Raw genomic sequence first — 55,801 nt, 5'->3', positions numbered from 1 at the left:
AGCGAATGTTCGGCAAGTTGAAGCAACAACGCCGCATCGCCACCCGCTATGACAAAACCGTCCTGTCGTTCGAAAGCTTCCTCAACCTCGCCGCTGCACGGCTATGGCTGAAGTCTTTTGTCAACGCGGCCTAGGCGTCTAACCGGATCGCCGGGGTTCCTGGTGAATCCCGGCGATCACCTTGTCAACTATCTGGCGGCTTAACCACTCCCATTCCGCCACCCGCCCAAAACAGCCTCCACATTCCCACGCTGCCTGGCCTGATCCAGCGCCTTGTAGACCGACTTACGGATACGCGGCGACATCGCCTCCCCGCGATCCTCCGCAACTCGCTGGGCTATGGCGTCGGTTGTCATCGGCCCATTAGCTTTTCGAAGGACGGCGAACACGGCGCGGGTTATTTCTCCCTTCGCCGCCCAGGTAACACGACCAACAATGCGAAGCGGTGGGATGGCCTCAATATCCATGTCGGGAGCGAACGACTCCAGCACTCTGTCTAACGCCGATAATTCATCGGAAAGCCCGGCATGTTCGTCGGCCAGCATGTTCATGCGACAAGTCAGTTCGCGGCGGCGGCGTACAAGTGCGGATATAGCTATGATGCTCATACGATGACATTACGGCACGCGCGCGATTATGTCTGCCATTGTGTTGGTGCGTTTGCTACATAATGCCCGCGAAGGCGGGAGAGGGCAAGGAGACATCATTATCCTTGCCGACCGCCCCCCCGCCCCTACATCCACCGCTTGACCCATTCCCTGTTGCAATGCAGCATTGCGTCCCATGGCGACTCTTTCCCCCTCCCCCTCCGCCCCTGCGATCACGCAGAATCCCGACATCCGCTTTCTGGGGCGCCTGCTGGGCGACGTGATCCGGGCTTATGGGGGGGAGAGCCTGTACAAGCAGACCGAATATATCCGGTCGGCGTCGGTCGATCGGGCGCGCGGGGTGCAGGGGGCGGACCTGACCGATACCGGGCTGGATGCGCTGACGCTGGATGATACGCTGAATTTCGTGCGCGGGTTCATGCTGTTTTCGATGCTCGCCAATCTGGCCGAAGACCGGCAGGGCATCGCCGGCGAGCCGGGCGCCGATGTCGCATCGGTGCTGGCACGGCTGGAGTCGCATGGCATTGGCCGCGACGCGGTGCTGGATCTTCTGACGCACAGCCTGATCGTGCCGGTGCTGACCGCGCACCCGACCGAGGTGCGGCGCAAGAGCATGATCGATCACAAGAACCGCATCGCCGACCTGATGCTGCTCAAGGATGCGGGTCGCGAAGAGACGGAGGATGGCGAAAATCTGGACGAGGCGATTTTCCGCCAGATCGCCCTGCTGTGGCAGACCCGCCCGCTGCGGCGCGAAAAATTGTTCGTTGCGGACGAGATCGACAATGTGCTGGCCTATTTCCGCGATACCTTCCTGCCGGTGTTGCCTGCGTTGTATGCGCGGTGGGAGCGGGTGCTGGGCGCGCGGCCGCAAAGTTTCCTGCGGGTGGGGAGCTGGATCGGCGGCGACCGCGACGGCAATCCCTTCGTTCAGGCGCCGCAGTTGCGCCACGCGCTGCAGCGTGGCTGTCAGGCGGCGATCGCTTATTATCTGGATGCGTTGCACGCGCTGGGGGCCGAACTCTCGCTGTCGACCGAATTGGCGCATGTGCCGCAGGCGGTGCTGGACCTGGCCGAGGCCAGCGGCGATGCGTCGCCCAGCCGGGGGGACGAACCCTATCGCCGCGCCATATCCGGCATCTACGCCCGGCTGGCCGCGACCTGCACCGCGCTGACCGGCACGCAGCCCGCCCGGCCGTCGGCGCTCAAGGGCGAGGCCTATGCCATGCCGCAGGATTTCCGCCGCGATCTGGTGACGGTGGCCCAGGGGCTGGCGAGCGAGGGCAATGGCGCGCTGTCGAGCGGCGGGGCATTGGGCCGCCTGATCCGCGCGGTCGAGACGTTCGGCTTTCACCTCGCCACGCTCGACATGCGGCAGAATAGCGACGTGCATGAGCGGGTGGTGGCTGAGCTGCTCAAGGTCGCCGGGGTCGAGCCGGACTATGCGGCGCTTGACGAATATGCGCGCATCGCGCTGCTGCGCAAGGAACTGGCGAGCAACCGGCCGCTGGGGTCGCGCTTTTCGGCCTATGGCGAGGAAACCGCGTCGGAACTGGCGATCGTCCATGCGGCGGCGGAGGCGCATCGCGTCTATGGCCCGCAATGCATCACCCATTATATCATTTCCAAGGCCGAAAGCGTGTCCGACATGCTGGAGGTCAATATCCTGCTGAAAGAAGCCGGGCTGTGGCAGGCGGGCGTCGATGGCGCTCCGCCGCAGGCCGCGATCATGGCGATCCCGCTGTTCGAGACGATCGGTGATCTGGAGGCCGCGCCCGCGATCATGTCCGCCTATTTCGGCCTGCCCGAAATTGCAGGCGTGGTGCAGGCGCGCGGCCATCAGGAAGTGATGATCGGCTATTCGGACAGCAACAAGGATGGCGGCTACATCACCTCGACCTGGAGCCTCTACAAGGCGAGCCAGGCGCTTGCTCCCGTCTTTGCCGATGCGGGCGCGGCGATGCAGCTGTTCCACGGGCGCGGCGGTGCGGTCGGGCGCGGGGGCGGGTCGGCCTTCGCCGCGATCCAGGCGCAGCCGCGCGGGACGGTGCAGGGGCGCATCCGCATTACCGAACAGGGCGAGATGATCGCCGCGAAATTCGGGTCGCGCGATGTCGCCATGACCAATTTGGAGGCGATGACCAGTGCGACGCTGCTCGCCAGCCTGGAGCCGGAGGGGATTTCAGAGCGCGACGCCGCGCGCTTTACCGCGGCGATGGATGAATTGTCCAAGAACGCTTTCGCGGCCTATCGCGACCTGGTTTACGGCACGGAGGGGTTCAAGGAATTTTTCCGGCAATTGACGCCGATCCAGGAAATTTCCGGCCTCAAGATCGGATCGCGCCCGGCGAGCCGCACCAAGAGCAATGCGATCGAGGATCTGCGCGCCATCCCCTGGGTGTTCAGCTGGGCGCAGGCGCGGGTGATGCTGCCGGGCTGGTATGGCGTGGGCCAAGCGCTCGCCGGGTTCGAGGACAAGGCGCTGCTCGCCGACATGGCGCAGCATTGGTCCTTCCTCAAATCCGCGCTCGCCAATCTGGAGATGGTGCTGGCCAAGTCGGACCTCGGCATCGCGGCGCAATATCTGCCGCTGGTCGAGGATCAGGGGATAGCCGACACGCTGTTCGGGCGCATCCGCGAGGGGTGGAACCAGACGCATGACGGGCTGCTCGCGGCGACGGGGCAATCGCGGCTGCTGGAGAAGAATGCGGCGCTGGAAACCTCGATCCGGCTGCGCCTGCCCTATATCGAGCCGCTCAACCTGCTGCAGGTCGAACTGTTGAAGCGCCACCGCGCGGGCGAGGATGATCCGCGCATCAAGGAGGGCATCGAACTGTCGATCAACGCGATCGCGACGGCATTGCGCAATAGCGGCTAGAAAACGAGAATCCGGGACGGCGGCAGTCCAATGCGCCGTCCCGAACCCCAGTCCCTGCCGCGGCAGGGATTGACGGGTGGGGCGAGCCGTTACGGCCCGCCCGAACCATTAGATCAGAATTTCGCGACGACACCAGCCATTGGGCGGATCGAGCGGAAATTACCCATGGTGTCAGCCTGCACCCGGAAACGGATGTTGCTGCTCATGGCCGAACTACCCATGTCGGCGGGCGAAAGTTCCACGCCAGCGCCATAGGTGGTGCCATGAAAGTCCGGGCTGTCGGGACCGAGTGCGTCGAAATTGACCCACTTATAGCCGACCTTGCCGAAGATCATGCTGTCCTTGCCGGCCTTCACGCCGACGCGGCCTGCTGCATTATATTCCCAGTCGATGTCGCCCGACACGCCCTTGGACGCGCCACCTTCGACGCCGAGAACGATCGGCCCTGCGACATTATAGTTCACGCCAGCGACGCCTTCGACCATGCGGCCCTTATAGCCGACAGGCGGGATGCCTTCCTTGCCGGTTTCGCTGTCGAAATTATGCACGCCGCCCATCACGCCGACATAAGGTTCGAGGCGACGGGTAGAACTGCCATCGTCCTGCGCCATCGCAACGGCGGGAATGAAGGACGCAGCGGCAGCCGCTGTGAAAAGCAGTGTCTTCATGGGGGTAACCCTTTTTCTATTGTTGAGGATAAGCAGCGGTGTGGACCCGCCGGGTCGGCGCGAGCGCTCCAAGCGGCTGCACCAGACACGACACCAAATGACCAGACCCGCCCGAAGGTTTCCTGAACAGAAATGGAAAATCGCGCAAATCGCGATTATGTGATGGAAAAAGCACGGTTTCTGTCGGCCAGATGAACGAAAGCCGACTTATCTGAACCTCGGATAAACGGCGAATGCAGGCGTCGATTTTCATTCACAACCAATTCAACCGCCCAGCGTTAAGCCCATAGCATGATAAGATGAGGAGAAAGGCGATGACGGGAATCCGACATCGGTTGCTGGCCACGATGGGCCTGATTGGCGCGCTTGCCCTGGGCGGTTGCGGTTATAATGACGGCTTTGGTTATGGCGGCGTGAGCGTCGGCACTGGCTATTATGGCGGTGGCGGCTTTTACGGCGATGGCTATTATGGTCCCGGCGGATTTTACCAGCCCGGTGCTTTTGGTGGCTGGTACAATAATTTCTATTATCCCGGCTCTGGCATTTATGTTTACGATCGTGGCGGACGCCGTCATCGCTGGAATGATGGACAACGTCGCTATTGGGAGGGCCGTCGTGTCGAACGCAGGGATGATCGCTGGCGCGGCCGGGAGAATGCCGGACGGGGCGAATGGCGTGGGCGCGGCAATGATGGTCGGCCCGGCAACTATGTTCGCCCACGGCCCCAGCCGGGCGTGGAAGGCGATCGAGGCCGCGGCCGCTGGCAGGGCAATAACGCCGTGCGTCCTTCGGATCAGGCCCGACCGCCCCGTCAAGGTGGCAGACAGATGAGCCAGCCCCGCCCGGAACGCAATATGGGCGTGCGATCCGCGCCGAACATGCGTGCCGATCGTCCGTCGCGCTCCAATAGCCGTGGCCCGGCCATGCGGACGCGCCCGAACTGATGCGGGTGTCGGTCAAGGCTATGCTGATACCGCCCCTCCTGCTCGTCGCGGCCTGCGACGGGCGGGAGGAAAGCGCGATCGACAATCTCGCCAATGGCGCGAATGTGGCCCAGGTGGAAAACAGCTTTCGCGCTGAGGCAATGGCTGTGCTGGAACCGCTTGATCCGCCAGCGCCCGGTACGCCGGGCGGACTGCCGGTCGATCCTGCCCCGCTTGCCGAAGGATCGATCGATCCCGACAGCGCGCAGGGCGCGGCGCAGGTCGTGCAGGGCTATTATGGCCTGCTGGAGGAAAAGCGGTTTGAAGATGCGCAGGCACTGTGGAATCCGCGCGGCCAGATCGGCACGCAGGATGACGCCCATTTCGCAGCGCGCTTCCGGGGCTTTAGTGAGATACACGCCAATGTCGGCGCGCCGTCCGAGCCGGAGGGTGCGGCAGGATCGCTCTATGTGACCGTGCCGGTTCAGCTTTACGGGCGGATCGCTGCGAACGGCAAGCCCTTCTACGCGCTGCGTCAGGTGGTGCTGCATCGGGTCAATGACGTGCCCGGATCTACCGCCGAGCAGCGGCGCTGGCACATCGAACGGATCGGTGGCTACACCCCGCCGATTGAAGCAGCCGATGCTGCCAATGCAATGGCCGGTATTTCCATGACCGACGGCATGGCAGGCAAGGCCAAGAAATAACCCCCCTCCGCTTCGAGAAGGTCGAACACCGCCAAAATTCAGGCGGTTCGACTTCCCGAAGCGGACGGTGATTGTCAGATCAGGCGACGGTCGCCTTGACGATCTTGCCCGGCGTGCGCGGCGGCTCGCCCTTGGGCAGCGCGTCGACATATTCCATGCCCGACGTCACTTCGCCCCAGACGGTATATTGGCCGTCGAGGAAGGTCGCATCGTCGAAGCAGATGAAGAACTGGCTGTTGGCGCTGTTCGGGTTGGACGAACGCGCCATCGAGCAGACGCCGCGGACGTGCGGCTGGCGGCTGAACTCAGCCTTGATGTCGGGCAGCTTGGAACCGCCCATGCCGTTGCCGGTCGGATCGCCGCCCTGTGCCATGAAGCCGGCGATGACGCGGTGGAACACGACGCCATCATAGAAGCCGTCCTTGGCGAGCGTGGTGATACGCTCGACATGGCCGGGGGCGAGGTCAGGACGCAGCTTGATGACGACGTCGCCGCCACTGTCGAGGGCGAGGGTAAGTGTTTCTTCGGCCATGATGATCCTCTCTTGCCGGGGAAGGGGTAGTGGCCCCCATATAGAGGCTATCAAAGGGGATGGAAGATTGTTGTGGATAAGGCGTTCATTGCCGCCGCCCCATTGCAATTCCAGTGTGCATAGGCGAAAGCACCCCCATGTTACAGGAACCGGACAGTAGCGCGCGCCATGAGCGATCGCGGCAACATGGCCGATGCCCGGCCCGATGAAGAGCTGATCGACGCGACCGCGAACGATCAGGCCGAATCCCGTCATGACGAGGATGACCGGCTGAGACCCGAATATGTGACGGCCGTGCTGGACGCGGTGGAAGATGGCGACGCGGAGCGGGCGCGCGATCTCGTGTCGCCGCTTCACCCCGCCGACATTGCCGATCTGCTCGAACTTTCGCCTGCCGACCGGCGCGGCGCGGTGGCGGCGGCGCTGGGCGATCTGGTCGGCGCGGAAGTGCTGTCAGAACTCAACGATTATGTCCGCGACGACCTGATCGGCGATCTGGCGCCGGAACAGGTGGCGGGATTCGCGGCCGAACTCGACACCGACGATGCCGTCGCGATGATCGAGGATATGGACGATGCCGACCAGCAGGCCGTCCTCGATGCGCTCGACCCCGAAGATCGCGCCGCGATCGAAAGCGCGCTGTCCTACCCGGAGGAATCCGCCGGGCGCCTGATGCAGCGCGACCTGGTCGCCGTGCCCGAACATATGACGGTCGGTCAGGTGATCGACTATCTGCGCGACCATGGCGACCTGACGGCCGATTTCTGGGAAATCTACGTCGTCGATGCGATGCACCGGCCGGTCGGCTATTGCCAGTTGAGCTGGATTCTCACCTGCCCCCGTTCGGTCGCGATGGCCGACCTGATGAAGCGCGAACAGACGCTGATCCCGGTGGATATGGACCAGGAGGAAGTGGCGCTGCGCTTCCAGAAATATGCGCTGATCTCCGCCGCCGTCGTCGATGCAAGCGGGCGGCTGGTCGGCATGGTCACGGTCGATGACGTGGTCCACATCATTGCCGAGGAAGCGGGCGAGGACATATTGCGCCTGTCGGGTGCGGGCGAAGGCGACATTAACGAACCGATCCTGATGACGGTGCGTGCGCGCCTGATCTGGCTGGTCGTGAACCTTGGCACGGCGATGCTGGCCGCGTCGGTCGTCGGCCTGTTCGAAGGGACGATCGAACGCTTCGCCATGCTCGCCGCGCTGATGGGCATCGTGTCGGGCATGGGTGGCAATGCGGGGACGCAGACGCTGGCCGTGGTCGTGCGCGCGCTCGCCACCAACCAATTGACCAGTTCCAATACTGTGCGGATGATAGGGCGCGAGTTCCGCATTGCGGCAACCAATGGCGCAACGCTCGGCACCTTGACCGCAGTCGGTTCCTATATGCTCTATGGTCGGCTCGACCTGTCGCTGGTGTTCGGCGCGGCGCTGCTCATCAACAATATGGTGGCGGGACTGGCCGGGGTATTGGTGCCGATCACGCTGGAACGCAATAATATCGACCCGGCGGTTTCCTCCTCGGTTTTCGTGACGACAATGACCGACACGATGGGCTTTTTTGCGTTTCTGGGCCTGGCCACGCTTTTCCTGCGTTGAAGCGAGGCGGCATCCACCCCAGATCGGACCCATGCCGCTGCACATCACCAAGATCGCCTTTCGCAGCGAAAGCCCCGCCACCTTGCGCGCGTGGCTCGAAAACCAGCCCGGCGAAGCCCGGATCACCACCCGCTATCTGCCCAAGCGAGTCGAGGAGATGGCGGGCGGATCGCTCTATTGGATCCACGCCCATATGATCGTCGGCCGCAGCCCGATCCTGGGCTTCGAGGAAACGGGGCAAGGCCGCCATTGGGTCCGGCTCGAACCGCGCCTCATCCCTGTCCACGCTTCCCCCAAGCGCGCGCATCAGGGCTGGCGCTATCTGGAGGACAAGGACGCGCCGCCAGACCTGGCCGATGGCGAGGTCGATGCGCGCGACGCCATGCCGCCTGCCTTGCTGCACGAACTGGCGAAGCTCGGTCTAGTATAAAGGGCATAAGCTTTTGAAACGCTGGACTTGTTGCTAGAAAGAACATAGCACGAACGCTATGGTTCAGATGTCCACCCGTCAGAAGCTCGAAATCCTGGCCGATGCCGCCAAATATGACGCCTCTTGCGCGTCGTCCGGCACATCGAAACGGGATTCGCGCGGCGGCAAGGGCATCGGATCGACCGAAGGGATGGGCATTTGCCATGCCTATGCGCCCGATGGACGCTGCATCTCGCTGCTCAAGATCTTGCTGACCAACAGCTGCATCTTCGACTGCCATTATTGCATCAACCGCAAGTCGAGCGACGTGCGCCGCGCGCGTTTCACCGCGAAGGAAGTGGTGGACCTGACGCTCAGCTTTTACCGCCGCAATTATATCGAGGGGCTGTTCCTGTCCTCCGGCATCATCCGCTCGTCCGACTATACGATGGAGCAGATGGTCGAGGTGGCGCGCTCCTTGCGCGAGGATCATGATTTTCGCGGCTATATCCATTTGAAGACCATCCCCGATGCCGATCCCGGCCTGATGCGGCAGGCGGGGCTGCATGCCGACCGGCTGTCGATCAATGTCGAACTGCCGACCGAAAGCGGCCTCAAGCGGCTTGCGCCGGAAAAGGATGGCACCCGGATCGAAGGCGCGATGGGCCAGATGCGGACCGAGATGGAGGATAGCGGCGACGCACGCCGCAAATATCGCCATGCCCCGCGCTTTGCGCCGGCGGGCCAGTCCACCCAGATGATCGTGGGCGCGGATGCCGCCGACGATCGGGCGATTATCACGCGCGCGAGCAGCCTCTATGACCGCCACCGGCTGCGCCGCGTCTATTATAGCGCCTTTTCGCCCATCCCCTCGCCCAGCGCCGTGCTGCCGCTCAAGCGCCCGCCGCTGATGCGCGAACATCGGCTCTACCAGTCCGACTGGATGATGCGCTTCTATGGCTATGACGCGAGCGAAGTGGCGGCGGCGACCGATGCGGAAACCGGCCACCTGCCGCTCGACATTGATCCCAAGCTCGCCTGGGCGCTCAACCATCGCGCCATCTTTCCGGTCGACGTCAATCGCGCGCCGCGTGAGGCGCTGCTGCGGGTGCCGGGCCTGGGGGTGAAGGCGGTCGATCGCATCCTCGCCAGCCGTCGCCATCGCCGCCTGCGGCTCGACGATGTTGCGCGGATGACGACCTCTATCAAGAAGCTGCGACCCTTTCTGGTGGCGGCGGATTGGCGCCCGGTGGCGCTCATTGACCGCGCCGATCTGCGCGCGCGCATGACGCCGCCCGCCAGCCAGCTCGAACTCTTTGCCTGACCACGACTTTTCCGGTTGCTTCCGAGTCGCGATCGTGGAATTCTTTGGCTTTCCGTCATTCAGGGGGTCGGGTCTTGGCGACGATGTTCGACAATCAGGCAATGGGCCGCAGCGGCGGCTTTGCGAAGCGGATCAGCAGCCATCTGGCGGCGGCGCTGGTGGTTTTTTGCCTGTTGCAGATTTTCATCGTCGCGAAAATGGGCGGATCGCTGGTGCTGCACCTGGGCGTCATCGTCGCGATTGGTGGCTATGCCATCGCCGCGCGCGGACTGGAACGGCGCTGGCAGATGCTGGACCACAGCAGCCTGTCGCGCAGCGGCCTGGCCCTCCGCTTCCGCCGCGACGTGATGCAACTCTGGGCCGCCAGCCTGGTCGGCGCGGCGCTCTGGATTCCGGTCGCCATCATCTTCCGCGCCCTGTTCGGCTGAAGGCGGATCGGCGGGAGCCAATTGCCGTTCGCGTCGTTGTGATCCTTCGAACCAGGGAGGAACCAGCATGGCCGACATCACTATTTTCGATCGCCTGAAGCAGGATCATGACGCGCATCGCCAGCTTTTCGAGAAGATGGCCAAGGCGGAAAGCGACGACCAGCTCGAAAAACTGTTCGCACAATTCGCCGTCGAAGTGACCGCCCATGCTGCGGCCGAGGAAGAAACCCTTTATGCCACCATGTTGTCGCGCCCGGACCTGCGCGAAGATGCGCAGCATAGCGTGTCCGAACATAAGGAAATCGACGATTATCTCGAAGAGCTGGACGGACTGAAATTCAACGGCGAAGCCTGGCGCAAGAAGTTCGCCGAGATGAAGAAGCGCTACCTCCATCATATCGAGGAGGAAGAGGAAGAAATGTTCCCGACCGCCGCCAAGGATCTGACCGCGGATGAAGAGAAGAAGCTCGGCGCGTTGTTCGCCAAGCGCAAGCCCGCCGAACTGGAACGCGCCCAGGCAGAGGATTAAGCGAGACACCATGCACCGCGTCGCCCTGACCGCGCCCGATGATATGGACGGTTGGCGGTCGGCGGCGCGGCGGCTGGCGATGGCGGGCGTCGATCCGGCGGATGTGGTCTGGCAGGTCGGGGATGCGCCAGGCGACCTGTTCGGCGACGCCCCGCTTCCGCCCGACACCAAAAACAGCGCTTTCTCCGTCCCGCGCAGCTTCGTCTCGCTGGCCGAGAGCGCAATCCTGCACAGCGACCCAAGCCGCTTTGCCTTTCTCTACGCGCTGCTGTGCCGCGTGCGCGCGCGGCCGGGCATGATGGAGGACAGCGCCGACCCGATGCTGGTGCGGGTGCAGGCGCTCGCCAAGTCGGTGCGGCGCGACATTCACAAGATGCGCGCCTTCGTCCGCTTCCGCGAGATGGAGGATGCCGACGGCCCCCGCTTCGTCGCCTGGTTCGAGCCGGACCATCATATCGTGCGCGCCAATGCCGGCTTCTTCATGCGCCGCTTCGCCACTATGCACTGGTCGATCCTGACACCCGACATCAGCATCCATTGGGACGGAACGACATTGCGCGAAGGCCCCGGCGCCAGCCGTGCCGATGCGCCGCAGGGCGACCCGGTCGAGGCGCTGTGGAAGGGCTATTATGCCGCTATCTTCAACCCGGCCCGGCTCAAGACCGGGGCAATGCTGTCGGAAATGCCAAAGAAATATTGGCGCAATCTGCCCGAAGCCGCGCTCATTCCCGACCTGATCGCCGGGGCGCAACAGCGCGAGGCGGCGATGATCGCCACCGCCCCGACCCCGCCCAGACGCGCGACCAACAGCGCGACGGCCTGGGATGCCCTGCGCGCCGAGGCCATGACCTGCACCCGCTGCCCGCTGCATCAACATGCGACCCAGACGGTGTTCGGCGAAGGCCCGCTCGCCGCGCCGCTGATGTTCATCGGCGAACAGCCGGGCGATCAGGAGGATCTGGCCGGTCGTCCCTTTGTCGGCCCGGCCGGGCAATTGTTCGACGCGGCGCTGGCGCAGGCGGGCGTCGATCGCACCCAGGCCTATGTCACCAATGCGGTCAAACATTTCAAATATGAACAGCGCGGCAAGCGGCGCATCCACCAGACCCCGGTGGCGGGCGAGGTCCAGGCCTGCCGCTGGTGGCTGGACCAGGAGCGCGGGATCCTGCGCCCGCGCATCATCGTCGCGCTGGGCGCGACCGCCGCGCGCGCGATGCTGGGCAAGGCGGTGACGATCAGCGCGACGCGCGGTGCCGCCATCCCGCTCGAAGGCGGCGCGGAAGGCTGGGTGACGGTCCACCCCAGCTATTTGCTGCGCCTGCCCGACGAAAGCCGACGGGCAGAGGAACAGGCGCGCTTCGTCGCAGACCTGGCGATGATCGGCGATCGGCTGCGCGCCTTGACCGCCGACTAAACCCTGTATTTTTGTGGGCCGCGCGCCTAAAGGCCTTGCGCGAACGCTTCCGTCCGACCCGCAACCTAGAAAGCCCCGCCATGACCGACTATCCCATCAAGCGCGCCCTCCTGTCCGTTTCGGACAAAGCGGGGCTCATCGAACTGGGACAGGCGCTGGGCAAGCATGGCGTCGAACTGGTCTCGACCGGCGGCACGGCCAAGACGCTGCGCGACGCCGGCCTGACCGTCATGGATATTTCCGACCTGACTGGCTTTCCCGAAATGATGGACGGCCGCGTCAAGACGCTGCACCCCAAGGTCCATGGCGGCCTGCTCGCGGTGCGCAACAACTCCGAGCATGTCGCGTCGATGGACGAGCATGCCATCGGCGCGATCGACCTGGTCGTCGTCAACCTCTACCCCTTCGCTGCGACCGTGGCCAAAGGCGCGGAGCGCGACGAGATTATCGAGAATATCGACATTGGCGGCCCCTCGATGGTGCGTTCGGCGGCCAAGAATCATGAAAGCGTCGCGATTGTCACGGATCCGGCCGACTATGCCCGCCTGATCGCCGAGATGGACGAAAAGGGCGGCGCGACCAGCTATGATTTCCGCCGGATGCTCGCGGCCAAGGCCTATGCTGCAACCGCTGCCTATGACTCGATGATCGCCAGTTGGTTCGCCTTCGCCGATCAGGGCGTCACCTTCCCCGAAACGCTCGCCGTTGCCAGCACGCTGGGCACCACGTTGCGCTATGGCGAAAATCCGCACCAGTCCGCCGCCCTCTATCTGCCGTCCAGCCCGTCGGCAAACGGCATTGCCCAGGCGACGCAGGTGCAGGGCAAGGAACTGTCCTACAATAATTATAACGACGCCGATGCCGCGCTGGAGCTGGTCAGCGAATTTCGCGATGGCCCGCCGACCGTGGTCATCGTCAAGCATGCCAACCCCTGCGGCGTCGCCACCGGTGCCACCCTGATCGAAGCCTATGAGGCGGCGCTCGCCTGCGACAGCGTGTCGGCCTTTGGCGGCATCATCGCGGTCAACCGCCCGCTCGATGGCCCCACCGCCGAAGCGATCAGCGGCATCTTCACCGAAGTCGTTGCCGCGCCCGACGCCGATGATGCGGCGCGCGCGATCTTTGCCAAGAAGAAGAATCTGCGCCTGCTGCTGACCGGCGACTTGCCCGATCCGGCGCGGACCGGCTTGCAAATCAAGAGCATAGCAGGCGGCCTGTTGGTGCAGAGCCGCGACAATGGCCAGGTGACGCGCGACGCGCTCAAGGTCGTGACCAAGCGCGAACCCACGGAACAGGAACTGGCCGACTGCCTCTTTGCCTGGACGGTCGCCAAGCATGTGAAGTCCAACGCCATCGTCTATGCCAAGGGCGGCAGCACCGCAGGCGTCGGCGCAGGCCAGATGAACCGCCTCGAATCCGCGCGCATCGCCGCGTGGAAGGCGAAGGACGCGGCCGAAAAGGCAGGCTGGAGCGAGCCCCGCACGATCGGCTCGGCGGTAGCCTCCGACGCCTTCTTCCCCTTCGCCGATGGCCTGCTGGCCGCTGTCGAAGCGGGGGCGACCGCCGTCATCCAGCCGGGCGGTTCGATCCGCGACGACGAGGTCATCGCCACCGCCGATGAAGCAGGCCTCGCCATGGTCTTCACCGGCATGCGCCACTTCCGGCATTAATCGTTAAAGAGGCCGGTGCGGCACGAACAGGCCAAGCCTGTTCACAAAGCTATGACACGGGTGCGAAGACATTCCCTTCGCACCCGCAAAATAACGGTTTTCCGCCACTTTTTGTCAACTGGCCCCTTTTCAAAGGCACCGGCGAGGCTTATTTACAGGGTGACCCTATTTCCACGCAGATGTGGGGCTGAAAAAAACAAAATGTTCGACAGGAGAATAGGATGAACAAGAAGATGCTGGTGGCATGTGCCGCCACGATCGCCCTTGCGCTGCCCGGAGTGGCAAGCGCCGGCAGCAATGACATGGATGTAATCGTCGACGGCCATGCGGGCACGGAAACCCGCACGCTCGCCGTATCGGTTGCCGATCTCAATCTTGCCAGCACCAACGGCATGCGCCGTGCCGATTCGCGCGTGACTCGTGCGGCCAAGCAGGTGTGCGGCTTCGTCAATGGCTCGATCCTGCCGGTAACGGAAGATTATCGCACCTGCTTTGGCCAGGCCATGGACGGTGCGCGCAGCGACCTTAGCACGCTGGCACAGCGGCAGAGCTGATCTTTGCTTTCGCCCTCCCCCACGAAGGGGACTGCAGGGGGCCGTTCCGCATCAGCGGGGCGGCCCTTTGTCTTGGGCCGACCATTAGCGCGCTTTGCTTACGCGCCATTAACCAGTCCTTAGAAGATTTCCTTCACTCCCGATGCGACGAAAGACCATCGGGGGAATAGCCTGCCATGCTGCGTACCGACCAAAATGTGGACGTCGCCATCATTGGCGCTGGCCCGGCCGGATTGACCGCTGCCTATCTGCTGACCAAACAGGGCTATAGCGTGACGGTGATCGAAAAAGACCCCGTCTATGTCGGCGGTATCAGCCGCACGGTCGAGCTGGACGGCTTCCGCTTCGACATTGGCGGCCATCGCTTCTTCTCCAAATCGCAGCAGGTGGTCGACCTGTGGAACGAGATTTTGCCCGACGACTTCATCCAGCGCCCTCGGATGAGCCGCATCTATTATGAAGGCAAATTCTACAGCTATCCACTGCGCGCGTTCGAAGCGCTGTGGAATCTGGGCGTCTGGCGCTCGACCCTGTGCATGGCGAGTTTCGCCAAGGCGCGGCTCTTCCCCAACCGCAACGTCCGCTCCTTTCAGGACTGGACCGTCAACGCCTTTGGCCACAAGCTCTTCTCCATCTTCTTCAAGACCTATACTGAAAAAGTGTGGGGCATGCCATGCGACGAAATGTCGGCCGACTGGGCGGCGCAGCGGATCAAAGGCCTGTCGCTGTGGGGCGCCGTGGTCGATGGCCTCAAGCGCTCGCTTGGCCTCAACAAAAAGCCCAATGACGGCATGGCGACCAAGACGCTGCTGGAAACCTTCCGCTATCCGCGCCTTGGCCCCGGCATGATGTGGGAAGCCGCACGCGACCGCGTGGTCGAGGGCGGCAATCGGGTGCTGATGGCGCATAGCTTCAAGCGGCTGGAGCAGGAACCGGGGGCGGATGGCTGGCGACTGGTGGCCGAAGGGCCGCAGGGCGATGTCGTCATCAACGCCGCCCATGTCATTTCCTCCGCGCCGATGCGCGAACTGGCGGCCCGCATCCATCCGCTGCCTGCGACGCTGCCCGAAGCGATGGACCTCAAATATCGCGACTTCCTGACCGTCGCGCTGATGGTGAAAGGGGAGGATATCTTCCCCGACAACTGGATTTATATCCACGACAGCAAGGTGCAGGTCGGCCGCATCCAGAATTTCCGCAGTTGGTCACCGGAAATGGTGCCGGACCCGACGCTCGCCTGCGTGGGCCTGGAATATTTCTGTTTCGAAGGCGATGGGCTGTGGTCCTCGACCGATGCCGATCTGATCGCACTGGCGACCAAGGAAATGGCGCTGCTGGGCCTGTGCAACCCCGACGATGTCGTGGGCGGCGCCGTGGTGCGGCAGGAAAAGGCCTATCCCGTCTATGACGACGCCTATGCCGCCAATGTGCAGGCAATGCGCAGCGAACTCGAAGCGCGTTATCCCACGCTGCACATGGTCGGCCGCAACGGCATGCACCGCTATAATAATCAGGATCATGCGATGATGACGGCGATGCTCACCGTCCGCAACATCGTCGCGGGCGCGCGCGTCCATGATGTCTGGTCGGTCAATGAAGACGCCGAATATCATGAGGCAGGCGATGAGGGCCAGGATGCCGACACGCAGGCCGCGCTCGCCAGCACCCGCGCCGTGCCATCGCGATTGAAGGCTGCCTGATCCGATGATCGACCGGCTGCGCGTGCTGGCCATGCTGGTCGTGCGCGCGACCTTCGCCCGCTATCTGCTCGCGAGTATCTGCGCGCTGGCGAGCGACATGGCGCTGTTCCTGGCGCTCGACCAATTAGGCGCGTTGCCTTTGCTTGCGGCCTTTGGCGGCTATGCCGGGGGGCTGCTGGTCCATTGGATCATCAGCATCCGCTTCGTCTTCGACACCGGCACGGGGCCGACCCATGCGCAGCGCGCGGGCTTCGTCGCGAGCGCGCTGCTCGGCATGGGCCTGACCCTGCTCCTCGTCGGTGGTCTGAGCGCACTTGGCCTAGCCCCGGCGCTCGCCAAGCTCGTCTCCATCCCGGTGAGTTTCCTCACCGTCTATGCGATCCGAACCTATGCCGTCTTTGCCCGCGCCTGATCGTAACCGGGCGGCGCTGCTCGCCTTGCTTGGCTGGCTGCTGTGCAGCGCGGTGATGCTATGGCTGTTTCGCGCTGATATGGCGACGCTTGGCTTTCGCGATCCCGATGATGCGATGCGGCTGGTGCAGATCCGCGACTGGATCGGCGGGCAGGCTTTCTGGGATGTCTCGCAGCATCGGGTGAATCCGCCGCTGGGCGGGCCGATGCACTGGTCGCGGATCGTCGATCTGCCGGTCGCGGTATTGATCCTGTTACTCACGCCGCTTTTTGGTGCCGCCCATGCGGAATTGCTGGCCTGCGCCATCGTGCCATTGCTGTTGCTCGGCGGACTGACGGCTGCGGTGTTTGTGGCAGCACGGCGAATTGCTGGGAGTGCCGCAGCGCTGCTCAGCGTCGCCCTGCTGCTGACGACACCCAGCATATTGGTGCAATTCACCCCCTTGCGGATCGACCATCATGGCTGGCAGATTCTGCTCGGCGCGATCGCCCTGTGCGGTGCGACCGAAGACAGGCCAGCGCGCGGCGGCATCGTCGCTGCTTTGGCGCTGGCGCTCTGGCTCCAGATTTCGAGTGAAAGCCTCCCCTATGTCGCGCTGTTCGGCGCGGCCTTCGCGCTGCGCCACTGGATGGCCCGCGATCAGGCACCACGCTTCATCGCTTTCGCGCTCACCCTGGGCAGTGCCGCGCTCTTCTTACTCGCGCTGTTGCGCGGACCGCATGCTACGCTCGCCAGCCATTGCGACGCGCTGTCCTACGTCTATGTCTGGCCGCTGGTTGCCTTGGCAATCGCCACGCTCGCGGCCGCCCGCCTGATCGGTACCGCCACCGCGCCCAACCGCTTCGCCATAGCCACGATCGGCGGCGGCGCGGCGCTCGCGACCTTGGCCCTGACTGGCGGCTCTTGCCTGTCGGGTGACCCCTTCGCTGCGCTTGGGCCGCTGGCCTATAAGCTCTGGTATCTGCAGGTGATGGAGGGTCGACCGATCTGGGAACAGAGCCTGTCGATGCGCGGCGTCATCCTTTTGCCGCCGCTGCTTGGCCTTGCCGCATCGCTGCTGGCGGCGCGCACGACGCAGGGCGAGGCACGCATGCGCTGGTTGGTGCTCGCCCTGTTGCTAATAGGCGCGACCAGCGTGGCGATGCTGGTCATGCGCGCTCTGTCGGTCGCGCATGTCCTGGCCCTGCCCGGCATCGCCTGGTTGTTGATCACCCTGTTCCGGCGCATCCAGACCGCGCGCACCGCCTTGCTGCGGGTCAGCGGATCCGTCGCGCTGGCGGCGCTGACCCCGGCGGGCCTGTGCGCCCTGTGGACGGCGCTGGCCAGCAAAGCCGAACCGGCCGATGCCCAGGCTACCAACTGCCGCGCCGCGAACGTCCTCATGCCCCTTCGCGCGATGGCACCCGTCACCCTTTTCGCGCCGCTCGACCTGGGGCCGGACATTCTGGCGCAGACCCGCCACAGCGTCATCGGCACCGCCCATCATCGCAACGCTGTCGGAATCACCACGGTCATTCAGGCCTTCGTCGATCCGCCGGATCAGGCCCGCGCCATCATCGCCCGGACACGCGCGACCTATCTCGTCACATGCGATGGCCTCAACGAATTGCGGCTCTATGCCAAAACGAACCCCGCAGGCCTAGCCGCCCTGATCGCTAGCGACTCGCCGCCCGCCTGGCTGGAACCGATCCCCACGAATGGCGCGTTGCGCCTCTACCGCATCAGGCCGGAATGAAGCGCATCGCCACGCCGTTCATGCAATAGCGTTTGCCGGTCGGCTTTGGTCCATCATCGAACACATGACCCAGATGCCCGCCACAGCGCGCGCAATGAACTTCGGTGCGCGGATAGCCCAAGTCGAAGTCGCGGCTGGTGCCGACCGCCTTGGGGAGCGGTGCATAGAAGCTTGGCCAGCCCGTGCGGCTATCGAACTTGGTCTTCGAGCTGAACAATTTCTGGTCGCAGCCCGCACAGGCAAAGACGCCCGCGCGCTTTTCCTTGTCGAGCGGACTGGTGAAGGGACGCTCGGTCGCCTGTTTGCGCAGCACATTATAGGCGAGCGGCGATAATCGCTTGCGCCATTGCGCATCGGTCAGGGCGAAGGGGTAGGCCGCCTCCGCCTCGCCGACGCCCCCTCGCCAGAAACCCAAGGCCACCGCGCCGCTTGCGATCCCGCCCAGAATATGCCGTCTGTCCATCGCGCGATCCTATCTGGCTCAGCCTGTCGAAGGTCTGAACAACTGTTTCCACCAGCGCCCGCCCGACTGCATGACATGGCGGCGGAACAGCAGCACGCCGACGCGGATGATCAGCCCCACGAACAGCGCCTGCCAGACGATCGCCAGCAGATGCGGCCACAGCGCATCATCCTGCGCCGCCCGCGCGATCATGGTGAAGGGCGAGCTGAACGGGAAGATCGCCGCGGCAATTTCCGGTGCCTTGCCCATATGGTCGATCGCATAGCTGGCGAAGAAGAAGATCATCATCTGCCCCATGGTGACGGGCATGTTGAGCGTCTGCACCTCGCGCACCGTCGCCGCCTGCGCGCCGATCCCCAGGAACAGCGAACCGAGCAGCGTATAGGCCATCGCGAAATAGATGACCGCCAGAGCCAGGAACACCGGCCAGCCGACCGCTGGCACCGGCACCGCCGCGCCATTGCCGCCCAACGCCAGGAAGATCGCAAAGGCGGTCCCGCCCCAAAAGGCGATCCCCACAAAGCTCATCGCCAGCATCGCCATCAGCTTGCCGAGGAAAATCGCGTCGATCGGCACGGCCGCCGCCAATATCTCGATGATCTTGTTGGTCTTTTCCTCGACCAGATTGGACAGGATCATGCCCGCCAGCAGGATCGTCAGGAAAAACATTACGATCTGCGCCACCCGGCCAATCTGCAATCGCCCCTGCGCCTGCGCGCCGTTGCTGGTGGCGACTTCCTCGCGCCGCACCTGCACCATACGCAGCGTATCTTCGGCTTGCGCTGCACTGGCGATCAGGCTGAGGTCACCCTGCAGCCGGTCCAGATCCTCCGCCTTGCCGGTCAGCACCGGCCGCGCGACCGTGCCCGACAGGATCGCGACTACCGCCGAATCCGCCCGCGCCAGTTGCACACGCGGTGCGGGCGTCGTCGGCACCCGCCGCATCCGCACCAGCGCCTGATCCCCCATCCGCTCGGTCAGCCGCCCATGCGCCCGCTCCAGCCGCACCGCTTCGTTCGCGGGCATGGCAATGCCGACCACGGGACGCAGGTCGGTGCTCGAAATCTTGTCAGTAAACCCGGCAAAGACCATCCCGATCAGGATCGGCAGCAACGGTCCCAGCAGAAACAGGATGAAGGTTCGCGACAGGACGACAGCGGTGAAATCCCGCCGCGCGATCACCAGGGCAGCGCGCCACATCTCCCTCATGCCCCAACCTTCTTCATACTAAAGCCTCCCGCTCGGCATCATCGCGCATCTGCTGCGCCGCCGCCGCACCCGCGATCGCCACGAACGCATCATGCAGCCCCGGCCGCTCGATCGACAGGCTCTCAATGCCCGCATCGCCATCCAGCAGCGCGCGAAGCAACGGCTCGATCCCGCCATCGGGCAGCGCGAAGTGCCATGCCCCTTCTTCCTGCGTTGCATCGTCCGGCAACGCCTCCCGCCACGCCCCATCGCTCGCCCGCGTGCGCAACCGCACCTGCGACCGCAGTTGCGCGCGCGCATCGTCCACCGTGCCCTCGAACCGGATGCGCCCGCCGGCCACGATCGCGACCCGCTCGCACAGCCGTTCGGCATGGGCGATGACATGGGTGGAAAACAGCACGGTGACGCCCCGCTGCGCCTGCTCGCGGATCAGCCGCTCCAACTTCTCCTGGTTGATCGCATCCAGCCCCGAAAAGGGCTCGTCCAGCACGATCAGCCGCGGCTCGTGGATGATGGTGCCGAACAATTGCACCGTCTGCGCCATCCCCTTGGACAATTGCCGGATCGGCTTGTTGATCGCCGCGCCCATGCCATGGCCCTCGAGCATTTCGCGCGCCCGCACCCGCCCCTGCCGCAGCGGCAGTCCGCGCAGCGCCCCCATGAAGGCGATCGCCTCATAGGCCTTCATCGACGGATACAGCCCGCGTTCCTCCGGCAGATAGCCGACCTGCCGCGCCATCCGCAGCGGCTGCTCCGCGCCGAGCAAACTACGATGCCCTTCATCGGGATCGATGATGCCCAGCAAAGTGCGCAGCAGCGTCGTCTTGCCCGCGCCATTGGGACCAAGCACGCCATAGATGGTGCCCGCAGGCACGGCGATGTCGACCCCGTCGACCGCGCGGAAGCTGCCGAAAGTCTTGACAAGGCCATGGCCTTCCAGGGCATAGGCTGGAGCGGGAGCAAGGCCCGGAGTGTCGCCGTTCATGCCCTTGTGATAGTCTGGACCCGTGGCCGTGCAAACCGAAACCTTGGAAGAACGGCTAAAGGTACAGGCCGCGCAACTGGGCTTCGCCATCTGCCGCATCGCGCCCGCCGACGCCGCCCCGCAAAGCGCCGAACGCCTGCGCCAATGGCTCGACGCGGGCCATCATGGCGACATGCTGTGGATGGAGGAACGCGCCGAACAACGCGGATCGCCGCAAGGGCTGTGGCCCGACGTGCGCAGCGTCATCATGCTGGGCATGAGCTATGCGCCGGGGCGCGATCCGCTGGCGCTCGCCGATGTGCCCGACCGCGCGCGCATCTCGGTCTATGCGCAGGGCAAGGATTATCACGACGTCGTCAAGAAGGCGCTGAAAGCCCTGGCTCGCTGGCTGGTCGACCAACAGCCCGGCGCGCTCAAGGTGTTCGTGGATACAGCACCGGTGATGGAAAAGCCGTTGGCCCAGGGCGCAGGCCTTGGCTGGCAGGGCAAGCATAGCAACCTCGTCAGCCGCGACCATGGCAGTTGGCTGTTCCTGGGCGCGATCTATACCGAACTTGCGCTGGCGCCAGACAGCGCGGAACGCGATCATTGCGGCAGTTGCACCGCCTGCCTGACCGCCTGCCCCACCGACGCTTTCCCCTCGCCCTATGTCGTCGATGCGCGCCGCTGCATCTCCTATCTGACGATCGAATATAAAGGCCCGATCCCGCACGATCTGCGCGCCGGGATGGGCAATCGCATCTATGGCTGCGACGATTGCCTGGCGGCCTGCCCCTGGAACAAATTCGCCGACGCCGCCGCCGCCAACCGCGCCTTCCTCGGTCGCGCCGAACTCGCTGCGCCTGAACTCGCCGACCTGCTGGCGCTAGGCGATGCCGACTTCCGCGAACTCTTCTCCGGCTCCCCCATCAAACGCATCGGCCGCAACCGCCTGGTCCGCAACGCCGCGATTGCGGCGGGCAATAGCGGCGATGCGCGATTGCGGGGGGGGCTGGAGGCGCTGGTCGGGGATGATGATCCGGTGGTCGCGGAAGCGGCGGCCTGGGCGATCGGGAAGCTCAGGGCGTAGAGGCGCGGGCAGCCTTCTCCTGCCTTCAGGCTTGTAGTCGGCGCAGTGCTTCCTCCCGGCCGATCAGCGGCAGCAGCAGGCTCATGTCCGGGCCGTGATCGAGGCCTGTCAGCGCGCGGCGCAGGGGGAGGAAGAGGGTTTTGCCCTTGCGGCCGGTTTCACCCTTGAGCGCCTCCGTCAGCGTGCGCCAGATGGCCGCATCGAAGGGGGCGTCGGTCAGGATGCGATGGGCACTGGCCAGGAAGTCGCAGTCCTCTGCCTCTGGCGCAGGGGTGTCGATGGGGCCGGTGACGATCCGCCACCAGTCGGCTGCGCCCGCCACCGTCTCCAGATTGGGGCGGATCGCGTCCCAAGCGGTTGCGTCCATGCCGTCGGGTAGCCGCGCAGCCACTGCGTCATAGGGCAGGAGATGCACGATTTTCTGGTTCAGTCCCGCCAGTTCCGCCTCATCGAAGCGCGCGGGCGCGCGGCCGAAATGGGCGAAGTCGAAACTGTCGATCAGCGGTGCCATGTCGACGAACGGCTCGACCGACTGGCTGCTGCCGAGCCGCGCCAGCAGCGAGGCGATCGCCATGGGTTCCAGCCCCAGTTCGCGGAAATGGGCGACGCCGAGCGACCCCAGCCGCTTGGACAGCTTGCCCTCCGCCCCGGTCAGCAGCGCTTCATGCGCGAAGGCGGGGAGCGGCGCGCCGAGTGCTGTAAACATCTGGATCTGGGTCGCTGTGTTGGACACATGATCCTCGCCGCGCAGGACGTGGGTGATGCCCATGTCGATATCATCGATGACCGACGGCAGCATGTAGAGCCAACTGCCATCGGCGCGGCGGATTACCGGATCGGACAATAGTTTTGGGTCGAACCGCTGTTCGCCGCGAATGAGGTCGGTCCAGACGATCGGCTGGTCATGGTCCAGCTTGAAGCGCCAATGCGGCTGGCGGCCTTCGGCTTCATAGGCGGCGATCTGCTCCGGGGTGAGGCTCAGCGCGCCGCGATCATAGACTGGCGGCAATCCGCGTCCCAGCAGCACCTTGCGCCGCAATTCCAGTTCCTGTTGGGTTTCATAGGCGGGATAGACATGGCCCGCCGCGTGCAATGCCGCAAACCGGCTTTCATACAGCGCGAAGCGTTCGGATTGTTTGGCCTCTGCGTCCCAGGTCAGGCCGAGCCATTGCAGGTCGGCGCGGATCGCGTCGGCATATTCGGGACGCGAGCGTTCGAGGTCGGTATCGTCCAGCCGCAGCAGGAATTGCCCGCCCGACTTTTGCGCGAACAACCAGTTATGCAGCGCGGCGCGGATATTGCCGACATGGAGATGGCCGGTGGGCGAGGGGGCGAAACGGGTGATGACGGTCATGGATATCTGGTCCTGATCCCGTTCGCCCTGAGCCTGTCGAAGGGCTGCTCTTCTTCAGAAGAAGGACGAGGCTTCGACAAGCTCAGCCCGAACGGAGTTTGGGGTGTCATGTTCTAAACGCATTGGTGATGGGATAGCGGCGGTCGCGGCCGAAATTACGGGTGCCGAGCTTCACGCCGGGGGGCGATTGGCGGCGCTTATATTCGGCGACATAGAGTAGCCGCTCGATCCGGGCGACGGTCTCGCGCTCGAACCCGCGCGCGACCAGTTGCTCGACCGATAATTCCTCCTCGACCAGGCCGTAGAGGATCGGGTCCAGCACTTCATAGGGCGGCAGACTATCATCGTCGCGCTGGTCGGCGCGCAGTTCGGCGCTGGGCGGCTTGCTGATCACCCGTTCGGGCATCACCGGGCCAGCGGGACCAAAGCCTTCGCCCAGCGTCGGGACATTGTCGTTGCGCCAACGGCAGAGGTCAAACACCGTCGTCTTATAGGCGTCCTTGAGCACCGAATAACCGCCCGCCATGTCGCCATAGATGGTGGCATAGCCGACCGACATCTCGCTCTTGTTGCCGGTGGTCAGCAGCATGTGGCCGAACTTGTTGCTGAGCGCCATCAGCGTCACGCCCCTGATGCGCGACTGGATATTTTCTTCGGTCAGGTCGCGCTGGCGCTCGGCGAACACATCGCCCAGCATCGTGTCGAACGCGCCAACCGCTGGTTCGATGGGGATGCTGTCATAACGCACGCCCAGCAGCCGCGCGCAGGCGACCGCATCGTCCAGGCTGTCCTGACTGGTGAAGCGCGAGGGCATCATCACGCACCATACGCGGTCCGGCCCCAGCGCATCGGCCGCGACGGCGGCGGAAAGCGCGCTGTCGATCCCGCCCGACAGGCCCAGCACGACGCCGGGAAAGCGGTTGCGGTTCACATAATCGCGCAGACCCAGCACCATCGCATTGTAAATGTCGGCAGGCCGGTCATCCAGAACATGGCGATCGCCGGGCAGGCAGACCCACTGCCCCGCCTGCTTCTCCCATGTCGTCAGCACCAGCGCCTCGTCCCAGTCGGGCATCTGGTGCGCGATCGACAGGTCGGCGTTCATCACGAAAGATGCGCCGTCGAACACCAGTTCATCCTGCCCGCCCACACGATTGAGATAGACGAGCGGCAGATTCGTCTCACGCACCCGCGTCCCCGCGACGCCATTGACGCGGCGGTCATCCTTGTCGACCTCATACGGGCTGCCATTGGGGCTGATCAATATGTCCGCGCCCTGCGCCTTCAAATGCGCAGTGACGAAGGGGAACCAGATATCCTCGCAGATCGGCACGCCGATCTTCACGCCCTTGAAGTCGATGGGCGCGGGCAGCGGGCCGGGCGCGAATAGGCGCTTTTCGTCGAAGGTGCCGTAATTGGGCAGTTCGCGCTTCTGGCGGATGGCGGTGACGGCCCCGCCTTCCAGCAGGGCGACGACGTTGAACAATACGCCCTGCGCCGCAACCACCGTGCCGACCAGCATCGCCGGACCACCATCCCCCGTCGCCTGCGCCAGCCGGTCCAGTTCCTGATTGGCGCGCTCGACCAGGGCTGGCTTCAATACCAGATCTTCGGGCGGATAGCCGATCAGTTGCAATTCGGGATAGACGATCAGGTCGGCATCCATCGCCCGCGCCCGCCATTCCAGCATCGCATCGGCATTGGCGGCAAGGTCGCCCACCGACTGGGTCATCTGGGCAAGGGCGATCACGAGTTTGTCGGTCATGGCGGCCCCGTAGAGCATTTTGATGGCTGGCGCAAAAGCGCCTTTCCACCGCGACCCCGCGCCGCTAAAGGGGCGGCGTTTCACCCAGCGTCATCAATTCGTCACGCCTTTTCATTTCAGGGGGTTTTGGCCATGAAGCTCATGACCGGCAATTCGAACAAGCCGCTCGCGGCCGCCATCGCCGACTATATCGAAATTCCCCTGACCGACGCCAGCGTCCGCCGCTTCGCCGATGAGGAAGTGTTCGTGGAAATCCACGAAAATGTCCGGGGCGAAGATGTGTTCGTGCTGCAATCGACCAGCTATCCCACCAACGACAATCTGATGGAATTGCTGATCATGATCGATGCGCTGAAACGCGCGTCGGCCAAGCGAATCACCGCCGTCGTCCCCTATTTCGGCTATGCCCGGCAGGACCGGAAGCCCGGCCCCCGCACCCCGATCAGCGCCAAGCTGGTCGCGAACCTGATCACCAAGGCGGGCGCCGACCGCGTCCTTTCGGTTGATCTGCATGCAGGCCAGATCCAGGGCTTTTTCGACATTCCGACCGACAATCTGTTCGGTGCGCCGGTCATGTCGGCGGACATTCAGGCGCGCTTTGGTGATCGCAACCTGATGGTCGTGTCGCCCGACGTCGGCGGCGTGGTGCGTGCGCGCGCGCTGGCCAAGCGGCTCGACAACGCCCCGCTCGCCATCGTCGACAAGCGTCGCGAGCGCGCGGGCGAATCGGAAGTGATGAACATCATCGGCGATGTCGCAGGGCGTTTCTGCGTCCTGATCGACGATATTGTCGATTCGGCGGGAACGCTGTGCAACGCGGCCTCCGCGCTCAAGGCCGCAGGGGCCGAGGATGTCGTCGCCTATGTCAGCCATGGCGTGCTGTCGGGCGGCGCGGTCGCGCGCGTCGATGCGTCCGACCTGCTGGAACTGGTCATCACCGACACGATCCAGGGGACCGAGGCGGTCAACACCGCCAAGAAGGTCCGCCACCTGCCCATCGCCCCGCTGCTGGGCGAAGCGATCAAACGCATTGCCGATGAAAGCTCGGTGTCCAGCCTGTTCGACTGACAGCATAACGCCGGGGCGGCAATTGCCGCCTTGCGTGATGCCGTGCCGCCCGCTATCGGGCTGCCGTCCGTAGCGCTCGCTTGAGCGCAACGGGCAAGATCGCGCCGGTGCCTCTTGATCGAGGCTTAAAAGGGAAGGCGGTGCGGATGGGTCAACCCATCCAAAGCCGCAGCTGTCCCTGCAACTGTAAGCGGTGAGCGTGATGTACAAAGCTTCCTCTTCGAGGGAAGCAGCCACTGGACCGTCAAACGTCTGGGAAGGTCGTACATGACGCCATGACCCGTGAGCCAGGAGACCTGCCGGCGTTCTGGTCGCTCTTGCCTTGGTCCAGGGGATGGCCGCGGCACGGTAACTCTCCGTCTGAGCGACGACAGGAAGGCGGCCGGGGCCGCAACCGTCGTGGGACGCTGGGCTATATATGCGCCGGTTCGTCGCCCTGCGTCGGCCGTCGATCGGCGGGCCATGCGCCTATCATCGACATGCTCCACCGCCCGATATTCGCTCGGCGCGGGAGGAGATTATCATGGTTAAATACGGCATATCCCTGCTGGCGCTTAGCGCTGCCAGCCCCGTTTTCGCCCAGGCCCCCGAACAGATTTCGGACCTGAGCGGCAACAGCACCCCCATCATCGTCACCGCCTCGCGCGTAACCAGCGAAGCGCGCGAAATCGGCAGCGCGGTGTCGATCATCACCCGCGCCGATATTCAGCGCAACCAGATCATCTTCCTGAAAGATATATTGCAGGACGCGCCCGGCGTGCAGACGACGGCCGACCGGCCCGGCCAACTGACCAGCGTCCGCATCCGGGGATCGAACAATAATGAGATTCTCTGGCTGATCGACGGTATCGAACTGGGCGACCCCAGCGCGATCAGCACCCAGTTCCAGGCCGATCACCTGACCAGCCGCGACATCGACCGGGTCGAAATCCTGCGCGGCAACCAGAGCTCGCTTTATGGCTCCGACGCGGTCGGCGGCGTCATCAACATCATCACCCAGCGCGCGACCGAAGAAGGGCTGCAGGTCAATGCCGAGGCCGAAGCCGGTTCCTATGGCATGCGCAGCGGCGGCGCATCCTTGCTGGGCAAGAGCGGCGCGCTCGATTTCCGCCTGACAGCCACCGGCTATCGCCATGACGGCCCCTCGCTCGCCGATCCCCGCACCGCCAGCCCCGCAGGGTCCGCCACCGAAAAGGACGAATATCGCCGCTACGGCTTTAGCGGCCGGGTCGGCTATCAGGCGACCGACACCTTGTCGCTGCAGGCGATCGGCTATTGGTTCGATGCCTTCAGCGATCTCGACAATACGACGTCGGACAGCGACGATACCGCCAGGACGCGCGACTATGCCGCCGCAGGCCAGGCCAGCTACAAGAGCGTGGATGGCCAGTTCACCGCCGACCTGACCGCCAGCCGCTATGCCGCGCGCCGCCGCTATTTCGGCACCTGGAACCGGGCCGAGGGCGACCTGTTCCGTGGCACCAAGGACGAACTGACGCTGGCCCTCGCCTATGGCGGCACCGGCCCCATTAGCCTCGCCGCGGGCGGCAATTATGAGCGGGAGAAGACGACCCAGATCACCAGCTTCTCCGGTGCCTTCCCCGCCCGCGTCAACACGCGGTCGGCCTATGCCGAAATCGCGCTGCGGCCGGTCGCGGGGCTTACCCTGACCGGCGCGGCGCGGGTCGACGACAATAGCCGCTTCGGCACGTTCGATACCTATCGCGGCACGCTGGCTTATGCGCTGGGCGCGCTCAAGCTGCGCGCCAGCTATGGCACCGGGGCCAAGGCACCGGGCCTCTATCAATTGTTCGATCCCACTTATGGCAATCCGAACCTGCAGGTCGAAACCAGCCGGGGCGGCGATGTCGGCTTCGACCTGGCGCTGGCCGAAGGGCTGACCGCGCAGGTCAGCTATTTCTTCACCCGCAAGACGAACGAGATTAATTTCGACGGCAGCCGTCCGCCCTTTGGCGGCTATGGCCAGTTCGGCCGCACCCGCGCAGAGGGGATAGAGGTCGGCGTCACCGCCCAGCCGCTGCCCTGGCTCGGCCTCAGCCAGACCTATGGCTATACCGATCATGAGCTGGATAGCGACATGGACGGCACCTATGTCAACAGCGGCCGCCCGCGCTATACCGGCACCACATCGGTCATCCTGACCCCGGCCGAACGCGCGTCGATGACCGCGCGGATCCGCTATCATGATGGCGACTCGTCGGGCTTTGGCGGCGCGACTGAGGCCTATACGGTGGTCGACCTGCTCGCTTCCTACGGCATCACCGACCGGGTCGAGCTGTATGGCCGCGTCATCAACCTGTTCGATAAATGGTATCAGGTCAGCTACGGCACCCAGACGCTGGGCCTGTCGGCCTATGGCGGCGTGCGCCTGAGCTTCTGACCTTGATCCAGCCCCCGCCCTTCGTCTCGTCCCGGCAGGCCGTGTCCATCACGCCCGGCCTGCGCTGGGGCGAGGGCGGGGGCTGGGGAAAGCCCGTGCGATCAGCGCGGCTTGACCGCGCGGGCGATCGCCTGAGCCGCCTGCACATAGGCGGGGCCACCGCACACCGTCCATGCCTGCGGAATGGCGATGCGCGGGATGGTGCGCAGCGCGGGATGGTGCAGCATTTCGGTGCCCTGATCGGTCACCGTCTGCGTCGCGCTTTCGATGATCAGATAGTCGGGCCGCGACGCCACCATCTCTTCCAAACTCATCTGCGACAGAGCGGGCTTGCCCAAGCGGGTCGCGAGATTGGTGACGCCCGTGCGCGCCAGCAGGTCGTCGATCAACGTGCCCGATCCGGTCAGATAGCCGCGCCGCTGATAATAAGCCGCGACCGGCGCGCGCCGGGGCCGGGGCAGCTGCGCCAGATCCGCCTCCATCCGCGCGATCAGCGCCTCGCCGCGTGCGGGATGCCCCACCGCCTGCGCCACTTGCCGGATCGAAGCCAGGATGCTGGGGTAATTTTCCGCCGATTGCAGGTCGAGCGTGCGGAAGGGCAGGGTCTTGAACGGGGCGAGCGCCGGATGCCCGCGCGCAGGCAGGCCGATCACCAGATCGGGCCGCGCCGCCAGCACTTCCTCCGACGTGCCGCGCAGCATCGGCAGGCCGCGCGCCGCCTTAGCCGCCGCCGACATGTCGGGATCGCGCACATTGCTGGTCAGCCCGGCAATCTGCCCCCGGTCGGCCAGCGCCAGCACCAGTTGATCGGAACAGAGGTTCAGCGACACGATACGCTTGGGAACACCGCCACCCCGTTCCGCCGCCGCGCCGGGCAGGGCAACGCACAACAGGCAGGTAGCAAGGGCGAGCGAGCGCAATATCATCATCGCGCTTCCATAACGCCCCGGTGCCGTGACACAAGCAAGCCCGATCGGACCCCATGCGCCTGACCCATGAACCGCCCGCGCCGCGCCATCGCGCGCTGATGCCGCTGCTGATCGCCGGGGTGGTGATCGTCGCGGTCGCGTCGTTGCGGCTTGGCCCGGTGACGCTTTCGCTCGACCGGCTGCTGGCCGTGGTCATGGGCCATGGCGATCCGGTCGCGACCACCATATTGCTCGACCTGCGCCTGCCGCGCACGCTCATCGGCCTGTTGGTCGGGGCGATGCTGGGGCTGGCAGGGGCAGTGCTGCAGGGTTATTTGCGCAATCCGCTGGCCGAACCCTCGGTGCTGGGCGCGTCCAATGCCGCCGCCTTGGGCGCGGTTGCGGCAATCTATTTCGGCGTGGCGGGCTGGCATCCCGCGATGCTGCCCCTGCTCTCGATCGCCACCGGGCTGGTCGCGCTGCTGCTGCTTTTCACCCTGGCCGGGCGCGCGGAAAGCGCGTTGACGCTGATCCTCGCGGGCATCGCCGTATCGACGCTGGCCGGGGCGGGGATCAGCCTGGCGCTCAACCTCTCGCCCAATCCCTTCGCCGCGATGGAGATCATGACCTGGCTGATGGGATCGATTGAAAACCGGTCGTTCGATCATGTCTGGATCGTCCTGCCCTGCGTGATCATTGGCGGCGCGCTGCTGCTGATCGACCGGCGCGCGCTCGACGCGCTGACGCTGGGGGAGGATGGCGCGCGCTCGCTCGGCGTCGATCTGCGCCGCACCCGCACCCGCCTGCTGCTCGGCGTTGCGATTGGCGTGGGCGGGGCGGTGTCGGTGTCCGGCTCGATCGGCTTCATCGGCCTCATCGTGCCCCATCTCGTCCGCCCGCTGACCGATCGCAGCCCGTCCGCCATCCTGCTCCCCTCGCTGCTGGGCGGCGCGATCCTGCTGGTCGCCGCCGACATCCTCGTCCGGCTGATCCCCACCACCAGCGAGTTGAAGCTGGGCGTCGTCACCGCCTTCCTCGGCGTGCCCATCTTCCTGCTCCATCTGTTGCGGGAGCGGCGGACATGGTGACGATCCGGGTCGAAGGGCTATGCGCCCGGCTTGGCCGCCGCGCCGTGCTGCATGATATTGACGCGACGCTCGCCCCCGGCGCGCTGATCGGCATCATCGGCCCCAATGGCGCGGGCAAATCGACGCTGGTGCGGGCCATGCTCGGCCTCATTAACACGACGCGCGGCCGCGTGACGATCGACGGCCGCGCCATCGCCACCCTACCGCCGCGCGAGCGTGCCCGCGCCATCGCCTATCTGCCGCAGGGCCAGACGCTGCACTGGCCGCTCAGCGTCGAGCGGCTGGTCGCGCTTGGCCGCCTGCCCCATCTTGGCCCGATGTCGCGCATCGGCGCGGCGGACCATGACGCCATCGGCGCGGCGATGGCTCGCACCGATGTCGCCCATCTCGCCGGCCGCATCGCCACCGAATTGTCGGGCGGCGAGCGCGCCCGCGTCATGCTCGCCCGCGCGCTGGCGGTCGGCGCGCCGGGCCTTGCGGTGGACGAACCCCTCGCCGCGCTCGACCCCGGTCATCAGATCGACGTCATGCAGATGCTCGCGCGCGAGGCGCAGGTGGGCGGGCTGGTCATCGCCGTGCTGCACGACCTGTCCATGGCGGCGCGCTATTGCGACCGGCTGCTGCTGCTCGATCGCGGCACTTTGGTCGCCGATGGCGCGCCGGACGCGGTGCTGACGCAAGACCGGCTGCGCGCCGTCTATGGCATTACCAGCCGCATCGACCTTACCGCCACGCCGCCGCTGGTCGCCCCGCTCGATCGCTGGACCGCAGCGTCTGACCATGGAGAATAAGATGCCCCCAGCCGCCCCCTTCTGGTCCAGCCCCGCCGACTTCGACGCGGCGCTGCGCGCGCTGCCTGGTCCTGACATGGACGCCATCGCCGCCGCCGCCGCGCGGCAGGCGCAACTGACCAAGCCCGCCGGATCGCTCGCCCGGCTGGAGCAACTCGCGCTGTTCTTTGCCGGGTGGCAGGGGCGCGCGATTCCCGCGCTCGACCATGGCCGGGTGCTGATCTTCGCGGGCAATCATGGCATCACCGTCCATGGCGTCAGCGCCTTTCCCGCCGCCGTCACCGCGCAGATGGTCGCCAATTTCAATGCTGGCGGCGCGGCGATCAACGCGCTGGCCGCCGCTGCGGGCCTCGACCTGCGCGTCGTGCCGATCGACCTCGACCGCCCGACGGACGATTTCACGCAAGGCGCGGCGATGAGCGAGGCGGATTGCCTCGCGGCGCTGGCGATCGGCGCGGCGGCGGTGGAGCCGGGCCTCGACCTCGTGCTGCTCGGCGAAATGGGCATCGGCAATTCGACCGCCGCCGCCGCGCTCGCCGCGCGCAGCCTGGGCGGCAGCGCAGTTGATTGGGTCGGGCCGGGCACCGGCGTCGATGCCGACGGCATCGCCCGCAAGATCGCGGTGATCGACCGGGCGCTGGCCTTCCACGCCGACGCCCCGCTCACCCCGTTCGAAACGCTGCGGCGCGTGGGCGGGCGAGAGATTGCGGCGATGGCGGGCGCAGCGCTGCGGGCGCAGCAGTTGCGCATCCCGGTGATGCTCGATGGCTTCATCAGCGGCGCGGCCATCGCTCCACTCGCCGCCGCCCATCCCGCCATCACCGACCATTGCATCGCGGGCCATTGTTCAGCTGAACCCGGCCATGACCGGCTGCTCCGCCAGCTTGGCCTCGATCCGCTGCTGCGCCTTGGCATGCGGCTGGGCGAAGGCAGCGGCGCGGCGGTGGCGGCGAATATCGTGCGGTCCGCGCTTGCCGCCCATGCGCAGATGGCGACCTTCGCGCAGGCCGGCGTGTCGGGCGCGGCATGACGCCCCGGCTGCTTCATTTGCTGCGCCATGGCGCGCCCGACACGCCCGGCCTGCTGATGGGCCGCACTGATGGCGCACCGACGCAGGCGGGGATCGACGCCTGCCGCGCCCGCGCCAACAGTCTTGGCATGGGCGCGATCATCAGTTCCGACCTGACCCGCGCCAGCGCCGCCGCCGACGCCATCGGCCGCGACCATCGCCTGCCCGTCCTGCTCGACCCGCGCTGGCGCGAGCTGGATTTCGGTGCCTGGGATGGCCTTGCCCCCGCCGATGTCCCAGCCGAACCCTTCGCCCGCTTCCATGCCGATCCCGACGCCAGCCCGCCACCGGGCGGTGAGCGCTGGTCGATGCTGGTCGATCGCGTCGCTGCCGCCACCGCCGCGCTGACCGCCGACTCCACCCTCATCCTCACCCATGGCGGCGCGATGCGCGCGGCCATCGCCCATCATTGCGGCCTGACGCCCGCGCAAAGCTGGGCGTTCGATCTGCCCTATGCGTCTTTGCTGTCGCTGCGCCTGTGGCCCGGCCCGCAGCCTGCCGCGCAGATCATCGGCCTCTACCCATGAAGGGGCTGGTTCTCGCGCTCCAGTTCCTGACCCGCCTGCCGATGCCGCGCGTCACCGCCTCGGCGCAGGATTTCGCCCGGTCGATGCGCTGGTTCCCGGTCGTCGGCCTGATCCTCGGCGTGCTGATCGCCGCCGCCTGCGGGGTGGGGGCGCGGATCGACCCGTGGGTCGGCGCGCTGCTCGGCCTCATCGCCTGGGTCGGGCTGACTGGCGCGCTGCATCTCGACGGCCTGGGCGACATGGCGGATGCGGCAGGCGCGGCGCATAAGGACAGGGATCGGCTGCGCGCCGTGCTGGCCGACCCCCATGTTGGCAGCTTCGGCGTCGTCGCGATCGCGCTGCAACTCCTCGCCAAGCTGGTCCTGCTCCATGCGCTGGCCGATCGCGCGCATCTCGCCCCGCTGATCCTGATCCCCTTCGCCGCGCGGATCGCGCCGCTCTGGTGGACCCGCCTGCTCCCGCCGCTGCACGAAGGCCTCGGCACTGCCTTTCGCGGCGCGATCCGCCCGGTCGATCTTGCGCTCTGGGCCGCTGCGTGGCTGCTCGCCTGCTGGTGGGCACCCGGCTTGCTTGCCGCGCCGGTGCTGATGCTCGGATGGGGCCTGTGGCTGCGGCACCGGATCGGCGGTATTTCAGGCGACGGCCATGGCGCGGGCATCGAACTTGTCGAAAGCGGCCTCATGCTGGCGGTGCTGCTATGATAGACCGCTGGCACTGGCATGGCGGCGGGCTTGGCGCGGCGCGCGCCTATTTCGGTGAGGGCGATGCGCCGTGGATCGACCTGTCGACCGGCATCAATCCGCACGCCTGGCCCATCCCGCCGCTGGCGATCGACTGGGCGCGTCTGCCCGATGACGCGGCCCTGCGCGCGCTCGAAGCCGCCGCCGCTGCGCATTTCGGGGTCGATCCCGCGATGGTTTGCGCCCTGCCAGGCACCGAGATTGGCCTGCGCCTGATCGGCGACCTGCTGCCCGGCCCCGCCTGCCACATAGCGCCTGCCTATCGCACCCATGGCGAGATGATCGACGGCGGCACCCCGGTTAGCCGCGCCGATCTGGCCGAAGCCAACGACCAGACGCTGATCCTCGCCAATCCCAACAATCCCGACGGCTATCGCTTCGACCGTCCCGCCCTGCACGACCTGCTCGGGCGGCGCGGCGAAGGCTGGCTGATCCTCGACGAAGCCTTTGCTGACACCGACCCGGCGATCAGCTTTGCCGATCAAGTGGGTGACGACCGCCGCCTGCTGGTCTTCCGCTCCTTCGGCAAATTTTTTGGGGCAGCGGGCGTGCGGTTGGGCTTTCTGATCGCCCCACCCACGATCCTCGCCGCAGTCCGCCGCAAGCTCGGAGCCTGGCCCGTTGCCGCCCCGGCCATCGCCATCGGCACCGCCGCCTATCGCGACCAGCCCTGGATCGCCGCGACGCGCCAGCGGCTTGGGCAACAGGCGACGAAACTCGACGCGCTGCTGATCCGCTGCGGCTACCGCCCGATCGGCACCTGTCCCCTGTTCCGCCTGATCGAAACTGACGATGCCCCCGCCCTGTTCGATCATCTCGCCCGCCGCGCCATCCTGACCCGCCCCTTCCTCGAACAGCCCCGCTGGCTGCGCATCGGCCTGCCCGCCGATGCCGCGGCCTCCGACCGGCTCGAAGCGGCGTTGCGCCATGGCTGAGCCGGTCGCGCTCGTCGCGTTGATGCTCGACGCCGCGATCGGCTGGCCCGCCTGGCTCTATGCCCGGATCGGCCACCCGGTAGGCCTCTTTGCGGGCCTTATCGACGGGTGCGAGGCGCGCTGGAACCGCCCGCACGGACCCGACGCCACCCGCCGCACACTCGGCATCGCCACGGTCCTACTCCTCCTGATCGTCGCGGCGGGCGGCGGCTGGATCGTGCAGGCCGCCATTCTGCGCCTGTGCGGTCCCTATGGCTGGCCGCTCCTTGCCCTGCTCGCCTTTCCCGCGCTCGCCCAGCGCAGCCTGTTCGACCATGTCCGCACCGTGGCGCAGGCCCTTGCCGCAAAAGACCTGCCCCTCGCCCGCCAGCAAGTCGCCCGCATCGTCGGCCGTGATACCGACGCGCTCGACACCAGCGGCGTCGCCCGCGCCGCGATCGAAAGTCTGGCCGAAAGTTTCTGCGACGGCATCGCCGCACCGCTCTTCTGGCTGCTGCTGCTCGGCCTGCCCGGCGTCTGGGCCTATAAGGCGATCAACACCGCCGATAGCCTGATCGGCCATCGCGAACCGCGCTGGCGCGCGTTCGGCTGGGCGGCGGCGCGCAGCGACGATCTGCTCAACCTGCTGCCCGCGCGGATCGGCGGCGCGTTGATCTGCATCGCGGGCGGCGGCGGATGGCGCATCCTGCGGCGCGACGCGCGTGCCCATGCCTCCCCCAATGCGGGCTGGACCGAAGCGGCGATGGCGGGTGCCTTAGGCCTGCGCCTCGCCGGGCCGATCGCCTATGATGGCGTCGACCACTCCAAGCCCTGGATTGGCGATGGCAGGGCACAGGCCGATGCGGCGGACATCCACCGGGCATTGCGCATCACTATCCGCGCCTGCCTGCTGCTCTGGCTGATCGCGGGCCTGTGGGCATGGCTGGCATGAAGGGAAGACGATCATGACCATGGATCATAGCCTACTGGTGCTGGGCGGCGCGCGATCGGGCAAGAGTCGCTATGCGCAGGCGCGCGCCGAAGCGACCGGCCTCGACCGCTGCTTCATCGCCACGGCGCAGGCCTTTGACGACGAAATGCGCGACCGCATCACCCGCCACCAGCAGGATCGCGATGCCCTGTGGCATACGGTCGAAGCGCCGATGGCGCTGGCCGACGCGATCCGCGCCAACGCCGCGCCGGGCCGCGTGTTGCTCATTGATTGCCTCACGCTCTGGACCTCCAACCTGCTGCTCGCCGACCGGGACATCGATGCCGCGACCGACGATCTGGTCGCCGCCATCGCCGCCGCGCCCGGCCCGATCATCCTCGTCGCCAATGAAGTGGGCCTCGGCATCGTTCCCGACAATGCGCTCGCCCGCCGCTTCCGCGATGCCGCCGGCCTGCTCAACCAGCGGGTCGCCGCCACCGTGCGCGAAGTCCAGTTCCTTGCCGCAGGCCTGCCGCTGACGCTCAAGGGGGCCGCCCCTCTGGCGCAACCGGGCGCAACCGGCTAGGCGATCATGCCATGACCACCCGCGACGACCTGACCCTCGCCAATCGCCTCGCCGATGCGGCGGGCGAAGCCATCCGCCCCTTCTTCCGCGCCCGCTACGACATGGAATTGAAGGCCGACAAGTCGCCCGTGACCGAGGCCGACCGCGCCGCCGAAGCCGCGATCCGCGCGATCTTGGAAAAAGAGCGTCCAGGCGACGGCATCATTGGCGAGGAATATGGGTCGGTGCGCGAGGATGCCGAGCGGGTCTGGATTCTCGACCCGATCGACGGCACCCGCAGCTTCATCGCCGGACGGCCGATCTTCGGCACGCTGATCGCACTGACGCAGGGGGGGTGGCCGACCGTCGGCCTCATCGACCAGCCGATCGCGCGCGAACGCTGGGCGGGCATGTCGGGCCAGCCCACGACCTTCAACGGCCAGCCGATCCGCACCCGCGCCTGCCGCGCACTGGAAGGCGCGGGCATCGCCACCACCAGCCCGCATCTCTTCGCCGATGGCGACGTGCCCCATTATATGGCGCTAGTCGCGGCCGTCTCCGGCGGTGCGCCGCGTCAGGGGCCGGTCTATGGCGGCGACTGCTATAATTATGGTCTGCTCGCGTCGGGCTTCCTCGATATCGTCATCGAATCGGGCCTGCAAAGCTACGACTTCGCCGCTTTGGTGCCGGTGGTCGAAGGCGCAGGTGGCCTGATGTGCGACTGGAATGGCGAACCGCTGACGGCGGACAGCGACGGCCATGTCCTGGCGCTCGGCGACCCCGCCCGGCTGGAGGATGTGCTGGAAGCGCTGGCCAGCACCCCGCACGACCATGGTCACGATCATTAGAGCTTAAACTCACCCCGTTCGTCCTGAGTAGCCATTGAGCGAAGTCGGAGTCGCAGACGACCGAAGGGCAAATGGCGTATCGAAGGAGCAGGCGCAGTGCATGATGCTTCGATACGGGTCTTCGACTTCGCTCAGCCCCTACTCAGCACGAACGGAGTAAGAGGGACTGGGCACAACGCCCCTCACAGCCCCCTCAGAAAATCCCCAGAAACTTCTTCTTCTGGCTGTTCTGCTCGCTCTTGCTGCCCTCGCCCTTTTCGTCCTTCGCGGTCGTGCCCTGGCCGACATCATCGCGGGGATTGCCGCGCTTGGTGCGCTGCGCCACCGCATTGGCGCCGGACAGGATCGGGCCACAGGCCGCGCCCTTGGCATCGCCGACATCGGCGAAGGCCAGCACGGCAGCCAATGGCGTTCCGACCACGGCCAATCCCAACGCCGCCCCGCCCCGCGCCATCAGTTCGGGGCTGACGACCGCCATGCCGGGCTTGGCGAAATAGCCGTTGATGCCGATCGGCGACTGGCCGGAAAATAGGCTGATCTTCTTGCTGTCCGCGCGGAAGGCAATGTCCAGCCGCTCGTTGCGGAACGAAAATCCGCCCCGCCCGATCATGACATTCTTCTTGGTATCGATAAGGATCGGGTCCGCCGCCGCCACGCCGTTGCGCACGGTGAAAGCGATCAGCCCGCAGTTGATCTGCACAGGTTCCTTGAGCTTGCCCGCGAACATCTTGGTCGCGAAGGTGCCGATGTCGAGTTCCGACAATTGCACATTGCGCGCCCACATCGTCCCCGCAGGCAATATCACCGCGATGCGCCCGTTCGATGTCGCCAGCGAATCATGCAGCGTATCGCCAAGGCCCGTCATCTGTATCCGGCCCTTGATCGTGCCGGTGGTGCCCGATTGCTCCACGCCCCAGCGCGCCAGCAGCGTGCCCATCGGCGTCGGGGCCAAGCGAATATCGTAAGTTGTCCGCACCGGCGCGCCGCGCGCGTTGATCTCGATATCCGACGCGACCTGTCCGCCCGACATGGCGAAGGTCAGCGGCGACAGCGTCAACACGCTGCGATCCAGCTTCAGCGACAGGTCGATGTCGGAAATCGGCACATACTGCGCCCGCACCTTTTTGACCTTATACTGTACCCTGGCATCGAAATTGCGGATCGCCTCCACCCGCAACGGCGTATCGGGCAGCACGCGGGGCGTGCCCTGTACCGTCTCGATCGCGCCCGCCGCGCCCTGCTGCTCGATCTTGGCCGGGTCATAGCCGAAGAAAGGGGCCACATCGATGATGTCGAGCGTCTGGGTCGCCAGGTCCGCCGTCAGCAGCAGCCGATCATTGGGCAGCGATGCGGTGAAGCGGCCGGTCAGGTCGCTATCGCCAAAGCGCCCCTTCAACCGGGTGAAGCGCCATTCGTCGCCCACCTTGGTCAGCGCCGAGGTAAAGCGATAACGGCGCGTATCGGGCATCGCGGCACCCAGGAAATCGAAAAGCAGACTGAGGTTCGGCCCGCGCGTCACAAGCTGCAGGTCGCTGCCTTCCAATTCGGTCGCGCCGCGCAGCGTGCCGGTGACATCCACCACGGTTGCGCCAGCCTCCGCGCGCAGCACCAGACTGTTCTTGCCGCCCGACACCGTGGCATTGGGGGACAACAGGCTGCCCTTGAGGTCGAACGGCTTGCCGCGCATGTTGCCCGTGCCCGACAGCCGCACGTCGCTGGCAAAGCGGGTGTCCTTCGCCCGCACCGTCTCGAACCCGATATCGGCATTCAACTGCATTTGCGGATCGCGATAGCGCAGCGTCGTGCCTGCCAGCCGCGCCTGCCGGATCAGCGGCCATGTCATCGGCTCGCCATCCGAGTTCGGGTCGCCCAGCGTCCATGTATTCTGCTTGTGATCGCGCGACCATTCCAGGTCCACCGCGCCGTTGCGCAATTCCAGCCAGGACAGGCGCGCCCGGTCGCCGAAGAGCAGGCTGAACGGCGCGATCCGCGCATCGATCAGGTCGGCGCGGAACAGGTCGGGCTGGCTCGCCCAGGGCAGGTTGGCGATGCGCGCCTTTTCGGCGAGCAGCTTGATGGTGAACGGCGCGAAATAGAGCTGGAAATCGCCGCCCACGCGCACATCGCGTTCCAATTGGCTGCTGACGATTTGCTCGAACGGCCGTTTGAGGAAGCGCCCCTTGGTGATGAACAGAATCAGCCAGATCGCAAAGAGGAAGCCCAGGATGCTGAGCAGGATCTTCACCGGCAGCGGCAATCGGCGCCACCGTTCGCGCGCCCGCGTCGCGTGTCGGCGCACGGCGGCACCCCGTCCGGCCGTCGGCCGCTCTGTCATTTCGGGCTCAGCATCGACCATCGCGCGCTCAACGCGCCAGCGCGTCAAATGGCTCCCGCGTCCCCCAAAACGCGAATCGCTTGCCTTTTCCCCGGCCGCCCCTTATGGCGCGCCCTTCGCGATATTCAGTGGGACCGCCCGGCTAACTAGGGCTGCCGGGGCTGTCTGTAATCGTCGCGCTACGCAAAGGAGACGAAAATGCCCAAGCTCAAGACCAAGAGCGGTGTGAAGAAGCGCTTCAAGTTCACCGCTTCCGGTAAGGTCAAGCACGGCGTCGCTGGCAAGCGTCACCGTCTGATCAGCCATAACGCCAAATATATTCGCCAGAACCGTGGTACTTCCGTGCTTTCCGATGCCGACGTGGCTCACGTCCGCCTCTGGGCGCCCTACGGCCTCAAGTAAGGATTAGGGACATATGGCACGCGTAAAACGGGGTGTAACCACCCGCGCCAAGCATAAGCGGCTTCTGGTACAGGCGAAGGGCTATTATGGCCGTCGCAAGAATACCATCCGTATCGCCCGTCAGGCCGTCGAAAAGGCCGGCCAGTACGCTTACCGCGATCGCAAGGTCAAGAAGCGCAGCTTCCGTGGCCTGTGGATTCAGCGCATCAACGCGGGTGTCCGCGCTGAAGGCCTGACCTATTCGCAGTTCATGCATGGCTTGAAGCTCGCCGGTGTGCAGCTGGACCGCAAGGTTCTGGCCGACATCGCGATGCACGAAGGCGAGGCGTTCAGCGCCATCATCGCCCAAGCCAAGGCTGCCCTGCCCGCAGCCTAAGGCCGATCGGTCGCAAGATCGTCAAAAGGGCGCCGGGGCAGATGCTTCCGGCGCCCTTTTTGTTTTCCTACCATCCCAATCCCCGTTCGGGCTGTTCTGACAAGTCACTTGCCTTATCAGAATGTCGAAGCCCCGCACTTTCTTGAAGAAAAAGCGGCCCTTCGACAGGCTCAGGGCGAACGGATGTGATGAACCGCCAGCGTGAGGACCACCCCATGTCGCTGCATCTCTGGTGGCTCTATGTCACCGCCGTTTTCCTCATCTCCGCCACGCCGGGGCCGAACATGCTGCATGTGATGACGCAGAGCATCCAGCACGGCCCGCGCAAGGCGATGGCGACGATGGCGGGGCTGATGAGCGCGGTGCTGCTGTGCCTCGCCGCCTCGGCGCTGGGCCTTGGCGCGCTGCTCAAGACCTCGCCGCGCCTGTTCGACGTGTTGCGCTATGCCGGCGTCGCCTATCTCGTCTGGCTGGGGATCAAGGCCTGGCGCGCGCCGGTCGGCGCAGCCGCCGTCGCCGCACCCGCCCGTTCGCACCACGCCCTCTTCGCCACCGGCCTTTTGACCGGCCTCTCCAATCCCAAGCTCATCATCTTCGCCGCCGCGCTCTTCCCCCAGTTCATCGACACCGACCGCCCCTTCGGCGTCCAGCTCGCCATTCTGGTGCTGACCTTCTTGGTGATCGAGAGTTTCTGGTACAGCGTCTATGCGCTCGGCGGCCTCCGCCTCGCCCGCTGGCTCGCGCCCGCCAACCGCCAACGCCTCTTCAACCGCGCGACCGGCGTCATGTTCATCGGCTTCGGCGGCGCGTTGCTGGGGGCACGGGCGTAGCCGCAACCGTTGAAAAACCACCCCGTCATGCTGAACTTGTTTCAGCATCCATTGACGCAAGGCCTGTTTTCCATTCCTAGGCAGAGCTAATGGATCCTGACTTTCGTCAGGATGACGCCGAGATTGAAGAGCCGCGCGCAGGAAAGACAATGATGACAGACATTAGCGCATTGAAAGCCGGGCTGATCGCCGACATCGACGCCGCCGACACGCCGGACGCGGTGGAGGCGTTGCGGGTGGGGGCGTTGGGCAAGAATGGGGTCATCACCGGCCTGCTCAAGACGCTGGGGCCGATGTCGCCGCAGGAGCGGCTGGAACAAGGCCCGCCGATTCAGGATCTGCGCGAATCCGTCACCGCCGCCATCGCCGCGCGCAAGGCTGCGCTCGAAAGCGCCGCGCTCGATGCGCGCCTGGCGTCGGAAAAGATCGACATGACCCTGCCCGCCGATCCGGCCCCGCAGGGCAGCGTCCACCCGGTCAGCCAAGTGATGGACGAACTGGCCGAAATCTTCGCCGATCTGGGATTCTCCGTCGCCACCGGGCCGGAGATTGAGGACGACTGGCATAATTTCACCGCGCTCAACATTCCCGAAACCCATCCCGCGCGCGCGATGCACGACACTTTCTATTTCCCCGATGAGGAGGGGCAGAAGCGGATGCTGCTGCGCACCCATACCTCGCCGGTCCAGATCCGCACGATGATGACGACGCCCCCGCCGATCCGCATCATCGCGCCCGGCCGCGTCTATCGCAGCGATAGCGACGCGACCCACACGCCGATGTTCCACCAGATCGAGGGGCTGGTGATCGACAAGGGCATCACGCTCGGTCACCTGAAATGGACGCTGGAAACCTTTCTCAAGGCCTTTTTCGAGCGCGAGGATATCGTCCTGCGCCTGCGCCCCAGCTATTTCCCCTTCACCGAACCCTCGGTCGAGGTCGATGTCGGCTATACGCTGACCAACGGCCAGCGCGTCATCGGCGGCGACGGCGATGCGCCCGATGGCGGCTGGCTCGAAGTGCTGGGTAGCGGCATGGTCAATCGCCGCGTGATCGAAAGCTGCGGCCTTGACCCCGACGAATGGCAGGGCTTCGCCTTCGGCACCGGGGTCGACCGGCTTGCCATGCTCAAATATGGGATGAACGACTTGCGTGCCTTCTTCGACGGCGACCTGCGCTGGCTCAAACATTATGGCTTCTCCGCGCTCGACGTACCCACGCTCAGCGGAGGAGTCGGCGCATGAAGTTCACGCTCAGCTGGCTCAAGACGCATCTCGCTACCGATGCCGACCTGGCGACGATCCTCAAGAAACTCAACGCCATCGGCCTGGAGGTGGACGGCGTCGACAACCCGGCCGACAAGCTCGCCGCGTTCAAGATCGCGCGCGTGCTGACCGCCGATCCCCATCCGCAGGCGGACAAGCTGCAGGTGCTGACCGTCGATCAAGGCGACGGCACCCCGTTGCAGGTCGTGTGTGGCGCGCCCAATGCGCGCGCGGGGCTGGTCGGCGTGTTCGGGACGGAGGGCGCAGTCGTGCCATCCAATGGCATGGTGCTGAAAAAGACCGCGATTCGCGGCGTCGATTCCAACGGCATGATGTGTTCCTCGCGCGAGCTGGAACTGGGCGATGATCATGACGGCATCATCGAACTGCCCGGCGACGCGCCGGTGGGGCAGGCCTATGCCGACTGGGCGGGCCTCAATGATCCGGTCATCGACGTGTCGATCACCCCCAATCGCCAGGATTGCATGGGCGTGCGCGGCATCGCCCGCGACCTTGCCGCCGCTGGCCTCGGCACGCTCAACGCGCTGATCGTGCCGCCGATCGCGGGCGTCGGTCCCGGCCCGGACGTGCGCACCGACGATGCCGAAGGCTGCCCCGCTTTCTATGCGCGGACGGTGCGCGGCGTGAAGAACGGTCAGTCCCCCGACTGGATGGCCAAACAGCTCAAGGCTATCGGCCAGAAGCCGATCAGCACCTTGGTCGACATCACCAACTATATCATGATCGACCTTGGCCGCCCGCTGCACGTCTATGACATGGCGAGCCTCAAGGGCGGCCTGGTCGCGCGCAAGGGCAAGGCGGGCGAGCAAGTGCTGGCGCTCAACGGCAAGACCTACACCGTCGATGAGACGATGACCGTGATCGCCGACGATGAAGCCGTCCACGACATTGGCGGCATCATGGGCGGCGAACATTCGGGCGCGCAGGACAGCACGACCGACGTGCTGATCGAATGCGCCTATTTCACGCCCGAACGGATCGCGATGACGGGGCAGAAGCTCACCCTCACCTCCGACGCGCGCGGCCGCTTCGAACGCGGGGTCGATCCCGCCTTCCTCGACGATGGCCTGTCGATCGCTACCTTCCTTGTCACGCATCTGTGCGGCGGCACGCCCAGCGAACCGACCCGCGCGGGCAGCCCGCCGCTCACCCCCAAGGTGATCGACTATGATCCCGACCAGTGCGTGGCGCTGGCCGGTGTCGATGTCCCCGCCGACGAACAGAAGCGCATCCTGACCAATCTGGGCTTCACCGTCACCGGCGAGGCGGCGAGCTTCGATTATCAGGACGGCATGCCCATCAGCTTGCCCGGCCATTGGGCCGTCACCGTGCCAAGCTGGCGCCGCGACGTCGATGGCTGGCCCGATCTGGTCGAGGAAGTGGTGCGCATCGTCGGGCTTGACCATGTGCCCTCTACCCCGCTGCCGCGCGTGCCGGGCGTCGCCCGCCCCACCGCCACGCCCGAACAATTGGTCGAACGGCGCGTGCGCCGCACGGCGGCCGCGCGCGGCCTGTCCGAAGCGATCAACTGGTCTTTCCTCTCCGAAAAGGAAGCCGCGTCGGTCGGCGGTGGCGACTGGGTATTAGCCAACCCGATCTCCGAAGACCTCAAGGTCATGCGGCCCTCGCTGCTGCCGGGCCTTTTGTCCGCGACCCGCCGCAACATGGATCGCGGTGCCTCTTCGGTGCGGCTATTCGAGCTTGGCCGACGCTATTTCAAGCAGGGCGAGCGCGCGACGGTCGGCTTCGTGCTGGCCGGCGATCAGTCCCCGCGCGGTTGGCAGACCGGCAAGGCGCAGGCTTTCTCCGCCTACGACGCGAAGGGCGAAGTCGTCGCCCTGCTCGCCGCGGCGGGCGCACCGGTCGCCAATCTGCAGAATTTCGGCGATGCGTCTGGCGCTTATCATCCCGGCCAGTCAGGCACGCTGCGCCTTGGCCCCAAGGTGGTTCTCGCCGAATATGGCGTGCTGCACCCAGCCCTCGCCAAGCAGTTCGGGCTTAACGGCACGGTGGTTGCGGGCGAAATCTTCCTGGATGCCATTCCGGGCAAGCGCAAATCGGGCTTCATGCGCGCGCCTTATGCGCCGCCTGCGCTGCAGGCGGTGAAGCGCGACTTCGCCTTCGTCGTGCCGGAGCAGCAGGAAGCCGACGCGCTGGTCCGCGCGGTCAAGGGCGCGGACAAGAAGGCGATCGTCGACGCCCGACTGTTCGACGTGTTCACCGGACCGGGCGTCGAGGAGGGCCATAAGAGCCTCGCCATCGAAGTCACGCTGCAGCCCGGCGACAAGAGCTTCACCCAGGACGATCTCGACGCCATCAGCGCCGCCATCGTGAAAGCCGCCCAGAAACTAGGCGGCGTCCTGCGGGGTTGATCCCATACTGTGCCCCGGCGAAGGGCGAGGTCCAGTTCCACGCTCTGAACTGGACCCCGGCCTTCGCCGGGGAACCAGTTCTAAGCAAACCACCGCCGCTTACTTCTTGTCGTCGTCCTTCTTCGGCTTTGCCACCACCGGCGGCGCGATCGGGGCGATCTTGCAGCCCTTGGCAGACGCCAGCCCGCGCAGATAGCCGCGCCGTGCGATTCCCGCCGTCACCGCCGCCTGCAAGCGCCGCTCGGCCGGGGCCGCGCCGCTGATCTCGCGCACCAGCCCACGGAACGGGATCAGCGAATTGACCACGGTCTTGCCGACCGCCGATGCGATCTTGCCCGTGCGATTTTCATTGGCCTCCTTGCCAACGACAAAGTCATCGCCCAGCACAGCGTTGAGTTCGCCAAGGCTGCGATTGAGTTCGGTGCAGGTGCGCGACGGCGGAGCCGCATAAGGATTGTCCACCGCCTTGAGCAGGACTGTCGGAATATCCTCTTTTTCCAGACCGATGTCGCGCACCGGCTGGCGCGCGATCTCACCCGCCCGGTCCAGCGTATCGTCCCTTGGCTTGTCCTTGTCCTGCGCCAGCGCGGTCCCCGACAGCAGCAGGGACAGGGTGGCCGCAGCGATAAATGATTTCATAGTGTTTCTCCCGATCGCCAAACCAGCGACCAGGGGTTTCAGTTCCCAGACGAAACGATTGCCGGGGCAGACAGGCCCATGTCACACCGCTATGGGGGGCGGGACAGCCCAGGAGCCGCCCTTGTCCGACGCCTTCATCTCCATCGCCTCGCCCATCCTGTCCGCCGCCATAAACCCGCTGGGGGCCGAACTCTGGTCGCTTCGGGACGCGCAAGGCCGCGACCTGATGACCGATGCCGATCCGCGCTGGTGGACTGGTCATGCGCCCCTGCTCTTCCCCTTCGTCGGCCGTTCGCGCGGCGACGTCTATCGGCTCGATGGGCAGGACTATCCCATGCCGCAACATGGCTTCGCCCGCCGCAGCGCCTTCGCGGTTATGGACCAGAGCGACGACAACGCGCTGTTCCGGCTGGAGGCGGACGACGCCAGCCGCGCCATCTACCCCTTCGACTTCCGCCTCGACATGGCGTTCGCGCTGACCGACGCGACGCTGCACATGACCGCCACCGTCTCCAACCGGGGCGACACGGTCATGCCCTTCGCCTTTGGCTATCACCCCGCCTTTGCCTGGCCGCTCCCTTATGGCGGCAGCGTCGAGGAGCATCGCATCGTCTTCGAACGCCCCGAACCCGCGCCGATCCGCAAAGTCGGCGACGAACCCGGCCTCATCGCCCGCGACAGCGCCCCCTCGCCGGTCGCGGGCGACAGCCTCGCCCCTACCCATGATATGTTCGCGGGTGACGCGCTGATCTGGGATGATCTCGCCAGCCGATCGCTCCTGTGGGGCGTGCCCGGCCAACCCCGGCTGCGGATCGACTTTCCCGACACGCCCTGGCTTGGCCTGTGGCAAAAGCCCGGCGCGCATTATTTGTGCGTCGAACCCTGGGCCGGGATGGCGGACCTGGTCGGGTTCGAGGGCGATGTCTGGGCCAAGCAGGGCATCATGGCCCTCCCCCCCGGCGACGCCCGCAGCTTCCGCATGGACGTTCGCGTCGTGATACCGCCTCAATAGCTGAAAAGTGCAATCCAGCTTACGTCCATCCAGGACAGTTTCCATGCAGCTTCGTTCGGCAAAGTTGGGAACAGATCGATCGCGAGCAGCAGCGCCGTCGCTCGTCCAATCCATTTGGGATTTCGATCTCCTAACCGGGCCATGCCCCAGACAAGAAAGAAAGTCAGCATCATAGGCCAGCCAAGACCGCCAAGGAAAAATACCAGCACGCGGAAGGGACTGCCATTTCCTGCGCCGAATACATCTGCCAGATTTTGAAGGAGCCAGCCACCAACCCCAAAAACCGGTTGTAGGACGACATTAAATAGTAGCGGGCCACCTATACCGCCGACGAAGGCGGGCAATATTGTCCCTGCAAGCCAAGCCCACAAGATTGCGACCCCCGAAGCGGTCCGAGGCGATCCAGCAGAGCGCTGATCGAGATCCGTGGTGCGGTCCTCGCGGGACGACTTCTCACTTTGCTGTCCATCCGATGCAAGCCGAGTCTGTGCAGCGCAAACTATTGCGCTATATGACGCACCATGACCATCCCATCCCGCCGCACCTTCGCGATCATTTCCCACCCTGACGCCGGCAAGACCACGCTGACAGAAAAGCTGCTGCTGGAAGGCGGCGCGATCCATCTGGCGGGTGAGGTCAAGGCGCGCGGGGCGAACCGCCGCGCCCGGTCGGACTGGATGAAGATCGAGCAGCAGCGCGGCATTTCCGTCACCTCCTCGGTCATGACGTTCGAGCGGACGCGCGATGGCGAGACCATCACCTTCAACCTGCTCGACACGCCGGGGCATGAGGATTTCTCCGAAGACACCTACCGCACCCTGACCGCCGTGGACTCCGCCGTCATGGTGATCGACGCAGCCAAGGGCATCGAGCCGCAGACGCGCAAATTGTTCGAGGTTTGCCGCCTGCGCAACCTGCCCATCATCACCTTCGTCAACAAGGTCGATCGCGAAGGCCGCGAAACCTTCGGCCTGCTTGACGAGGTCGCCGACCAGTTGCAGCTCGACGTCTGCCCGATGAGCTGGCCGGTCGGCATGGGTGGCGAGTTTGAAGGCATTTACGACTTCGCCACCAACCGGCTGATGCAGCCGACCGGCCCGTCCAAGGAATTTGACGGCACCCGCCACCAATTCACCGGCCTGGACGACCCCAAACTCGGCGACTTCCTCTCCCCCCGCGCGCTCGAACGGCTGCGCGAGGAAGCGGAATTGTCGCAGGGCGGCTATGCCAGCTTCGACCTCGACCGCTATCGGCAGGGTGATCTGACCCCGGTCTATTTCGGCTCGGCGCTCAAATTGTTCGGCGTCACCGAATTGATCGACGCGCTCGCCGCCCATGCGCCGCCGCCGCGCGCGCAGCCGGCCGAGCCCGCCGCGGTCGAACCCGACGCCAGCGAAGTCACCGGCTTCATCTTCAAGGTGCAGGCCAATATGGACCCGCAGCATCGCGACCGCATCGCCTTCATGCGCCTCGTCTCAGGCAAGTTCAAACGCGGCATGAAGCTGACGCCCTCAGGCTCCGGCAAGCCGCTGGCGGTCCATTCGCCCATCCTCTTCTTCGCGCAGGATCGCGAACTGGCGGACGAGGCTTTCCCTGGCGACATCATCGGCATTCCCAATCATGGCGCGCTGCGCGTCGGCGATACGCTGTCGGAGAAGCCCGGCCTGCGCTTCACCGGCCTGCCCAATTTCGCGCCCGAAATCCTGCGCCGCGTACAGTTGAAAGACCCGACCAAGACCAAGCAGTTGCGCAAGGCGCTGGACGACCTGTCCGAAGAGGGCGTGATCCAGGTTTTCTATCCCGAAATCGGCAGCCAGTGGATCGTCGGCGTCGTCGGCCAGTTGCAGCTCGAAGTGCTGATCTCGCGGCTCGATGCGGAATATAAGGTCGCCGCCGTGCTGGAGCCCTCGCCCTTCGACACCGCTCGCTGGATCGGCGGCGACGACGCGGCGATCAAGGAGATGGTCTCCTACAACAGTGCCAACATGGCCAAGGACCGCGACGACAATCTCGTCTTCATGGCCAAAAGCGCCTGGGACATTGGCTACCAGCAGGAACGCCACCCCAAAGTCACCTTCAGCGCCACGCGCGAGCGGTAGGGCAACGCGCGACTATTCCAAGGGAATAGTCGTCAGCCGACTCAGACAACATCATGTCGAAAGAATATTGGCGGAGACGCCGGGATTCGAACCCGGGGAGCCCCATTCAGGGCTCGACGGTTTAGCAAACCGCTGGTTTCAGCCACTCACCCACGTCTCCGCACGAATTGTCTGCCGGGTAGGCGGACAATGGCTGGGGAGGGGCTATAGCGATGGCCTTCCTGCATGGCAACGGGTCTGTCACAGCTATTTTGCAGGTCGAGCCGCCTTGTTCCTTCGTTCCGGCGCAGAATCGACTCAGATTGACTTTCGTTCATTGGCCTTTCAGCTTGAAAGCCGATAACCGGAAAAATGGTTGAGCGCAGTTTTTCGGGGAGCAACGGGCATGAATAGCAAAATGGGGCAGATGACCGCCCATGTTGCGCGGGCGGCGAGTTGGGCCATTGCGCTGACGGGACTGGCGCTGACGCCCGTCGCGACGCAGGCGCAGGTCCGCACGATCGACCCCAATACCGCCATTGATGCCGACCTTGCGCCGCCGCCGCCCCCCAATAGCGGGCCGACGGCCCCCGGCGTCGATTCCAGCATCTATGACAGCCCACCTGCTATTGAAGCGCCTGCGACCGCAACCGGCGCGCCGGTAACCGCCAATTCGCCTCCTGCAGCCCCTGATTCGTCCATATCCTATCAGGAAGATGACCTCATCGGGGCGGCCGAGGGCGTATTTGGCAAGGGGGCCGAAGGGCTGGCGGGCCTGATCGAAAAAGTGCTGAAGGATCAGGGGCGTCCCAACGCCTATATCGCAGGGCGGGAGGCATCGGGCGCCTTCGTTGTTGGCCTGCGCTACGGTTCCGGCACGTTGAACCATAAGGTCGAAGGCAAGCGCGAGGTCTATTGGACCGGCCCGTCCATCGGTTTCGACGTGGGCGGCAATGCCGCCAATACGTTCGTCCTGGTCTATAATCTCTACGACACGCAGGATCTCTATCATCGCTTCCCCGCAGCGGAGGGCACGGCCTATCTGGTGGGTGGCTTCACGGCCAGCTATCTGCGCTGGGGCAATGTCGTGCTGATCCCGATCCGGCTTGGCGTCGGCTATCGCTTGGGCGTCAATGCGGGCTATATGAAGTTCAGCGAAAAGCGGAACTGGCTGCCCTTCTAACCCTGGCTATAACGACAGGGCGAGTTGTTCGCCCTGTTCGACCGCTTCCTCTGCCTCCAGATTATGCACGCCCAGGCCCAGCAACCGCGCACCCATGCGCAGGGGTAATTGCGCCAGCAGCAATTCGCGCGCGGTCTGCGCCAGCAGGTCCGGCGATCGCACTGGCGCGGTGAAGCTGCGCGACCGGGTGATGATGCGGAAATCGGCGAACTTCACCTTCAGCACCACCGTCCGGCCCCAGGCCTGCGCCTTTTCGATCCGGGTCCATAGGCTGGCGGCGATCCGGTCTATCTCCGTAACCAACGCAGCCCGATCGGTCAGGTCGTCGAAAAATGTGTCCTCCACGCTGACGGACTTGCGCCCTTCGCGGTCGCGCACCGGCCGGTCATCCTGGCCCCGCGCGGCGCGATAATAATAGTCTGCCGCACTGCCGAAATGGGCCTGGAGAAAGCGCAGGTCGCGCGCGCGCAGGTCCGCCCCCGTCTCGATCCCCAATTCGTGCATCCGCCGCGCTGTCACTGGCCCTATGCCGTGGATGCGCCGTACCGGCATAGCCGCGATGAAGGCCGGGCCTTCGCTGGGTCGCACCACGCAGACGCCATCGGGTTTGTTCTGATCCGATGCCAGCTTGGCGATCAGCTTATTGTAGGACACGCCGGCCGAGGCCGTGAGGCCCGTTTCCGCGCGAATCAGATGCCGTATCTCTTCGGCCACCTGCGTTGCCGACGCGATGCCCGGCTTGTTCACCGTCACGTCCAGATAGGCTTCATCAAGCGAGAGCGGCTGGACGATCTCGGTATAGCGACTGAAAATCTCGCGAATATGGGTGGATGCCGCCCGATAGGCATCGAACCGTGGCGTAACGAAGATCAGACCTGGACAAAGCCGCCGTGCCCGTGCGCCGGGCATGGCCGATTTGACCCCGAAAGTGCGTGCTTCATAGCTGGCCGTCGCCACCACGCCACGCGGACCGCCGCCGCCCACGGCGATCGGCTGGCCGCGGAGCGCAGGGTCGTCGCGCTGTTCCACCGACGCATAGAAAGCATCCATGTCGATATGGATGATCTTGCGCAGCGGTGGCGGCACGGGGTCCATGGCCCAATTCTATGGCATAATCAGAACAAAAGAGAAACGAAATTGCGCCGCATCTATGTCTGGTTCTTGAGCGCCAGCAGGGCCGCGAACGGTCCGGTCTGATCCTCGTTCAACACGCCCACCTCCTTGAGATAAGCATCGGCATCGGGGGAGCGGGGATAGGGGGCCATGACCAAAGCCATGGTTTCGGCGACGGCCTCGCCCATGTCGATGACCTGGCCGTCATAGCCGATCGTGTCGCAATCCTCGACATCCAGTTCCAGTTCGTCGCTATCGACCACATCGGTCCCTTCGACGATGAATCGCAGCAGGAAATCGCTGTCGATCTGTTCCGGCACGGGCAGGCCGGTCGCGACGCAGGGTTGCGACAGCGTGGCGCGAATCCGCCCGCGCGCGACGATCGCGCCATTGTCTTCGCCAAGTCCGTAATCGGCTTCCAGCCGGTCGAGTGCGAGCAGGCCGAAACGGCGCATCAAGGCCATGCGCTCTTCGGCCTTGGCCGCGATATGCAGGCTGCCCGCGAGGCGACCGATTTGATCGACCTTGATCGGACGTGAAAATTCAGGCGTGGGGACAGGAGTCATCCGATATCTCCTGCCAACAAGGCATCGCGCGACAGGCTGCCCAACCGCGTCCAGCGCGCCCGCAGCGCGCCTTCGACATGGGTTAGCGCGGTGTCCGACACCGTATCGCCGCGATACAGGTTGCGCACCAGCGCCTCGCGCAGATCCGCTTCGCCCGCCAGTGCCGTGCGATAGGCGCTGATCCGCCCGCCAAGCGCGCTCATCATCCGTCCGACATGCTTGCCGACCACGACATCGCCAATGCCTTCCTGCCGCAACTGCCCATCCATATCGTCGACGAACACTTCGGTCAGCCAGACGCTTTCCTGTGTCGCACCCTGTTCCTGCAACCGGACCAGCACCTGGCTCAAAATCGCGACGATCATGTCGAACCGGCCGTCCAGCGTGTCGGGCACGGCACCGTCCAGATACCAGTGCGGCTGGCGGCCTTCCGCGACGATGGCGTGATAGAGCGGCATCAGACTGTCCTTGGGGTCGGTGCGCCCGAACAGTCTTTGCAGGAAGGAAGGGGAGGCGGTGGACATGCGGCAACGTCTTTTCATGGTGGATGGGCGGGCGGCGCGCGTTGCCCCATATTTCGCGCCCCTTGCCGGGGGCGGCGCATTTCCATATTGATCGCTGCGTCGCCCAATGCAATGGCGGCGTCATGTTTCTTGGGTTCGCGGGTCCGCCCCCGCAGGAGAAGTCGATGCGTCCGTTCAGCCGTCATTCCGCACAGGGGCGCATCCTGCTCGCCATAGGCCTTGGCGCGCTCGTGCTGGGCGCATCGGGTTGCACCCGCGTTCGCACGCATCAGGGGTATCAGGTCGACAAGCTGCTGGTCGATTCAGTCCAGCCGGGTATCGACAATCGCGCTTCGGTCGAAGGCACATTGGGGCGGCCGACCTTCACCTCGCAGTTCGGCGAGCAGGAATGGTATTATATTTCGCGCAGCATGCGCGCGCTGGCCTTCTCCAATCCCAAGCCCGTCGATCAGACCGTGCTGCGCGTCCGCTTCGACCCGGCAGGCAATGTCGCGGCGGTTGATCGCATCGGACTGGAACAGGTCGCCAATATTTCGCCATCAGGGGACAAGACCCCGACGCTTGGACGCAACCGCAGCCTGTTTGACGAGATTTTCGGCAATATCGGCGCGGTCGGCGCCGGTGGCATGGGTGGTACAGGCGGGGCCGGCGGCCCTGGCCCGAACGGCAGCTAAAAACAGGCCTAGCGTCCGTGATCGCCACGGGATTGCCCCGTGGTTGTATCACTTGCTTGATACACGCTCTGTAAAGGCAACCCGGCACCGTATGATCGTTAGAACTGCGCGGATTATGTCGGTTTAGGGTTGCGTCCTCGCGTGGGAATGGGAAAGACGGTCATCATCCACTGATAGGCCTGCCATCCTCGTGTCCTGAGGGTATCGACCCGGAGAAGAGTTTGTTTTTGGTCCCGCTTTGCCTCCTGCCATTCGTCGGCACCTTGTTGCTGTCGATCATGGGCAGGGCGAGCCGAAATGGTCTGGCTGCGATCGCCTTGCTCCCCGCCATGGCCGGGCTTGTCCTGCTGGCCAGGGTCGCCCCGTTCATATTGCGCGGCGGCGTGGTGGAATGGCACATGGACTGGGTGCCGATATTGGGGCTGGAGATCAGCCTGCGCCTCGATGCGCTGGGATTTCTTTTTGCCGGCCTGATCCTGGGCATCGGGCTTCTCATCATTCTCTATGCCCGCTTCTATCTGGCAGCGGGCGACGCCATAGGCCGGTTCCTGGCGATGCTATTGCTGTTCCAGGGGGCCATGCTGGGCATCGCCCTGTCGGGCAATATCTTATTGCTGCTCATCTTCTGGGAACTGACCAGCCTGTCCTCCTTCCTGCTGATCGGTTTCCGCAGCGACACGGCGGCGGGGCGGCAGGGCGCGCGCATGGCGCTGGCCGTGACGGGCGGCGGCGGCCTGGCGCTGATCGGCGGTCTGGTATTGCTCGGCACGATCGTCGGCTCGTTCGAACTGGCTGACATATTGGCGAGCGGCGACATCATCCGGGCGTCGGCGCTCTATCCCGTGGCGCTGATCCTGATCCTGCTGGGGTGCTTCACCAAGTCGGCGCAATTTCCGTTTCACTTCTGGTTGCCCCACGCCATGGCCGCGCCCACGCCGGTCAGCGCCTATCTGCACAGCGCGACCATGGTGAAGGCCGGGGTGTTCCTGCTCGCGCGCTTCTGGCCAGTGCTGTCGGGCACGGACCTGTGGTTCTATCTGGTGACGACGACGGGGCTGATCACGATGATCCTCGGTGCGGCCGTCGCCCTGTTTCGCCATGATCTCAAGGCGATCCTCGCTTACTCCACCATCAGCCATCTTGGCCTGCTGACGATGTTGTTCGGCTTTGGCACGCCCGTCGCTGCAATGGTCGGCGTCTTCCACCTTCTCAACCATGCGCTGTTCAAGGCCGCCCTGTTCATGAACGCCGGGATTGTCGATCATGAAACGGGCACGCGCGACATTCGCCTGCTGGGCGGGCTGGCGACGCTGATGCCGATCACCGCGACGCTTGGGCTCGTCGCGTCTGCCTCCATGGCGGGCCTGCCGCCGCTCGCCGGTTTCCTGTCAAAGGAAATGATGCTGGAGGAGGCAGGGCATACGCTCTGGGCCGGACAATTCTGGATCGTCCCGCTTGCCGCCGTGATCGCGGCGATGCTGTCGGTGGCTTATTCCCTGCGCTATATCGTGCATCTTTATTTCGGGCCTCGCCCCGCTTCCTACCCTGCCCAGCCGCATGATCCGCCATTCGGGCTATGGGCACCTTCCGCCCTGCTGGTGGCGCTGACGATAGCGATCGGCCTGTTTCCGCAGACTTTGACGGCCGGTCTTATTACGTCCGCCGCAGCCGTCGTGACAGGGGGCACCGCGCCGCCATTCAAGCCCGCCCTCTGGCACGGTGTCACTCCGGCGCTGGTGATGAGCATTGTGGCGGTGATGATCGGAACGCTGATGCTGTGGCGGCATGGCATATTATTGCGCACATGGGACGCCCTGCCGCTGCCCGATGCCAAGCGGATGTTCGATCGGACGCTGGATTGGCTGGTCGATCGCGCGAAGGACATGACGCAGGCCATTCACAATGGATCGCTCCAGCGGCAGCTTGGCCTGCTGTTCCTTGTCGCCATCCTCGTCGGTGCGCTGGGCGTGTGGACCGGCGGCTATGCGCCTGGCACCCGACCGACCATCCCGGCACCGCCAATGGCCATCATCGCCTGGGGCCTGCTGCTCGCAGCAGTCGCGGCGGTGGTGAAGGCGCAGCGTCAACGCTATCTGACGCTGGTCTATATCAGCGTCGTTGGCCTCGTCGTCTCGCTGGCCTTTGTCTATCTGTCGGCGCCGGACCTCGCCCTGACGCAGATTTCGGTGGAGGTGGTGACGATCCTGCTGCTGCTGCTGGCGCTCAACCTGATGCCAAAGCAGCCGGTTCGCCTTTCCAGCAATGCACTTCGGCTGCGCGACGGTCTTATCGGTCTAGCCGGGGGCACGGCCGCAGGCCTTGCCGCCTGGGCGGTGATGACGCGCGAACCCAATGACCCGATCTCCGCCTATCATTGGGCGAACAGCTATTCGGGCGGTGGCGGGACCAATGTGGTCAATGTCACGCTGGTCGATTTCCGCGCCTTTGATACGTTCGGGGAGATCACGGTGCTGGGCATCGCCGCGCTCACCATCTTCGCCTTGCTGCAACCGGCGGCGCGCGGGCCGTCTGGCCAGCGCCTGCGACAATGGGTGGCGGATCTCCCCCGTTCGCCCGAACGCCATCCCATGATGTTCGCCGTGGCCGCACGTCTTCTTTTGCCATTGGCGACGATGATCGGCCTTTTCATCTTCCTGCGCGGGCATAATCTGCCAGGCGGCGGCTTCATCGCCGGGCTGGTCGTCTCCATCGCGATGTTGATGCAATATATGGCGTCGGGCTTTGAATGGGCCGATCAGCGGCGGCGGATCGACGAGCATATGCTGATCGGCCTGGGCGTCACCATTGCCGCGCTCACCGGACTTGGTTCACTGTTCTTCGGTGCGCCGCTGTTCACCAGCGCCTTTGGCTATGTCACATTGCCGCTCGTCGGGACGTTCGAACTGGCGACGGCGATGCTGTTCGACATTGGTGTCGCCATGACGGTGATCGGGGCAGTCATGCTGGCTCTCGCTGAACTCAGCCATATCTCGCAGCGGGCCGAAAAGGCGCTGGTCGAGGATGATGGCCCAATGGATATTGATCCGGCCAAATTGCGGGGGCCGCGGTCATGAGCATCGAATTTCTGGTCGCATCGGCCATCGCCGCGCTGACGGCTGCCGGCATTTATCTGGCGTTGCGGGGCCGTACCTTTCCAGTCGTGCTTGGTCTTGCGATGCTGTCCTATGCCATCAACCTCTTCCTTTTCGCCATCGGCCGCCTGACCGTGAACCACCCGCCGCTGTATGAAAAGGGCGTGACCGACTATGCCGACCCCCTGCCCCAGGCATTGGTGCTGACGGCCATCGTCATCTCCTTTGCCATGACCGCGCTTGCCGTCGTGCTGTCACTCCGCAGTTTTCTGGAAACCGGCACGGATCAGGTCGATGGCATAATCGAGGCCGATCCGCCCCATCCCGATCCGGAGGCGGCACCATGATCGACGCATTGATCGCAGCCCCGTTGATGCTTCCGGCCTTTGCCGGGACCGCCACCTTGCTGTTCCGCCGACGTCGTCGCTGGATCGGCGCGGCCCTCTCTGTCGGATCGACCGCCGGGCTTGTTCTGCTGGCGATCGTCCTGATGGGCCAGGCGCAGGGGCAAGGCCCGACCGCCTATGCGCT

The 55,801-nt window shown here is 65.2% G+C and carries 53 protein-coding genes, 1 tRNA gene and 1 riboswitch (1 of these 55 only partly in view); of the genes, 38 read left to right on the top strand and 16 right to left on the bottom strand.

Annotated elements, in window-relative coordinates:
* Positions 1-200: 200 nt before the first annotated feature.
* Positions 201-551: a hypothetical protein gene (locus J2W40_RS14010; protein WP_310225835.1), complete on the bottom strand. Its 351-nt coding sequence runs from the start codon at positions 549-551 to the stop codon at positions 201-203.
* 232 nt (positions 552-783) lie between these two features.
* Between J2W40_RS14010 and ppc the strand changes: the two genes are divergently transcribed.
* Positions 784-3,486, top strand: coding sequence for a phosphoenolpyruvate carboxylase (ppc, locus tag J2W40_RS14005; RefSeq protein ID WP_310225832.1), 2,703 nt, complete (start codon positions 784-786; stop codon positions 3,484-3,486).
* Between the two features lie 113 nt (positions 3,487-3,599).
* Here ppc and J2W40_RS14000 read toward each other — a convergent pair whose 3' ends face one another.
* On the bottom strand, positions 3,600-4,154 hold the full coding sequence (locus J2W40_RS14000) for an outer membrane protein (RefSeq protein WP_310225830.1): 555 nt from the start codon (positions 4,152-4,154) through the stop codon (positions 3,600-3,602).
* Positions 4,155-4,468: 314 nt separating this feature from the next.
* On the opposite strand from J2W40_RS14000, the gene J2W40_RS13995 reads away from it, so the two are divergent.
* Positions 4,469-5,098 carry a peptidase gene (locus J2W40_RS13995; protein WP_310225828.1) on the top strand — a complete coding sequence of 210 codons (630 nt, stop codon included), beginning with the start codon at positions 4,469-4,471 and terminating at the stop codon, positions 5,096-5,098.
* A complete protein-coding gene (locus J2W40_RS13990; RefSeq protein WP_310225826.1) occupies positions 5,098-5,784 on the top strand; it encodes a hypothetical protein in 687 nt (228 codons plus the stop codon). Before J2W40_RS13995 ends, J2W40_RS13990 begins: the two co-directional genes overlap by 1 nt.
* A 79-nt stretch (positions 5,785-5,863) precedes the next feature.
* Here J2W40_RS13990 and J2W40_RS13985 read toward each other — a convergent pair whose 3' ends face one another.
* A complete protein-coding gene (locus J2W40_RS13985; RefSeq protein WP_310225824.1) occupies positions 5,864-6,316 on the bottom strand; it encodes a peptidylprolyl isomerase in 453 nt (150 codons plus the stop codon).
* 168 nt (positions 6,317-6,484) lie between these two features.
* Here J2W40_RS13985 and mgtE point away from each other — a divergent pair, with 168 nt between their 5' ends.
* The 11 genes from mgtE (at position 6,485) to J2W40_RS13930 (ending at position 18,093) form a co-directional block, all read left to right on the top strand.
* A complete protein-coding gene (gene mgtE, locus J2W40_RS13980) occupies positions 6,485-7,918 on the top strand; it encodes a magnesium transporter (RefSeq protein ID WP_310225822.1) in 1,434 nt (477 codons plus the stop codon).
* A gap of 31 nt (positions 7,919-7,949) precedes the next feature.
* Entirely contained in the window at positions 7,950-8,348 is a 399-nt protein-coding gene (locus J2W40_RS13975) for a DUF1489 family protein (RefSeq protein WP_310225820.1), read from the top strand.
* Positions 8,349-8,406: 58 nt separating this feature from the next.
* On the top strand, positions 8,407-9,651 hold the full coding sequence (locus tag J2W40_RS13970; protein ID WP_310225818.1) for a putative DNA modification/repair radical SAM protein: 1,245 nt from the start codon (positions 8,407-8,409) through the stop codon (positions 9,649-9,651).
* A gap of 83 nt (positions 9,652-9,734) precedes the next feature.
* Entirely contained in the window at positions 9,735-10,079 is a 345-nt protein-coding gene (locus J2W40_RS13965; RefSeq protein WP_409050379.1) for a hypothetical protein, read from the top strand.
* Between the two features lie 67 nt (positions 10,080-10,146).
* Positions 10,147-10,608 carry a hemerythrin domain-containing protein gene (locus tag J2W40_RS13960; RefSeq protein WP_069065826.1) on the top strand — a complete coding sequence of 154 codons (462 nt, stop codon included), beginning with the start codon at positions 10,147-10,149 and terminating at the stop codon, positions 10,606-10,608.
* Between the two features lie 10 nt (positions 10,609-10,618).
* Positions 10,619-12,022 carry a UdgX family uracil-DNA binding protein gene (locus J2W40_RS13955; protein ID WP_310225813.1) on the top strand — a complete coding sequence of 468 codons (1,404 nt, stop codon included), beginning with the start codon at positions 10,619-10,621 and terminating at the stop codon, positions 12,020-12,022.
* A gap of 80 nt (positions 12,023-12,102) precedes the next feature.
* Positions 12,103-13,692, top strand: a complete 1,590-nt coding sequence (purH, locus tag J2W40_RS13950) for a bifunctional phosphoribosylaminoimidazolecarboxamide formyltransferase/IMP cyclohydrolase (RefSeq protein WP_310225812.1) — start codon at positions 12,103-12,105, stop codon at positions 13,690-13,692.
* Positions 13,693-13,913: 221 nt separating this feature from the next.
* Entirely contained in the window at positions 13,914-14,246 is a 333-nt protein-coding gene (locus tag J2W40_RS13945) for a UrcA family protein (RefSeq protein ID WP_310225810.1), read from the top strand.
* Positions 14,247-14,422: 176 nt separating this feature from the next.
* Positions 14,423-15,946 carry an NAD(P)/FAD-dependent oxidoreductase gene (locus tag J2W40_RS13940; RefSeq protein WP_310225808.1) on the top strand — a complete coding sequence of 508 codons (1,524 nt, stop codon included), beginning with the start codon at positions 14,423-14,425 and terminating at the stop codon, positions 15,944-15,946.
* Between the two features lie 4 nt (positions 15,947-15,950).
* Positions 15,951-16,358, top strand: a complete 408-nt coding sequence (locus tag J2W40_RS13935) for a GtrA family protein (protein ID WP_310225806.1) — start codon at positions 15,951-15,953, stop codon at positions 16,356-16,358.
* Positions 16,336-18,093, top strand: a complete 1,758-nt coding sequence (locus J2W40_RS13930) for a hypothetical protein (protein WP_310225804.1) — start codon at positions 16,336-16,338, stop codon at positions 18,091-18,093. Before J2W40_RS13935 ends, J2W40_RS13930 begins: the two co-directional genes overlap by 23 nt.
* On the opposite strand, the gene msrB is transcribed toward J2W40_RS13930, so the two are convergent.
* The 3 genes from msrB to J2W40_RS13915 are packed head-to-tail and all read right to left on the bottom strand — an operon-like array spanning position 18,080 to position 20,750.
* Positions 18,080-18,556, bottom strand: coding sequence for a peptide-methionine (R)-S-oxide reductase MsrB (gene msrB / locus J2W40_RS13925; protein WP_310225802.1), 477 nt, complete (start codon positions 18,554-18,556; stop codon positions 18,080-18,082). The two genes, J2W40_RS13930 and msrB, sit on opposite strands and share 14 nt — an antisense overlap.
* 18 nt (positions 18,557-18,574) lie before the next feature.
* Complete coding sequence (locus tag J2W40_RS13920) at positions 18,575-19,765, bottom strand: ABC transporter permease (RefSeq protein ID WP_310225800.1); 1,191 nt, start codon at positions 19,763-19,765, stop codon at positions 18,575-18,577.
* Positions 19,766-19,778: 13 nt separating this feature from the next.
* Positions 19,779-20,750: an ABC transporter ATP-binding protein gene (locus J2W40_RS13915; protein WP_310225798.1), complete on the bottom strand. Its 972-nt coding sequence runs from the start codon at positions 20,748-20,750 to the stop codon at positions 19,779-19,781.
* A 43-nt stretch (positions 20,751-20,793) separates the two neighbouring features.
* Between J2W40_RS13915 and queG the strand changes: the two genes are divergently transcribed.
* Positions 20,794-21,819 carry a tRNA epoxyqueuosine(34) reductase QueG gene (queG, locus tag J2W40_RS13910; RefSeq protein ID WP_310225859.1) on the top strand — a complete coding sequence of 342 codons (1,026 nt, stop codon included), beginning with the start codon at positions 20,794-20,796 and terminating at the stop codon, positions 21,817-21,819.
* A gap of 25 nt (positions 21,820-21,844) precedes the next feature.
* On the opposite strand, the gene gltX is transcribed toward queG, so the two are convergent.
* Both gltX and J2W40_RS13900 read right to left on the bottom strand, forming a co-directional pair.
* Complete coding sequence (gene gltX, locus J2W40_RS13905; protein WP_310225796.1) at positions 21,845-23,173, bottom strand: glutamate--tRNA ligase; 1,329 nt, start codon at positions 23,171-23,173, stop codon at positions 21,845-21,847.
* A 106-nt stretch (positions 23,174-23,279) separates the two neighbouring features.
* A complete protein-coding gene (locus J2W40_RS13900; RefSeq protein ID WP_310225794.1) occupies positions 23,280-24,938 on the bottom strand; it encodes an NAD+ synthase in 1,659 nt (552 codons plus the stop codon).
* Between the two features lie 132 nt (positions 24,939-25,070).
* Here J2W40_RS13900 and J2W40_RS13895 point away from each other — a divergent pair, with 132 nt between their 5' ends.
* Both J2W40_RS13895 and J2W40_RS13890 read left to right on the top strand, forming a co-directional pair.
* Positions 25,071-26,006 (top strand): ribose-phosphate pyrophosphokinase, encoded by a 936-nt coding sequence (locus tag J2W40_RS13895; protein WP_096061311.1) that lies wholly within the window; start codon positions 25,071-25,073, stop codon positions 26,004-26,006.
* 88 nt (positions 26,007-26,094) lie between these two features.
* Positions 26,095-26,324: riboswitch (cobalamin riboswitch) on the top strand.
* Between the two features lie 205 nt (positions 26,325-26,529).
* A complete protein-coding gene (locus tag J2W40_RS13890; RefSeq protein ID WP_310225790.1) occupies positions 26,530-28,407 on the top strand; it encodes a TonB-dependent receptor plug domain-containing protein in 1,878 nt (625 codons plus the stop codon).
* Positions 28,408-28,508: 101 nt separating this feature from the next.
* On the opposite strand, the gene J2W40_RS13885 is transcribed toward J2W40_RS13890, so the two are convergent.
* Positions 28,509-29,336 (bottom strand): ABC transporter substrate-binding protein, encoded by an 828-nt coding sequence (locus tag J2W40_RS13885; RefSeq protein ID WP_310225788.1) that lies wholly within the window; start codon positions 29,334-29,336, stop codon positions 28,509-28,511.
* Positions 29,337-29,389: 53 nt separating this feature from the next.
* On the opposite strand from J2W40_RS13885, the gene J2W40_RS13880 reads away from it, so the two are divergent.
* The 9 genes from J2W40_RS13880 to hisN are packed head-to-tail and all read left to right on the top strand — an operon-like array spanning position 29,390 to position 36,788.
* A complete protein-coding gene (locus J2W40_RS13880) occupies positions 29,390-30,403 on the top strand; it encodes a FecCD family ABC transporter permease (RefSeq protein ID WP_310225785.1) in 1,014 nt (337 codons plus the stop codon).
* Entirely contained in the window at positions 30,397-31,194 is a 798-nt protein-coding gene (locus tag J2W40_RS13875) for an ABC transporter ATP-binding protein (protein WP_310225783.1), read from the top strand. Before J2W40_RS13880 ends, J2W40_RS13875 begins: the two co-directional genes overlap by 7 nt.
* Before the next feature lies 1 nt (position 31,195).
* A complete protein-coding gene (gene cobT, locus J2W40_RS13870) occupies positions 31,196-32,224 on the top strand; it encodes a nicotinate-nucleotide--dimethylbenzimidazole phosphoribosyltransferase (protein WP_310225781.1) in 1,029 nt (342 codons plus the stop codon).
* Positions 32,221-32,790 (top strand): histidine phosphatase family protein, encoded by a 570-nt coding sequence (locus J2W40_RS13865; protein WP_310225779.1) that lies wholly within the window; start codon positions 32,221-32,223, stop codon positions 32,788-32,790. Before cobT ends, J2W40_RS13865 begins: the two co-directional genes overlap by 4 nt.
* Complete coding sequence (cobS, locus tag J2W40_RS13860; protein WP_310225777.1) at positions 32,787-33,491, top strand: adenosylcobinamide-GDP ribazoletransferase; 705 nt, start codon at positions 32,787-32,789, stop codon at positions 33,489-33,491. The genes J2W40_RS13865 and cobS overlap by 4 nt, the downstream gene beginning before the upstream one ends.
* Positions 33,488-34,465: a threonine-phosphate decarboxylase gene (locus J2W40_RS13855; protein WP_310225775.1), complete on the top strand. Its 978-nt coding sequence runs from the start codon at positions 33,488-33,490 to the stop codon at positions 34,463-34,465. Before cobS ends, J2W40_RS13855 begins: the two co-directional genes overlap by 4 nt.
* Positions 34,458-35,396, top strand: a complete 939-nt coding sequence (gene cbiB / locus J2W40_RS13850) for an adenosylcobinamide-phosphate synthase CbiB (RefSeq protein ID WP_310225773.1) — start codon at positions 34,458-34,460, stop codon at positions 35,394-35,396. The genes J2W40_RS13855 and cbiB overlap by 8 nt, the downstream gene beginning before the upstream one ends.
* Before the next feature lie 19 nt (positions 35,397-35,415).
* The gene (gene cobU, locus J2W40_RS13845; protein ID WP_310225857.1) at positions 35,416-35,961 is read left to right on the top strand and encodes a bifunctional adenosylcobinamide kinase/adenosylcobinamide-phosphate guanylyltransferase; all 546 of its coding nucleotides are present in this window, start codon (positions 35,416-35,418) and stop codon (positions 35,959-35,961) included.
* Between the two features lie 11 nt (positions 35,962-35,972).
* A complete protein-coding gene (gene hisN / locus J2W40_RS13840; RefSeq protein WP_310225770.1) occupies positions 35,973-36,788 on the top strand; it encodes a histidinol-phosphatase in 816 nt (271 codons plus the stop codon).
* Between the two features lie 193 nt (positions 36,789-36,981).
* Here the strand turns inward: hisN and J2W40_RS13835 are convergent, their stop codons facing one another.
* Positions 36,982-39,144, bottom strand: coding sequence for an AsmA family protein (locus tag J2W40_RS13835; protein WP_310225855.1), 2,163 nt, complete (start codon positions 39,142-39,144; stop codon positions 36,982-36,984).
* A gap of 177 nt (positions 39,145-39,321) precedes the next feature.
* Here J2W40_RS13835 and rpmI point away from each other — a divergent pair, with 177 nt between their 5' ends.
* The 5 genes from rpmI to pheT all read left to right on the top strand — a co-directional run bounded on the left by rpmI (position 39,322) and on the right by pheT (position 44,389).
* Positions 39,322-39,525, top strand: coding sequence for a 50S ribosomal protein L35 (rpmI, locus tag J2W40_RS13830; protein ID WP_004208916.1), 204 nt, complete (start codon positions 39,322-39,324; stop codon positions 39,523-39,525).
* A 13-nt stretch (positions 39,526-39,538) separates the two neighbouring features.
* A complete protein-coding gene (gene rplT, locus J2W40_RS13825) occupies positions 39,539-39,901 on the top strand; it encodes a 50S ribosomal protein L20 (RefSeq protein ID WP_037474806.1) in 363 nt (120 codons plus the stop codon).
* A gap of 215 nt (positions 39,902-40,116) precedes the next feature.
* Complete coding sequence (locus J2W40_RS13820; RefSeq protein ID WP_310225750.1) at positions 40,117-40,731, top strand: LysE family translocator; 615 nt, start codon at positions 40,117-40,119, stop codon at positions 40,729-40,731.
* Positions 40,732-40,883: 152 nt separating this feature from the next.
* Positions 40,884-41,975 (top strand): phenylalanine--tRNA ligase subunit alpha, encoded by a 1,092-nt coding sequence (pheS, locus tag J2W40_RS13815; protein WP_310225853.1) that lies wholly within the window; start codon positions 40,884-40,886, stop codon positions 41,973-41,975.
* Complete coding sequence (pheT, locus tag J2W40_RS13810) at positions 41,972-44,389, top strand: phenylalanine--tRNA ligase subunit beta (RefSeq protein ID WP_310225748.1); 2,418 nt, start codon at positions 41,972-41,974, stop codon at positions 44,387-44,389. Before pheS ends, pheT begins: the two co-directional genes overlap by 4 nt.
* A gap of 99 nt (positions 44,390-44,488) precedes the next feature.
* Here the strand turns inward: pheT and J2W40_RS13805 are convergent, their stop codons facing one another.
* The gene (locus J2W40_RS13805; RefSeq protein WP_310225746.1) at positions 44,489-45,028 is read right to left on the bottom strand and encodes a hypothetical protein; all 540 of its coding nucleotides are present in this window, start codon (positions 45,026-45,028) and stop codon (positions 44,489-44,491) included.
* Between the two features lie 121 nt (positions 45,029-45,149).
* Here J2W40_RS13805 and J2W40_RS13800 point away from each other — a divergent pair, with 121 nt between their 5' ends.
* Positions 45,150-46,040: an aldose 1-epimerase family protein gene (locus J2W40_RS13800; protein ID WP_310225744.1), complete on the top strand. Its 891-nt coding sequence runs from the start codon at positions 45,150-45,152 to the stop codon at positions 46,038-46,040.
* On the opposite strand, the gene J2W40_RS13795 is transcribed toward J2W40_RS13800, so the two are convergent.
* Entirely contained in the window at positions 46,034-46,384 is a 351-nt protein-coding gene (locus J2W40_RS13795) for a hypothetical protein (protein WP_310225743.1), read from the bottom strand. The two genes, J2W40_RS13800 and J2W40_RS13795, sit on opposite strands and share 7 nt — an antisense overlap.
* 177 nt (positions 46,385-46,561) lie before the next feature.
* Between J2W40_RS13795 and J2W40_RS13790 the strand changes: the two genes are divergently transcribed.
* Positions 46,562-48,139, top strand: coding sequence for a peptide chain release factor 3 (locus J2W40_RS13790; protein WP_310225742.1), 1,578 nt, complete (start codon positions 46,562-46,564; stop codon positions 48,137-48,139).
* A gap of 68 nt (positions 48,140-48,207) precedes the next feature.
* Here the strand turns inward: J2W40_RS13790 and J2W40_RS13785 are convergent.
* Positions 48,208-48,299: transfer RNA gene (locus J2W40_RS13785), tRNA-Ser, on the bottom strand.
* Positions 48,300-48,524: 225 nt separating this feature from the next.
* On the opposite strand from J2W40_RS13785, the gene J2W40_RS13780 reads away from it, so the two are divergent.
* A complete protein-coding gene (locus J2W40_RS13780; RefSeq protein ID WP_310225740.1) occupies positions 48,525-49,301 on the top strand; it encodes a DUF1134 domain-containing protein in 777 nt (258 codons plus the stop codon).
* A 6-nt stretch (positions 49,302-49,307) separates the two neighbouring features.
* On the opposite strand, the gene dinB is transcribed toward J2W40_RS13780, so the two are convergent.
* The 3 genes from dinB to J2W40_RS13765 are packed head-to-tail and all read right to left on the bottom strand — an operon-like array spanning position 49,308 to position 51,504.
* Positions 49,308-50,396, bottom strand: a complete 1,089-nt coding sequence (dinB, locus tag J2W40_RS13775; protein ID WP_310225738.1) for a DNA polymerase IV — start codon at positions 50,394-50,396, stop codon at positions 49,308-49,310.
* 53 nt (positions 50,397-50,449) lie between these two features.
* A complete protein-coding gene (locus tag J2W40_RS13770) occupies positions 50,450-50,980 on the bottom strand; it encodes a DUF177 domain-containing protein (protein WP_310225736.1) in 531 nt (176 codons plus the stop codon).
* The gene (locus J2W40_RS13765; protein WP_310225734.1) at positions 50,977-51,504 is read right to left on the bottom strand and encodes a ubiquinol-cytochrome C chaperone family protein; all 528 of its coding nucleotides are present in this window, start codon (positions 51,502-51,504) and stop codon (positions 50,977-50,979) included. Before J2W40_RS13765 ends, J2W40_RS13770 begins: the two co-directional genes overlap by 4 nt.
* A 122-nt stretch (positions 51,505-51,626) precedes the next feature.
* Here J2W40_RS13765 and J2W40_RS13760 point away from each other — a divergent pair, with 122 nt between their 5' ends.
* From J2W40_RS13760 to J2W40_RS13745, 4 genes are all read left to right on the top strand, one after another.
* Complete coding sequence (locus tag J2W40_RS13760; protein ID WP_405053658.1) at positions 51,627-52,178, top strand: outer membrane protein assembly factor BamE; 552 nt, start codon at positions 51,627-51,629, stop codon at positions 52,176-52,178.
* 221 nt (positions 52,179-52,399) lie between these two features.
* The gene (locus J2W40_RS13755; RefSeq protein ID WP_310225732.1) at positions 52,400-55,252 is read left to right on the top strand and encodes a monovalent cation/H+ antiporter subunit A; all 2,853 of its coding nucleotides are present in this window, start codon (positions 52,400-52,402) and stop codon (positions 55,250-55,252) included.
* A complete protein-coding gene (locus J2W40_RS13750) occupies positions 55,249-55,617 on the top strand; it encodes a Na+/H+ antiporter subunit C (protein WP_310225731.1) in 369 nt (122 codons plus the stop codon). The genes J2W40_RS13755 and J2W40_RS13750 overlap by 4 nt, the downstream gene beginning before the upstream one ends.
* Positions 55,614-55,801, top strand: the 5' portion of a protein-coding gene (locus J2W40_RS13745; protein ID WP_310225729.1) for a monovalent cation/H+ antiporter subunit D. 1,324 nt of this gene lie beyond the right edge of the window; 188 of the gene's 1,512 nt are visible here — the first part of the coding sequence; its start codon is at positions 55,614-55,616; its stop codon lies beyond the right edge, outside the window. The genes J2W40_RS13750 and J2W40_RS13745 overlap by 4 nt, the downstream gene beginning before the upstream one ends.

The sequence above is a fragment of the Sphingobium xenophagum genome (assembly GCF_031457465.1).
Lineage (GTDB): Bacteria > Pseudomonadota > Alphaproteobacteria > Sphingomonadales > Sphingomonadaceae > Sphingobium > Sphingobium xenophagum_A.
The sequence above is the reverse complement of the archived record's forward strand: the minus strand, read 5'-3'. Positions and strand labels throughout refer to the sequence as shown.

Coding starts and splice junctions, on each gene's coding strand:
- J2W40_RS14010 (WP_310225835.1), bottom strand. CDS start 551: ATGAACATGCTGGCCGACGAACATGCCGGGCTTTCCGATGAATTATCG.
- ppc (WP_310225832.1), top strand. CDS start 784: ATGGCGACTCTTTCCCCCTCCCCCTCCGCCCCTGCGATCACGCAGAAT.
- J2W40_RS14000 (WP_310225830.1), bottom strand. CDS start 4,154: ATGAAGACACTGCTTTTCACAGCGGCTGCCGCTGCGTCCTTCATTCCC.
- J2W40_RS13995 (WP_310225828.1), top strand. CDS start 4,469: ATGACGGGAATCCGACATCGGTTGCTGGCCACGATGGGCCTGATTGGC.
- J2W40_RS13990 (WP_310225826.1), top strand. CDS start 5,098: ATGCGGGTGTCGGTCAAGGCTATGCTGATACCGCCCCTCCTGCTCGTC.
- J2W40_RS13985 (WP_310225824.1), bottom strand. CDS start 6,316: ATGGCCGAAGAAACACTTACCCTCGCCCTCGACAGTGGCGGCGACGTC.
- mgtE (WP_310225822.1), top strand. CDS start 6,485: ATGAGCGATCGCGGCAACATGGCCGATGCCCGGCCCGATGAAGAGCTG.
- J2W40_RS13975 (WP_310225820.1), top strand. CDS start 7,950: ATGCCGCTGCACATCACCAAGATCGCCTTTCGCAGCGAAAGCCCCGCC.
- J2W40_RS13970 (WP_310225818.1), top strand. CDS start 8,407: ATGGTTCAGATGTCCACCCGTCAGAAGCTCGAAATCCTGGCCGATGCC.
- J2W40_RS13965 (WP_409050379.1), top strand. CDS start 9,735: ATGTTCGACAATCAGGCAATGGGCCGCAGCGGCGGCTTTGCGAAGCGG.
- J2W40_RS13960 (WP_069065826.1), top strand. CDS start 10,147: ATGGCCGACATCACTATTTTCGATCGCCTGAAGCAGGATCATGACGCG.
- J2W40_RS13955 (WP_310225813.1), top strand. CDS start 10,619: ATGCACCGCGTCGCCCTGACCGCGCCCGATGATATGGACGGTTGGCGG.
- purH (WP_310225812.1), top strand. CDS start 12,103: ATGACCGACTATCCCATCAAGCGCGCCCTCCTGTCCGTTTCGGACAAA.
- J2W40_RS13945 (WP_310225810.1), top strand. CDS start 13,914: ATGAACAAGAAGATGCTGGTGGCATGTGCCGCCACGATCGCCCTTGCG.
- J2W40_RS13940 (WP_310225808.1), top strand. CDS start 14,423: ATGCTGCGTACCGACCAAAATGTGGACGTCGCCATCATTGGCGCTGGC.
- J2W40_RS13935 (WP_310225806.1), top strand. CDS start 15,951: ATGATCGACCGGCTGCGCGTGCTGGCCATGCTGGTCGTGCGCGCGACC.
- J2W40_RS13930 (WP_310225804.1), top strand. CDS start 16,336: ATGCCGTCTTTGCCCGCGCCTGATCGTAACCGGGCGGCGCTGCTCGCC.
- msrB (WP_310225802.1), bottom strand. CDS start 18,556: ATGGACAGACGGCATATTCTGGGCGGGATCGCAAGCGGCGCGGTGGCC.
- J2W40_RS13920 (WP_310225800.1), bottom strand. CDS start 19,765: ATGAGGGAGATGTGGCGCGCTGCCCTGGTGATCGCGCGGCGGGATTTC.
- J2W40_RS13915 (WP_310225798.1), bottom strand. CDS start 20,750: ATGAACGGCGACACTCCGGGCCTTGCTCCCGCTCCAGCCTATGCCCTG.
- gltX (WP_310225796.1), bottom strand. CDS start 23,173: ATGACCGTCATCACCCGTTTCGCCCCCTCGCCCACCGGCCATCTCCAT.
- J2W40_RS13900 (WP_310225794.1), bottom strand. CDS start 24,938: ATGACCGACAAACTCGTGATCGCCCTTGCCCAGATGACCCAGTCGGTG.
- J2W40_RS13895 (WP_096061311.1), top strand. CDS start 25,071: ATGAAGCTCATGACCGGCAATTCGAACAAGCCGCTCGCGGCCGCCATC.
- J2W40_RS13890 (WP_310225790.1), top strand. CDS start 26,530: ATGGTTAAATACGGCATATCCCTGCTGGCGCTTAGCGCTGCCAGCCCC.
- J2W40_RS13885 (WP_310225788.1), bottom strand. CDS start 29,336: ATGATGATATTGCGCTCGCTCGCCCTTGCTACCTGCCTGTTGTGCGTT.
- J2W40_RS13880 (WP_310225785.1), top strand. CDS start 29,390: ATGCGCCTGACCCATGAACCGCCCGCGCCGCGCCATCGCGCGCTGATG.
- J2W40_RS13875 (WP_310225783.1), top strand. CDS start 30,397: ATGGTGACGATCCGGGTCGAAGGGCTATGCGCCCGGCTTGGCCGCCGC.
- cobT (WP_310225781.1), top strand. CDS start 31,196: ATGCCCCCAGCCGCCCCCTTCTGGTCCAGCCCCGCCGACTTCGACGCG.
- J2W40_RS13865 (WP_310225779.1), top strand. CDS start 32,221: ATGACGCCCCGGCTGCTTCATTTGCTGCGCCATGGCGCGCCCGACACG.
- cobS (WP_310225777.1), top strand. CDS start 32,787: ATGAAGGGGCTGGTTCTCGCGCTCCAGTTCCTGACCCGCCTGCCGATG.
- J2W40_RS13855 (WP_310225775.1), top strand. CDS start 33,488: ATGATAGACCGCTGGCACTGGCATGGCGGCGGGCTTGGCGCGGCGCGC.
- cbiB (WP_310225773.1), top strand. CDS start 34,458: ATGGCTGAGCCGGTCGCGCTCGTCGCGTTGATGCTCGACGCCGCGATC.
- cobU (WP_310225857.1), top strand. CDS start 35,416: ATGGATCATAGCCTACTGGTGCTGGGCGGCGCGCGATCGGGCAAGAGT.
- hisN (WP_310225770.1), top strand. CDS start 35,973: ATGACCACCCGCGACGACCTGACCCTCGCCAATCGCCTCGCCGATGCG.
- J2W40_RS13835 (WP_310225855.1), bottom strand. CDS start 39,144: ATGGTCGATGCTGAGCCCGAAATGACAGAGCGGCCGACGGCCGGACGG.
- rpmI (WP_004208916.1), top strand. CDS start 39,322: ATGCCCAAGCTCAAGACCAAGAGCGGTGTGAAGAAGCGCTTCAAGTTC.
- rplT (WP_037474806.1), top strand. CDS start 39,539: ATGGCACGCGTAAAACGGGGTGTAACCACCCGCGCCAAGCATAAGCGG.
- J2W40_RS13820 (WP_310225750.1), top strand. CDS start 40,117: ATGTCGCTGCATCTCTGGTGGCTCTATGTCACCGCCGTTTTCCTCATC.
- pheS (WP_310225853.1), top strand. CDS start 40,884: ATGACAGACATTAGCGCATTGAAAGCCGGGCTGATCGCCGACATCGAC.
- pheT (WP_310225748.1), top strand. CDS start 41,972: ATGAAGTTCACGCTCAGCTGGCTCAAGACGCATCTCGCTACCGATGCC.
- J2W40_RS13805 (WP_310225746.1), bottom strand. CDS start 45,028: ATGAAATCATTTATCGCTGCGGCCACCCTGTCCCTGCTGCTGTCGGGG.
- J2W40_RS13790 (WP_310225742.1), top strand. CDS start 46,562: ATGACCATCCCATCCCGCCGCACCTTCGCGATCATTTCCCACCCTGAC.
- J2W40_RS13780 (WP_310225740.1), top strand. CDS start 48,525: ATGAATAGCAAAATGGGGCAGATGACCGCCCATGTTGCGCGGGCGGCG.
- dinB (WP_310225738.1), bottom strand. CDS start 50,396: ATGGACCCCGTGCCGCCACCGCTGCGCAAGATCATCCATATCGACATG.
- J2W40_RS13770 (WP_310225736.1), bottom strand. CDS start 50,980: ATGACTCCTGTCCCCACGCCTGAATTTTCACGTCCGATCAAGGTCGAT.
- J2W40_RS13765 (WP_310225734.1), bottom strand. CDS start 51,504: ATGTCCACCGCCTCCCCTTCCTTCCTGCAAAGACTGTTCGGGCGCACC.
- J2W40_RS13760 (WP_405053658.1), top strand. CDS start 51,627: ATGTTTCTTGGGTTCGCGGGTCCGCCCCCGCAGGAGAAGTCGATGCGT.
- J2W40_RS13750 (WP_310225731.1), top strand. CDS start 55,249: ATGAGCATCGAATTTCTGGTCGCATCGGCCATCGCCGCGCTGACGGCT.